The 56,614-nt window shown below is 65.6% G+C and carries 54 protein-coding genes and 1 pseudogene (1 of these 55 cut by a window edge); 29 read left to right on the top strand and 26 right to left on the bottom strand.

The features are described from left to right. Both AC1RQF_RS25945 and AC1RQF_RS25950 read right to left on the bottom strand, forming a co-directional pair. The coding region (locus AC1RQF_RS25945) for a contractile injection system protein, VgrG/Pvc8 family (RefSeq protein WP_492873267.1) at positions 1-295 on the bottom strand (295 nt) is incomplete at its 3' end. A gap of 100 nt (positions 296-395) precedes the next feature. Next, on the bottom strand, positions 396-914 hold the full coding sequence (locus AC1RQF_RS25950) for an Hcp family type VI secretion system effector (protein WP_274001647.1): 519 nt from the start codon (positions 912-914) through the stop codon (positions 396-398). Between the two features lie 770 nt (positions 915-1,684). Here AC1RQF_RS25950 and AC1RQF_RS25955 point away from each other — a divergent pair. Together AC1RQF_RS25955 and AC1RQF_RS25960 are read left to right on the top strand one after the other, a co-directional pair. After that, positions 1,685-2,440 (top strand): annotated as a pseudogene (locus AC1RQF_RS25955) (IS5 family transposase). 175 nt (positions 2,441-2,615) lie between these two features. After that, entirely contained in the window at positions 2,616-4,991 is a 2,376-nt protein-coding gene (locus AC1RQF_RS25960) for a S8 family serine peptidase (protein WP_492873268.1), read from the top strand. A gap of 197 nt (positions 4,992-5,188) precedes the next feature. Here the strand turns inward: AC1RQF_RS25960 and AC1RQF_RS25965 are convergent, their stop codons facing one another. Further along, a complete protein-coding gene (locus AC1RQF_RS25965) occupies positions 5,189-6,037 on the bottom strand; it encodes an IclR family transcriptional regulator (protein WP_492873269.1) in 849 nt (282 codons plus the stop codon). A 369-nt stretch (positions 6,038-6,406) separates the two neighbouring features. Between AC1RQF_RS25965 and AC1RQF_RS25970 the strand changes: the two genes are divergently transcribed. The 4 genes from AC1RQF_RS25970 to AC1RQF_RS25985 all read left to right on the top strand — a co-directional run bounded on the left by AC1RQF_RS25970 (position 6,407) and on the right by AC1RQF_RS25985 (position 9,942). Beyond that, a complete protein-coding gene (locus AC1RQF_RS25970) occupies positions 6,407-7,129 on the top strand; it encodes a substrate-binding periplasmic protein (RefSeq protein WP_492873270.1) in 723 nt (240 codons plus the stop codon). 77 nt (positions 7,130-7,206) lie between these two features. Further along, positions 7,207-7,866: an amino acid ABC transporter permease gene (locus AC1RQF_RS25975; RefSeq protein ID WP_274001639.1), complete on the top strand. Its 660-nt coding sequence runs from the start codon at positions 7,207-7,209 to the stop codon at positions 7,864-7,866. Next, positions 7,863-8,594 (top strand): amino acid ABC transporter ATP-binding protein, encoded by a 732-nt coding sequence (locus AC1RQF_RS25980; RefSeq protein ID WP_492873271.1) that lies wholly within the window; start codon positions 7,863-7,865, stop codon positions 8,592-8,594. The genes AC1RQF_RS25975 and AC1RQF_RS25980 overlap by 4 nt, the downstream gene beginning before the upstream one ends. 52 nt (positions 8,595-8,646) lie before the next feature. Then, positions 8,647-9,942, top strand: a complete 1,296-nt coding sequence (locus tag AC1RQF_RS25985; RefSeq protein WP_274001637.1) for an NAD(P)/FAD-dependent oxidoreductase — start codon at positions 8,647-8,649, stop codon at positions 9,940-9,942. 149 nt (positions 9,943-10,091) lie between these two features. Here the strand turns inward: AC1RQF_RS25985 and AC1RQF_RS25990 are convergent, their stop codons facing one another. Further along, the gene (locus tag AC1RQF_RS25990) at positions 10,092-10,445 is read right to left on the bottom strand and encodes a VOC family protein (protein ID WP_274001634.1); all 354 of its coding nucleotides are present in this window, start codon (positions 10,443-10,445) and stop codon (positions 10,092-10,094) included. A gap of 465 nt (positions 10,446-10,910) precedes the next feature. Here AC1RQF_RS25990 and trmB point away from each other — a divergent pair, with 465 nt between their 5' ends. After that, complete coding sequence (gene trmB, locus AC1RQF_RS25995) at positions 10,911-11,675, top strand: tRNA (guanosine(46)-N7)-methyltransferase TrmB (protein WP_274001632.1); 765 nt, start codon at positions 10,911-10,913, stop codon at positions 11,673-11,675. 101 nt (positions 11,676-11,776) lie between these two features. Here the strand turns inward: trmB and AC1RQF_RS26000 are convergent, their stop codons facing one another. The 3 genes from AC1RQF_RS26000 to AC1RQF_RS26010 form a co-directional block, all read right to left on the bottom strand. Continuing rightward, positions 11,777-12,607, bottom strand: a complete 831-nt coding sequence (locus tag AC1RQF_RS26000; protein WP_492873272.1) for an undecaprenyl-diphosphate phosphatase — start codon at positions 12,605-12,607, stop codon at positions 11,777-11,779. A gap of 84 nt (positions 12,608-12,691) precedes the next feature. Further along, positions 12,692-13,273, bottom strand: coding sequence for a DUF1439 domain-containing protein (locus AC1RQF_RS26005; protein ID WP_274001629.1), 582 nt, complete (start codon positions 13,271-13,273; stop codon positions 12,692-12,694). After that, positions 13,270-13,599 (bottom strand): YkgJ family cysteine cluster protein, encoded by a 330-nt coding sequence (locus AC1RQF_RS26010; RefSeq protein ID WP_443111609.1) that lies wholly within the window; start codon positions 13,597-13,599, stop codon positions 13,270-13,272. Before AC1RQF_RS26010 ends, AC1RQF_RS26005 begins: the two co-directional genes overlap by 4 nt. Positions 13,600-13,778: 179 nt before the next feature. On the opposite strand from AC1RQF_RS26010, the gene hemN reads away from it, so the two are divergent. The 16 genes from hemN to ureG all read left to right on the top strand — a co-directional run bounded on the left by hemN (position 13,779) and on the right by ureG (position 28,319). Further along, positions 13,779-15,170, top strand: coding sequence for an oxygen-independent coproporphyrinogen III oxidase (gene hemN / locus AC1RQF_RS26015; protein ID WP_492873273.1), 1,392 nt, complete (start codon positions 13,779-13,781; stop codon positions 15,168-15,170). A gap of 68 nt (positions 15,171-15,238) precedes the next feature. Further along, positions 15,239-15,496, top strand: a complete 258-nt coding sequence (locus tag AC1RQF_RS26020) for a hypothetical protein (RefSeq protein ID WP_274001626.1) — start codon at positions 15,239-15,241, stop codon at positions 15,494-15,496. 111 nt (positions 15,497-15,607) lie between these two features. Then, positions 15,608-16,261: a protein-L-isoaspartate O-methyltransferase family protein gene (locus AC1RQF_RS26025; RefSeq protein ID WP_274001625.1), complete on the top strand. Its 654-nt coding sequence runs from the start codon at positions 15,608-15,610 to the stop codon at positions 16,259-16,261. Positions 16,262-16,275: 14 nt separating this feature from the next. Beyond that, positions 16,276-16,599, top strand: a complete 324-nt coding sequence (locus tag AC1RQF_RS26030) for a rhodanese-like domain-containing protein (protein WP_252984210.1) — start codon at positions 16,276-16,278, stop codon at positions 16,597-16,599. A 404-nt stretch (positions 16,600-17,003) separates the two neighbouring features. Further along, positions 17,004-18,302 carry an urea ABC transporter substrate-binding protein gene (gene urtA / locus AC1RQF_RS26035; protein WP_274001623.1) on the top strand — a complete coding sequence of 433 codons (1,299 nt, stop codon included), beginning with the start codon at positions 17,004-17,006 and terminating at the stop codon, positions 18,300-18,302. A gap of 58 nt (positions 18,303-18,360) precedes the next feature. After that, entirely contained in the window at positions 18,361-19,983 is a 1,623-nt protein-coding gene (gene urtB, locus AC1RQF_RS26040; protein WP_274001621.1) for an urea ABC transporter permease subunit UrtB, read from the top strand. A gap of 1 nt (position 19,984) precedes the next feature. Further along, positions 19,985-21,166 (top strand): urea ABC transporter permease subunit UrtC, encoded by a 1,182-nt coding sequence (gene urtC / locus AC1RQF_RS26045; protein WP_274001618.1) that lies wholly within the window; start codon positions 19,985-19,987, stop codon positions 21,164-21,166. Further along, positions 21,163-22,011, top strand: coding sequence for an urea ABC transporter ATP-binding protein UrtD (urtD, locus tag AC1RQF_RS26050; RefSeq protein ID WP_274001616.1), 849 nt, complete (start codon positions 21,163-21,165; stop codon positions 22,009-22,011). The genes urtC and urtD overlap by 4 nt, the downstream gene beginning before the upstream one ends. A 4-nt stretch (positions 22,012-22,015) precedes the next feature. Then, positions 22,016-22,708 carry an urea ABC transporter ATP-binding subunit UrtE gene (urtE, locus tag AC1RQF_RS26055; protein WP_274001615.1) on the top strand — a complete coding sequence of 231 codons (693 nt, stop codon included), beginning with the start codon at positions 22,016-22,018 and terminating at the stop codon, positions 22,706-22,708. Positions 22,709-22,852: 144 nt separating this feature from the next. Then, entirely contained in the window at positions 22,853-23,725 is an 873-nt protein-coding gene (locus AC1RQF_RS26060; RefSeq protein WP_492873274.1) for an urease accessory protein UreD, read from the top strand. A 224-nt stretch (positions 23,726-23,949) separates the two neighbouring features. Next, positions 23,950-24,252: an urease subunit gamma gene (locus AC1RQF_RS26065; protein WP_274001612.1), complete on the top strand. Its 303-nt coding sequence runs from the start codon at positions 23,950-23,952 to the stop codon at positions 24,250-24,252. A 46-nt stretch (positions 24,253-24,298) separates the two neighbouring features. After that, complete coding sequence (locus AC1RQF_RS26070; RefSeq protein ID WP_274001610.1) at positions 24,299-24,604, top strand: urease subunit beta; 306 nt, start codon at positions 24,299-24,301, stop codon at positions 24,602-24,604. A gap of 33 nt (positions 24,605-24,637) precedes the next feature. Then, positions 24,638-26,344 (top strand): urease subunit alpha, encoded by a 1,707-nt coding sequence (gene ureC, locus AC1RQF_RS26075; RefSeq protein WP_492873275.1) that lies wholly within the window; start codon positions 24,638-24,640, stop codon positions 26,342-26,344. A gap of 17 nt (positions 26,345-26,361) precedes the next feature. Continuing rightward, positions 26,362-26,991 (top strand): urease accessory protein UreE, encoded by a 630-nt coding sequence (gene ureE / locus AC1RQF_RS26080; protein ID WP_492873276.1) that lies wholly within the window; start codon positions 26,362-26,364, stop codon positions 26,989-26,991. Then, entirely contained in the window at positions 26,978-27,658 is a 681-nt protein-coding gene (locus AC1RQF_RS26085; protein WP_274001603.1) for an urease accessory protein UreF, read from the top strand. Before ureE ends, AC1RQF_RS26085 begins: the two co-directional genes overlap by 14 nt. A gap of 10 nt (positions 27,659-27,668) precedes the next feature. Next, complete coding sequence (gene ureG, locus AC1RQF_RS26090; protein WP_274001602.1) at positions 27,669-28,319, top strand: urease accessory protein UreG; 651 nt, start codon at positions 27,669-27,671, stop codon at positions 28,317-28,319. Positions 28,320-28,344: 25 nt separating this feature from the next. Here ureG and waaA read toward each other — a convergent pair whose 3' ends face one another. The 4 genes from waaA to AC1RQF_RS26110 all read right to left on the bottom strand — a co-directional run bounded on the left by waaA (position 28,345) and on the right by AC1RQF_RS26110 (position 33,162). After that, a complete protein-coding gene (waaA, locus tag AC1RQF_RS26095; protein ID WP_274001600.1) occupies positions 28,345-29,670 on the bottom strand; it encodes a lipid IV(A) 3-deoxy-D-manno-octulosonic acid transferase in 1,326 nt (441 codons plus the stop codon). 31 nt (positions 29,671-29,701) lie between these two features. Next, on the bottom strand, positions 29,702-30,586 hold the full coding sequence (kdoO, locus tag AC1RQF_RS26100) for a Kdo hydroxylase KdoO (RefSeq protein ID WP_274001598.1): 885 nt from the start codon (positions 30,584-30,586) through the stop codon (positions 29,702-29,704). Positions 30,587-30,601: 15 nt separating this feature from the next. Continuing rightward, positions 30,602-31,597 (bottom strand): lipopolysaccharide heptosyltransferase I, encoded by a 996-nt coding sequence (gene waaC, locus AC1RQF_RS26105; protein ID WP_274001597.1) that lies wholly within the window; start codon positions 31,595-31,597, stop codon positions 30,602-30,604. 170 nt (positions 31,598-31,767) lie between these two features. After that, a complete protein-coding gene (locus AC1RQF_RS26110) occupies positions 31,768-33,162 on the bottom strand; it encodes a phosphomannomutase/phosphoglucomutase (RefSeq protein WP_492873277.1) in 1,395 nt (464 codons plus the stop codon). A gap of 137 nt (positions 33,163-33,299) precedes the next feature. On the opposite strand from AC1RQF_RS26110, the gene AC1RQF_RS26115 reads away from it, so the two are divergent. From AC1RQF_RS26115 to AC1RQF_RS26135, 5 genes are read left to right on the top strand one after another with little or no spacing between them, the layout of a single operon-like run. Next, positions 33,300-34,643 (top strand): lipopolysaccharide biosynthesis protein, encoded by a 1,344-nt coding sequence (locus tag AC1RQF_RS26115; RefSeq protein WP_492873278.1) that lies wholly within the window; start codon positions 33,300-33,302, stop codon positions 34,641-34,643. After that, the gene (locus AC1RQF_RS26120) at positions 34,640-35,467 is read left to right on the top strand and encodes a glycosyltransferase (RefSeq protein ID WP_274001591.1); all 828 of its coding nucleotides are present in this window, start codon (positions 34,640-34,642) and stop codon (positions 35,465-35,467) included. Before AC1RQF_RS26115 ends, AC1RQF_RS26120 begins: the two co-directional genes overlap by 4 nt. Before the next feature lie 31 nt (positions 35,468-35,498). Then, positions 35,499-36,635 carry a glycosyltransferase family 4 protein gene (locus tag AC1RQF_RS26125; protein WP_274001590.1) on the top strand — a complete coding sequence of 379 codons (1,137 nt, stop codon included), beginning with the start codon at positions 35,499-35,501 and terminating at the stop codon, positions 36,633-36,635. A gap of 13 nt (positions 36,636-36,648) precedes the next feature. Continuing rightward, positions 36,649-37,671: a UDP-glucose 4-epimerase GalE gene (gene galE / locus AC1RQF_RS26130; RefSeq protein WP_274001587.1), complete on the top strand. Its 1,023-nt coding sequence runs from the start codon at positions 36,649-36,651 to the stop codon at positions 37,669-37,671. Positions 37,672-37,698: 27 nt separating this feature from the next. Further along, complete coding sequence (locus AC1RQF_RS26135; RefSeq protein ID WP_274001584.1) at positions 37,699-38,805, top strand: MraY family glycosyltransferase; 1,107 nt, start codon at positions 37,699-37,701, stop codon at positions 38,803-38,805. A gap of 128 nt (positions 38,806-38,933) precedes the next feature. Here the strand turns inward: AC1RQF_RS26135 and AC1RQF_RS26140 are convergent, their stop codons facing one another. The 15 genes from AC1RQF_RS26140 to rfbB all read right to left on the bottom strand — a co-directional run bounded on the left by AC1RQF_RS26140 (position 38,934) and on the right by rfbB (position 55,531). Then, the gene (locus AC1RQF_RS26140) at positions 38,934-40,814 is read right to left on the bottom strand and encodes a polysaccharide biosynthesis protein (protein WP_274001583.1); all 1,881 of its coding nucleotides are present in this window, start codon (positions 40,812-40,814) and stop codon (positions 38,934-38,936) included. Positions 40,815-40,826: 12 nt separating this feature from the next. Next, positions 40,827-41,843 (bottom strand): MraY family glycosyltransferase, encoded by a 1,017-nt coding sequence (locus tag AC1RQF_RS26145; RefSeq protein ID WP_492873279.1) that lies wholly within the window; start codon positions 41,841-41,843, stop codon positions 40,827-40,829. 8 nt (positions 41,844-41,851) lie between these two features. Continuing rightward, positions 41,852-42,814 (bottom strand): UDP-glucose 4-epimerase family protein, encoded by a 963-nt coding sequence (locus AC1RQF_RS26150; RefSeq protein WP_492873280.1) that lies wholly within the window; start codon positions 42,812-42,814, stop codon positions 41,852-41,854. After that, on the bottom strand, positions 42,811-43,638 hold the full coding sequence (locus AC1RQF_RS26155; protein ID WP_274001577.1) for a glycosyltransferase: 828 nt from the start codon (positions 43,636-43,638) through the stop codon (positions 42,811-42,813). The genes AC1RQF_RS26150 and AC1RQF_RS26155 overlap by 4 nt, the downstream gene beginning before the upstream one ends. A 29-nt stretch (positions 43,639-43,667) precedes the next feature. Next, positions 43,668-44,621: a glycosyltransferase family 2 protein gene (locus AC1RQF_RS26160; RefSeq protein WP_492873281.1), complete on the bottom strand. Its 954-nt coding sequence runs from the start codon at positions 44,619-44,621 to the stop codon at positions 43,668-43,670. 103 nt (positions 44,622-44,724) lie between these two features. Beyond that, entirely contained in the window at positions 44,725-46,182 is a 1,458-nt protein-coding gene (locus AC1RQF_RS26165) for an alginate O-acetyltransferase AlgX-related protein (RefSeq protein ID WP_274001573.1), read from the bottom strand. A 19-nt stretch (positions 46,183-46,201) separates the two neighbouring features. Further along, complete coding sequence (locus tag AC1RQF_RS26170) at positions 46,202-47,632, bottom strand: MBOAT family O-acyltransferase (RefSeq protein WP_274001570.1); 1,431 nt, start codon at positions 47,630-47,632, stop codon at positions 46,202-46,204. 65 nt (positions 47,633-47,697) lie between these two features. Further along, the gene (locus tag AC1RQF_RS26175; RefSeq protein WP_492873282.1) at positions 47,698-48,555 is read right to left on the bottom strand and encodes an NAD-dependent epimerase/dehydratase family protein; all 858 of its coding nucleotides are present in this window, start codon (positions 48,553-48,555) and stop codon (positions 47,698-47,700) included. Positions 48,556-48,594: 39 nt separating this feature from the next. Next, positions 48,595-50,469, bottom strand: a complete 1,875-nt coding sequence (locus tag AC1RQF_RS26180; RefSeq protein WP_492873283.1) for a rhamnan synthesis F family protein — start codon at positions 50,467-50,469, stop codon at positions 48,595-48,597. 38 nt (positions 50,470-50,507) lie between these two features. Beyond that, on the bottom strand, positions 50,508-51,260 hold the full coding sequence (locus AC1RQF_RS26185; protein ID WP_492873284.1) for an ABC transporter ATP-binding protein: 753 nt from the start codon (positions 51,258-51,260) through the stop codon (positions 50,508-50,510). Positions 51,261-51,263: 3 nt separating this feature from the next. Then, positions 51,264-52,043: an ABC transporter permease gene (locus tag AC1RQF_RS26190; protein ID WP_274004445.1), complete on the bottom strand. Its 780-nt coding sequence runs from the start codon at positions 52,041-52,043 to the stop codon at positions 51,264-51,266. A gap of 47 nt (positions 52,044-52,090) precedes the next feature. Next, positions 52,091-52,642, bottom strand: coding sequence for a dTDP-4-dehydrorhamnose 3,5-epimerase (gene rfbC / locus AC1RQF_RS26195; RefSeq protein WP_274001563.1), 552 nt, complete (start codon positions 52,640-52,642; stop codon positions 52,091-52,093). Further along, positions 52,639-53,520 (bottom strand): glucose-1-phosphate thymidylyltransferase RfbA, encoded by an 882-nt coding sequence (rfbA, locus tag AC1RQF_RS26200; protein ID WP_274001560.1) that lies wholly within the window; start codon positions 53,518-53,520, stop codon positions 52,639-52,641. Before rfbA ends, rfbC begins: the two co-directional genes overlap by 4 nt. A gap of 30 nt (positions 53,521-53,550) precedes the next feature. Further along, entirely contained in the window at positions 53,551-54,486 is a 936-nt protein-coding gene (gene rfbD / locus AC1RQF_RS26205) for a dTDP-4-dehydrorhamnose reductase (RefSeq protein ID WP_492873285.1), read from the bottom strand. Then, positions 54,479-55,531: a dTDP-glucose 4,6-dehydratase gene (gene rfbB, locus AC1RQF_RS26210; RefSeq protein ID WP_274001558.1), complete on the bottom strand. Its 1,053-nt coding sequence runs from the start codon at positions 55,529-55,531 to the stop codon at positions 54,479-54,481. Before rfbB ends, rfbD begins: the two co-directional genes overlap by 8 nt. A 342-nt stretch (positions 55,532-55,873) precedes the next feature. Between rfbB and AC1RQF_RS26215 the strand changes: the two genes are divergently transcribed. Further along, a protein-coding gene (locus tag AC1RQF_RS26215; RefSeq protein ID WP_492873286.1) for a symmetrical bis(5'-nucleosyl)-tetraphosphatase crosses the window boundary here: on the top strand, positions 55,874-56,614 show its 5' portion. It continues 96 nt past the right edge of the window; only the first 741 of its 837 coding nucleotides appear in the window; it begins with the start codon at positions 55,874-55,876; the stop codon falls past the right edge of the window.

A 56,614-nucleotide genomic window follows, 5' to 3' on the forward strand; every position in this document is an offset into this window, starting at 1 on the left:
GCTCGACCACGGCGGAGTAGCGCGTGCGCCGGAAACCGGTGTCGCCCTGAACGAAGGAGGACACGGCGCCGTGAATGTAGCGCACCGGGGTATCGCCATGCCAGACGGTCAGACGAGCGGGGCGGTCGAGTACCTGGCCGAAGTCGACCGTGGGGTTGGCGCAGGTCAGTTCGACTGCGAGGTGGAAGGTCTCGGACAGCGCTTCGTGGCACTCGAACTCGACGACCTCGAAGACGTCGCGTGTCTCGCTGCCGACAAGGTCGAAGGCGAAGCGCAGATCGGATTGGGTAGGCATGGCGGGCTCCATAGCAACCTGGGCCCTTGCCCGGGTTATCGCTCAGCTCAAGGTCGGCACGGCCGGCGCACTAAGCGCCGGCCGCGCTTCTGGCCTGGGGTCAGGCTTCCTGCGGTTTGCGCCAGTCGTCCGAAGCTTCGGTGCCGGCGATGGCATGGGTCCAGGTGATCTTGCGGTAGGCCATGGAGACCTTGACCAGTTGGGTGTACTCGGCCTTGCTCGGGTCCTGCGCGTGCGGCAGAACGGTGTTGATATTGACGATGGTGGCGTCTTCGAGCTTGGTGGTGAAGAAGTGCTCCTGCTTGCCCTCGGTGGAGGTGCGGTACCACTTCACTTCCACTTCCGGCAGCATCTCGCCGGAGGCCAAGGCCTGGTACAGCAGTGGGGTGGCCTTGTTCAGCGGTGCGGTGAACACGAACGGCTTGTGCACGCGTTGGCCGGACGGTTGGCCGCTCTGCGGGTCCGTTGGGGTGGCAATCAAGTGCTCGATTTCCTGGACTAGGATCTGGTCTTCATGACCTTCCTGATAGACGTTGCCCACGGAGTCTGCGGTGAAGGCGCCCTGGGTGATGTTGCCCTGGGTCTTGCCCTGGATGCTGATATAGGCGGGAGTCGGCATTAGCTGCTTCCTTGTGTCGTTGACGAAAAGGCCGGTTGGGCCGCGATGCCATCGGTGATGACAGAGGTCTTAACGCAAACGCTGTGCCAGCTTTTGTTTTTGTTTTTTGTTCTTATTTATCAATAGGTTAAATTTATTTCATCGAGACATTGGGAATCATCAAATCTTCGGAAGTCGCGATAAGTGTTCTTTTCTCGGATTTTTCGAGCCAACTTTGACTCGAATTGAAATAACCAATTGAAAATTAAAGATAAAAAATCGAGCCACATTTGGCCTGACCGGGCCAAATGTGGCTCAGTCATTTAAGCCACAACAAATGCCGCGCACCGACTTCTGAAGCGCTACACCCTGGGGACTCGCACCCTGAAGGTGTGCTCCATATGCCAGACCCACCACATCCCTAAACAGCAGATATCTGATGGGTAAATCAGATACTTCTCATTTCTAGAGATGTGTGAAACTTCTAGTATTGACGGAGCCTTCACCCAGCAGGGATCCCGGAAATTCTCACGACATGCACCCGTGCCTTGCATAGCGCAGATGCGGGTGCGCTGAGTGCGCGGGGAGAATTCCCGAGTGGGCAACCTCTTCGACGTGGACCGGTCATGGACATATTCCCTTCTCGGCGTGACTTGATTTCTGTACAGGCAGGCGCGCCGCAGAACGAACCAGGCCAGCATCTGACTCTTGAAAGCAAAAGCACGGCTGATGTGGTCATGTCTGTCCTAGGGCGTGTTCACACTACATTGATTGAAGGTTATGCTTCGGAGATGGAAATCTCCGAAGCCCAATTCAAGCAGATCGAACATTGCTTGCCGCAACAGCGAGCAATGTGAGCCTGTCGAACCTGCAAGTGCTCAACGCGATCCTCTATGTTGCCGAGCACGGATGTAAATGGCGCGGCCTGCCGCCACGTTTCGGTCGCTGGCATACGATCTACACGCGCATGAATCGTTAGTCGCGCAACGGCGTACTGGACCGAGTGTTCACGGAGTTGCAGCGCGCCCAATTATTCGCGTTCGAATTGAAGCAGTATCGCTGGATAGCCCGATCGTGAAGGTTCATCCTGACGGCACCGGTGCGTTAAAAAAAATGGACCCCAAGCGATCGGCAAGTCCCGCGGAGGATGGACAACCAAGATTCATATGGTTGCCGCGGATGCTCGAACAGCCATAACGTTCGCACTGTCGCCCGGTCAAGCCGGCGATGCGCCGCACGGACGTGCATTACTCGAACGCCTGGGACCGCCGAATCGGCCGCTGCATCTGCTGATGGACAAGGCAGACGAAGGCAACGAAACCCGACAACTCGCGCTTGATCTGGGCTTCATCCCGGTCGTTCCTCCGTTGAGCACGCGCGTCGAGCCCTGGGAGTACGATCGACAGATGTATAAACGTCGCAACGAAGTCGAGCGGCTGTTCCGTCGATTGAAGGGCTTTCGTCGCATCTTCTCGCGCTTCGACAAACTCGATTTGATGTTCATGGCTTTTATCAACTTCGCCCTGATCGTCGAAGCCCTTCGCTAGTGTGAACATGCCCTAAGCCGCCCCCCCTTCGAACACCCTGCCTTCACCACCCCGCCGCGCCCCATTCAGAAACCTTTGAACTTGTTTTGGACATTGTCCCAACAACACCAGAATCGGCGCCTCTCGGCCTTCCCCCGATGGTGAAGACCACGATCGAACCCGTTCTGGAGCAGGTGTGCACAAGAAACTCGGCTTATCGTTATTCGCGCTGGTCGCCGGCGCAGCCTTTTCGTCGGCCGCATTCGCAGCCGACGATCCGCGCCCCATCTTCATCCGGATCAAGGCCGAGGCGCAGGAACCGGCGGCACGCGCCACCGCCGAACCGCAGCGCCAGCGCGACATGGCGGAATTGAAACGTCTGGCGGCGAACATGCAGCCGTTGATCCCGCAAGGCGCTGCGCGCAGCGCGGCGGAACGCGCCCCGCTCGAACGGCACAATCTCACGCGCTACTACAAGATCTCGGCCGCGTCGCTGCAAGGGCGCGACGCCGAGGAACTCGTGCGCGCATTGAAGCGCAATCCGCTCGTCGAAAGCGCGCAGGTCGAGCCGAAGCCGGTATCGATGAGCAAGCAACGCCCCACCCCGTCAACCGACGCCGATGCAATCGCACCTGAAGCCGGCGAACGTGCGGCCGGCATCCCCGACTACACGAACTGCGAAGGCAAGAACGCGAGGATCTGTCAAAACTACATGGGGCCGCCGGACCCGGCTTCTTCGTACTGGAAGCTGGGCGGCGTCAACGCGTTCGAGGCGCATCGCATCAACGACCATCTCGGCGACAAGGTGCGACTCGTGTCGGACGAGAGCGATCACTGGGACTACGAGCACGTCGACCTGCCGAAGCCGTTCATCGAGCACTGGCACGCCGAGCCCCACCGAACCGGGTCGCACGACACAAGCTCGGCCGGCATCATGTTCGGCCGGGCCAACGGCTTCGGCGTGACCGGCATCGCGCCGAAGGCGCAGGCGGGCTATACGAAGTACGGTGCCGAAGGGCTTGTCGACCTGCGCAACGTGCTGCAGGCCGGCGACGTACTTCAGATCGGCGTGCAATATGACATAAGCGACGGCTGCGGCCCGAACGTCGACTGTCTCTTGCCGGTCGAGACCGTCGACCTCGCGTTCGACGCGATCTCCTATCTGACCCAGGAAAAAGGCGTGCACGTGATCCTCGCGGCCGCCAACGGCGGCGTCGACCTCGACGCCCCCCACCATCAGGGCCGCTACGATCGCCGACGCAACGATTCGGGCGCAATCTACGTCGGCGCGGGCAGCCCGGAAACCGGCGCGCGCAATGACTTCTCCGAATACGGCAGCCGCGTCGACGTGTTCAGCTGGGGCAGCAACGTCACGACGACGACCTGGAAACAAGGCAGGCATCAGCTGTACACGATCGGCTTCGCCGGCACCTCGTCGGCGAACCCGATCATCGCGGGCAGCGTGGCATGGCTGCAAAGCCTTGCGCGCGAGCGCGGGCTCGGCAATATCGCGCCGAAGCAGATGCGCCAGCTTCTCGTCGACAGCGGCAAGCCGCTGCCGGTGGTCGATCCCGGCAAGAACATCGGCACGCAGCCCGATCTCGTGCGCGCGGCGGAGTTGCTCGATCGCGACGGCGGCGCCGGTCCCGCACCTGTCGCCGCGCTGACCGGCCCGACCGATGCGCAAGGCGGGCAACGCGTCGAGTTGTCCGCTCAGGCATCGACCGGCCAGGATCTGACCTATGCATGGAGCAGCCGGCCCGCACTGACATTCGAGCAACGGGGTGCGCACGCCAGCTTCATCGCGCCGACGCTGCAGCAGGACACCGATTATCGGATCACGGTGAAGGTGGTCGACAAGCAAGGGCGCGACTCGCAGGCGAGTCACGACCTCCGGATCAAGTCGAGCGGCAGTGCTTGCCTCGACGCACCCGCGTGGGACAGCAAGAAGACCTACTCGACGTTCCACGAGACCGTGGTCTACGACGGCAAGCTGTATCGCCAGAACTTCTGGAATGTCGGCCAGCGCCCGGATCTGAACTCGGCGCAGTTCGGCAAGCCCTGGTTGCAGCCGGAAGCCTGCGGTCTCGTGCCGCCGCCTGTCGCGCGGATCGAGGGGCCGTCGACGGCGAACGCGAACGATCAAGTCAAGCTCTCGGCCGGCGGCTCCGGCGGCAAGGATCTGAAATACGCGTGGACGAGCCTCGACGGCATCGCGTTGCAGGTCAAGGGCGCCGAGGCGACCTTCAAGGCGCCCGCACTCGAACAGGACAAGAACCTGACGTTCCGGGTGGAGATCACCGACGCCCAGGGTCGCAAGGCAAACGCGAACCATGTGGTCAAGGTCAAGGGGCAGTCAGGCGGCGGGGGTGGAGGCGGCGAAGGCGGCGGCGGAGACGACGTTCCCGCATACCGGCCCGGTACGGAATACCAGGCCGGCGACCGCGTCACCAACGGCGGCAAGATCTACGAATGCAAGCCGTGGCCGTACACGGGCTGGTGCGGACTTTCTCTCGCACACTACGAGCCCGGCAAGGGGACGAACTGGACGGATGCGTGGATTGCCCGCTAGGGCGTGTTGGCCCGCCGCGCCGGAACGCGTCTCGCGAGACGCGGCAGCCGCGATCGAATCCGGTTGTCTGGTGGGCGGACCACCTCATGGCGGAGGGTGTCGCGTTCGTAGTCGATCTGCCCGCGGCTGTGCGATTGGGAGGTCGGAACGTGGCAGTCGGTATCGTCGTATTGCTTGAGCAAGTGACGGGTATTTGCTTATCGGGAACCCGCCCGATCACCCAATGTGGCCGGTTGATCGACATGAGGCCCAAGGAGCGATGCCAGAGCGCGCTGCGTCGGCGGCGTCGTGGAGATCAGCCGCGCAGTTTCCTGCATCATCGGCACGAAACGCGACACCGCTCGATCGAGCGACCACCTGGACGCGGACACGGAAACCTGCAAGCTCGCGACCACGCGTTGACCGAGATCGAATACCGGTACGGCGAGCGCGAGGTCGCCGCGGTAATACTCCCCGTTGCAGTACGCATATCCATCCTGGCGCGCCCTCTGCAAGCGCTTGAGCAACTCGTCCACATCCACCACCGTGCTGGGCGTGAAACGCACCGGTTGTGTGCCTTGCAGGACCCGACGCGCCTGCTCTTCGGGCAGACACGACAGAAACGCCCGTCCGGCCGAAGAACAGTACATCGGGATCCGGCGGCCAATCGGCATGTGCACCATCAGCCGCATCGGGCTCGGGAATCGGCCGATATAGATCATGTCCGTCCCGGCCGGCTCCGCCAGGTTGACTGTTTCACCCGCGCTGCGATTGAGTTCGAGCAGATAGGGATTGGCGCGATCCAGCAGCGGATGCGACTGCAGATAGCGACAACCCGCATCCAGGGTACGCGACGACAGCGAATAACGCTTACTGACCGGATCTTTCATCAACAAGCCGATCGCTTCGAGCGTAAAGGCGAACCGCTGGGCCGCGCTGCGACTGATACCCGCGGCAGCGGCAATCTCCGGCAAGCTCATCGATGCGTTCTGCACATCGAATGCATCCAGCACCGCGATGCCCGTGGCGAAAGATTGCACATAGAGCGTCGAGTCTTCGGGGTTCATGATCATCCGTGCGTTGGCGGCAACGTAAATCAGCTCACAAAATGGAGATTAAATCTCGATATTTATCTACCGCATGAGGCCACGGAAAATAAATCAAATATCTCGCGACATCACGATCTCAAAATCGATACGAAATCCTATCCGCCGTCATTTCATATCGCAACCGGGTCTTTTGACTATTGACGATTCTCCGCCCCTGTCGCACGATCAAATCAACATGCAATTCATTAGTATCGCTATGCAATAGCAAAACGCTCGCTGAATAATTTTTCCAGCCGGTGCTTGCCGGCTTGTGCCGCGCGTCATCGATACGGTTTCACGAAGGGAGTCCACATGTTGCAGAAAACCATGAAGTCGTGGGTCGCCGTGATGGCGGCCGCCGCCGCGATCTCGACGGCATACGCCGACCTGCCGTCCTTGAAGGTCGGCGCCACGCCGAGCGCGGTGCCGTTCAACTATCTCGACCCACAGACCAACACGCTCAAAGGCGTGATGATCGACATCGCTGATGCGGTCGGCAAGGAAGTGGGCTTCAAACCCGACATCGTGCCGATTCCCTTCACCTCGCTCGTGCCGGCGCTGCAAACCGGCAAGATCCGGATCATCGCTTCCGCCTTCGCGCGCACTCCTGCACGCGCCCAGGTCGTCGACTTCTCGGACGTCGTCGTCAGCTATGGCGAAGGGCTGATCGTGTCGGCAAAGGACAGCACGCCTTATCGCAGCTTTGCGGACCTGAAGGGCAAGACCGTCGGCGTCCAGGTCGGCACGACCTATGTCGAACCGATCAAGGCTGCCGGCGCCTTCAAGGAGGTCAAGATGTACGACACGATGGCCGACATGGTCCGCGACATCTCGCTTGGCCGTCTCGATGCCGCATTCGGCGACGGCCCCGTGGTCGCCTACCAGGTGCGTCAGGTCGGCGCAAACGTGCGCTTCGTCGACACCTACAAACCGGTGATCGCCACTGACATCGCCCTGGCCGTCAAGAAGGGCAATGCCGCGACGGTCGCGCGGCTCAACGAGGCAATCGCCAAGCTCCGCCGCGACGGGACGCTCAGCGCGATCCTCGCGAAGTGGCACGTCACGTCCTGATCGACTCGTCTCCACCACGCATGCATCCATGGGCCTGTCCCCGACGGGATGCATGCACACGCTCCCGAGAGTTGCAGATGCTCGATTCTTTCCTGACCGATGCAGTGGCCTACCTCCCCTTGCTGCTTCAAGGCGCACTGACCACGATCTACATCACCGTCGCGGCGCTGGCGATTGCCACGCTGCTCGGCTTGTGCTGGGCGCTTCTGCGCGTGAGCGGCATCGCCCCGCTTGCCCATGCAAGCCGCGTGCTGACCAACGTCATCCGCGGCGTCCCGATCATCGTGGTGCTGTTCTACATGTACTTCGTGATCCCGGAGATCGGCATCAGCCTGACCGCCTTCCAGGCCGGCTCCCTGGGGCTCGGCATCGCCTATTCCTCGTATATGGCGGAAGTATTCCGCGCCGGCATCAACGCCGTGGATGTCGGGCAGTTCGAGGCCGCACAGTCGTTGGGCATGTCGCGGACGAAGTTGATGCGGCGGGTGATTCTGCCGCAGGCGCTGCGCATCGCACTACCGCCGTACGGCAACAATGTCGTGATGATGCTCAAGGACTCCTCCCAAACCGCAGTCATCACCGTGGTCGAATTGTCGATGCAAAGCAAGCTGATCGCATCGGCGACCTTCAAGAGCGCGACGGTCTTTACGCTTGTCGCACTGATGTACCTCGCCATGAGCCTGCCGATGATGTACTCGCTCGGCCGCCTCGAAAAACGCATGGGGAGCAGCAAATGATCAAGATCGAGCACCTGAGCAAGTCATTCGGTACGCACCGCGTGCTGAACGGCATCAACGCCGAGATCCACCCAGGCGAAGTGGTTTGCCTGATCGGCCCGTCGGGTTCGGGCAAGTCGACGCTGTTGCGTTGTATCAACGGGTTGGAACGCTATGACGAAGGAAGTATTTCGGTGGAAGGCATTCGCGTCGACGCCGGACACGCGGGAATCCGTCTGGTCCGGCAACGCGTCGCGATGGTCTTCCAGCGGTTCAATCTCTTTCCCCATCGCACGGCGCTCGGAAACGTCACGGAAGGCCCCGTTCACGTGAAGGGGGAAGATGCCGCCGCGGCTGCCGATCGCGGGCGCGAACTGCTGGCCAGCGTAGGTCTGGCTGAAAAGGTCGATCACTACCCGCATCAGTTATCGGGCGGTCAGCAGCAGCGCGTCGCCATTGCACGCGCATTGGCGATGCAGCCCGACGCCATTCTGTTCGACGAACCCACCTCCGCGCTCGATCCGGAATTGGTCGGCGAGGTTCTGGCCGTGATGCGCGGGCTGGCCGAGAAAGGCATGACGATGATCGTCGTGACGCACGAGATGGACTTCGCCCGAAACGTATCCGACCGGGTGTTGTTCCTCGATGGCGGGCGAATCGCCGAGCAAGGACCATCGAGAGAAATTCTCACCGCACCGGCCAACGAGCGCACGCGGGATTTCCTGCGGCGCGTCACCCACGCCGCCTGAAGCAGCGAAAGACCTTCGCCATCTCCGAATCCGCATAACGTATAGGCTTGCCATGACGCCCAATTCCTTCATGCCGACGTCCACGCTCTGGGCTGCCACCACGCTCCCGCGTCAGGCAGCGCCCCCCATCTCCGCGCCGCTTTCCATCGATGTCGCCGTGATCGGCGGGGGCTTCACGGGATTGTCGGCTGCGCTCCACCTTGCCCAGTCCGGCATCAAGGTGGCGCTCTTCGAGGCTCACGAAATCGCTCACCGTGCGTCGGGCCGCAATGGAGGCCAGGTGGTCCCAGGCTTCAAACCGACGCCGTCGGCCCTCATCGCCCGCTTTGGAGCAGAGCGCGCCGCGCGCATGATGCGATTTGCCTACCGCAACGCGGATGAGCTGTTCGAACTTGTCGAGCGCTATCGGATCGATTGCGACGCGGCGCGCGGCGGCTGGATCCAGGGTGCGTATTCCGACATGTCCGCGCGCTATTTGCGAGCCAGGGCCGAGGAGATCAACATGCACGGCGGCGACGTCGAATACCTCGAACGCGATGCCATGGCAGCGGCGACCGGTTCGACATTCTGGCCCGCGGGCTTGCTCGAGCGGCGCGCCGGAGCGGTGCATCCGCTTGCCTACGCGAGAGGATTCGCAAACGCTGCAATCGCGTGCGGCGCAATCATCCATGAGCACTCGCATGTCAGCGCGGTCATACCGACAGGAAGCCGTATCGCGCTGACCGTGAACGGCTACCTCGTTCACGCACGGCAAGTAATCCTGGCTACCGATGCCTACACCGACCGGCTATGGCCCGCGGTCGCGCAATCGTACGTCACCGTGTCGAGTGCGCAGATCGCCACGGATCCTCTTCCGTCAGCGTTGCGTGACGTCGTCATGCCGCGCCGCGCAGGCATCTCCGAGACGCGCAAGATCACGTACTACTGCCGCATCGACCCCGAGGGCCGCTTTGTCATCGGCGGCCGCGGACGCTCTGCCGAAACGCTCGATCCCGCGACGCGCGCGCAGCTTCGAAACGCCGCCATCAAGCGCTATCCCGAACTCGCCGATGCGACTTGGCCCCATGGATGGGTGTGTCGTGTGGGCATGACCATCGATGACTTGCCCCGTCTGCACCGCCTGGCGGACGGCGTATGGACCGCCTATGGATACTGCGGCCGCGGCGTGGCGATGGGTACGGCGCTCGGCCGCGTGCTCGCGCAGGCCGTGCGTGGGCATGATGTCGCTCAGCTCGACTTCCCCGTCACGCCGATCTCGCGCCTGCCGCTCTATCCCGCCCGGCAGCTCGGCGCTGCCCTGGCAATCAACTGGCACCGGCTGCGGGATACGCTGGGATATCCGGCCTGACGTGCGTGAATCCCCGCATGCGCCGCAACGACGCCTTGCAGGGATCCTCCGTGGAAAATTCAAGATCTCATGAAACGGATGGCGCAATCGAATCGAAAAGATTGCCTCCCCGACGCTCGCGCGCGTCGGGGAGCATGCGTCCACGGCTGCTATTGCGCAGACCACACCGCCAGTTCGTAGCCATCGGGATCGATGAAATGAAACCGGCGCCCGCCAGGAAACGAAAACGGTTCGCGGCTGATCTGCCCGCCGGCCGACACCACGCGTCGTTGCGCATCGGCAAGATCATCGGCATACAAGATCACGAGCGGCCCGCCCGGCCGCACCTGCTCGCCCATGGCGAAGCCGCCAGTCAAGCGGCCATCGCTGAACTCGCTGTAGGCAGGGCCGTAGTCGGTGAAAGTCCAACTGAACGCCGTGCCGTAGAAGCGCTTGCTGCGCGCGATGTCCGTGACGTTGAACTCGATATTGTCAATCCGGTGATTCTTGCTCCCGACGTCCATGCAGTCCCTCACGCAAAAAGATGAAAGAATGCATGATCCCTCAATTGCTCCTTCGGGTCTCGAGAAAAATAGCCACCATCGAATCGCGTAGTCCGCACACCCAGTCCCCGCCTTCCCTTTCACACGCCATGCCGGACCAGGCATACGCCCCCCATTCCCACCGAAGGACGAGCCCACCGAATCAAGTCACGCCGACGCCCAGCGGCTCGAAAAGGCTTCGGCGCAATGCCGCTCGTCCCGACAGCAGGGCCGTGCAGCAGGCTAGCCAGCCGGTCTCTGGACCGCGGTTCCGCTTATGTGGGACAATATCGCCCGCTCCACCTTCCGCTGCCAGGCAGCCTGAATCGCACCGTGTAGCCCGCGCGAAGCCGCCTCGTCGAAGGCGGCTTTTTCGTATCGGGCGCCGGACGGGTCCCACCCGCCGCACGCGACCAGGCACCGCCGCCCCGCTCACTGATTGCGAAGATGATCCACGATCCGAACGACCCCGCCCTGCCGCAAGACGGCGCGAGCGCCGACGACACCCCCTCCGACGCGAACAACTCGGACAATCCGCTGCGCCACCGCCGCATCCGCAGCTTCGTCACGCGCGCCGGCCGCGTCTCGACCGGCCAGCGCCGCGCGCTCGACGAGCTTGGCCCGCGCTACGTGGTCCCGTACACGCCCGAGCAACCCGACTGGAACCTGGTGTTCGGCCGCGCCGCGCCGCGCATCCTCGAGATCGGCTTCGGCATGGGCGCGTCGACCGCGGAAATCGCGGCGCTGCGCCCCGGCGACGACTTCCTCGGCGTCGAGGTCCACGAGCCCGGCGTCGGCGCGCTGCTGAAGCTGATCGGCGAACAGAACCTGACCAACATCCGCATCATCCAGCACGACGCGGTCGAGGTGCTCGAGCACATGATCGCGCCCGCGAGCCTCGACGGCGTGCACATCTTCTTCCCCGATCCGTGGCACAAGGCGCGCCACCACAAGCGCCGGCTGATCCAGCCGCCGTTCGTCGCGAAGCTCGCCGCGCACCTGAAGCCGGGCGCCTACCTGCACTGCGCGACCGACTGGCAGAACTACGCGGAACAGATGCTCGAGGTATTGAGCGCCGACCCCTCGCTCGACAACACCGCCGACGACTACGCGCCGCGCCCCGACTACCGGCCGGTGACGAAGTTCGAACGGCGCGGGCTGCGCCTCGGTCACGGCGTCTGGGACCTCGTGTTCAAAAAGCGCGCAGGCTGATACGCGCGGCACGCGGCCCACAACAAAAAGGCGGCGCCCTCGTCCGAGGCCGCCGCCTTTTTCATTGCCGCGCCGCCGGCATCAGCGCCGGCGTCGCCGCCTCAATTCCAGTTGAGCCAGCCGCTATACCCGACGAGCAGCACGAACAGCCCGAACACGATCCGATACCACGCGAACACGGTGAAGTCGTGCGACGCGATATAGCGCAGCAACCAGCGCACGCACGCGAATGCGCTGACGAACGCGGCCAGGAGCCCGATCGAGAACAATCCGATCGCGTCGACCGAGAACGCGTGCCAGTCCTTCACGGTTTCATAGAGCGTCGCGCCGAAGATGATCGGGATCGCGAGAAAGAACGAGAACTCGGTCGCGACGCGCCGGTCGAGCCCGAACAACATCCCGCCGATGATGGTCGAGCCCGAGCGCGACATGCCCGGAACCAGCGCGAAGCATTGCGCGAGACCGACCTTGAGCGCGTCGACCGGCGTGAGCGCATCGATCGTCTGTACGCGCGGCGGCTCGGTGCGCTCGCGCTGACGCGCTTCCGCCCACAGGATCACGAGCCCGCCCGCGACCAGCGCAAACGCGACCGGCACGGGCGAGAACAGCGCCGCCTTGATCGCCTTCTCGAACAACAGCCCGAGCGCGACCGCCGGAATCGTCGCGATCACGACGTTGAGCGTGAAGCGGCGCGCCTGCGGCTGGCTCGGCAGCCCGCCGATCACCGCGCCGATCCGCCGCCGATATTCCCAGCACACGGCCAGGATCGCGCCGAACTGGATCACGACGTCGAAGGTCTTCGCGTGTGCGTCGTTGAAGTTCAGGAAGCTGCCGGCAACGATCAGGTGGCCGGTGCTCGACACCGGCAGAAATTCCGTCAGCCCCTCGACCACGCCGAGGAGCAACGCTTTGCAGATCAGGATCCAATCCATCCGTAGCCCAGTTTCGAAAGTCCCGGAAAAGGCCACGGCGCCCACCCGACGCGCGACCCGCCCGGCCACGCGCGTCGCATCTCGTCATTTTTCGACGATCGCCACACGTATGCCGTTTGTAAGAATTGTGATTGTACCGGGTTCGTAGTTCACCCCGCCGAATTGCAGCTGCTCGGGCTTGAACGTGTAGATCGGATAGTTGGTCAACAGCTGGGTCGCGAGCATCCCGGCGGCCGCGCCGATCTGCTGGGTATAGGCCTGCGCTTCGCCGTCGAGATTCACGCTGTCGACGGCCGGCGACTTCAGCACCACCGAACGGCTCGGCGCGTCGTAGGCGAGCTGGCCGGACACCGTGAAGGTGCCGTTCACCGGCGCGCGCAGGAACGGGCTCGTGAAGCGGGCGTCGAGCTGCACCGCCACCCGGTTCTGCTCGGGCTTCAGCCCCACCGCCGGATTCGCGAGCGCGACCTCGACCACCTGCGCGACGGTGTGCTGGTACGGGAACTTGCGCGCGATCGCCTTCTGCACGTCGCCCTGCGAGAACGTGTAGTGATCGGGAATGAACGGAAACGTCGATGCGCACGCGGCGAGCGAGACGGCTGCGCCGAGCGCCGCCAGCGACGCGGACAGGAAGCGGCGCCGGCCCGGCGCGCTCGATGGGATCATGCGCAATCTCCTGCTGATGGGGTCTGGGCTGAGGGCCGCGTCGCGGCTTCCAGCGTGGTGAGCCAGGCGAGCGCGTGGGCGCGGGTGCCGCCGCACATCTCGTCGCTGGGCTGCAGGCCGCCGCAGCACGCGGGCCGTTCGGGGCGGCCGAAGATCCTGCAGCGCGCGTCGGCGTCGAGCTGCACGCAGGGCACGCCGGCCGGCTTGCCGTCCGGCATCCCGGGGATCGGGGTCGAAATCGACGGCGCGATGCAACACGCCGCGCAGCCTTCGCGGCACGCATGCGCCGCCCGCTCCGGCAACCCTGCCTGACCTTCCTCAACCATCGGATCCATCCCCAACCTGCCTCGATACCCTGCGCTGCAACGACCTCGGCGGCAACGCGCACGACGCCGGCCGAAACCGCATTGTGCCATCCCTCGTCTGCTGCGACGTTATTACACAATTCGGCGCGCGCGCCCGTTTATATACTCGGAAGCGTCCTGAAGCACGCTCCGAGCCCCGCATGACGACGCCCTCCGCCTCCGATCTGTTCCGCCCCGACCTGCTCGCGAAATACAGCGCGAACGGCCCCCGCTATACGTCCTACCCGACCGCGCCGCAGTTCCGCGACGACTTCGATCCCGCCGACTACCTCCGCGCGGCGGCCGATCCGGGCGCGGCGGCCAGCGAGCTGTCGCTGTACCTGCACGTGCCGTTCTGCGCGACCGCGTGCTTCTACTGCGGCTGCAACCGGATCGCGACCCGCAACCACGCGCGCGCACGGCCCTACCTCGACCAGCTGCGGCGCGAACTGGCGCTGCAGTCCGCGCTGTTCGACCCGGGCCGCACCGTCACGCAGCTGCACTGGGGCGGCGGCACGCCGACCTTCCTGTCCGGCGACGAGACGGCCGAGCTGATGGAGGCGATCCGTGAGCACTTCACGCTCGCGCCGGACCGGCACGGCGAATTCTCGATCGAGATCGACCCGCGCACCGCGTCGCCCGACACGCTCGCGCACCTGCGCGAACAGGGTTTCAACCGGCTGAGCCTGGGCGTGCAGGACATCGATCCGCAGGTGCAGCAGGCGATCAACCGCGTCCAGCCGCTCGACCTGACCGCGCGCCTGCTCGCGGCCGCGCCCGCGCTCGGCTACCGCTCGACCAGCATCGACCTGATCTACGGGCTGCCGCACCAGACCGTCGACAGCTTCTCGCGCACGCTCGACACGATCATCGAACTCGCGCCGGGCCGCCTGTCGGTGTTCGGCTACGCGCACCTGCCGCACCTGTTCAAGATGCAGCGGCAAATCGACGCGGCCGCGCTGCCCGATCCCGCGACCCGGCTCGCCCTGCTCGGCCTCGCCATCGAGCGGCTGACGGCCGCGGGCTACGTCTACATCGGCATGGACCACTTCGCGCACCCCGACGACGAACTGGTGCGCGCGCAGCGCGACGGCACGCTGCAGCGGAATTTCCAGGGCTACAGCACCCAGGCCGACACCGACCTGATCGGCATCGGCGCGTCGTCGATCGGCAAGGTCGGCGATGTCTACGCGCAGAACGCGAAGGACCTGCCCGCCTACGGCGCGGCGCTCGACGCGCGGCGCCTGCCGATCGCGCGCGGCATCCGCCTGAGCGCGGAGGACCGGCTGCGCCGCGACCTGATCACGCAGCTGATGTGCAATCTCGAACTGCCGTTCGAGACCTTCGAGGCGATCTACGGGATCCGCTTCGCGGAGCGCTTCGCGCGCGAGCTGGACAGCCTGCGCGACTTCGAGCGCGACGGCCTGCTGTCGATCGGCGCCGACCGCCTGAAGCTCCATCCGGCCGGCCGGATGTTCGTGCGCAACATCGCGATGGTGTTCGACGCCTACCTGACCGGCAACGCCGCGCCGCGCTATTCGAGCACGGTATGACGCGCCGGGCGGGGGCGACCGGTTCTTGCTAAAGTGTCGGTTTTCCCGCCCCCGGTTTTCCCCGCACGATGCGCACCACCAAAGCGACCTACGCGGTCGAACGCCTGAAGACCCGCACCGGCAACCCCCGTTACGCGGCGGTCAGCATGCCCGGCGACCTGTTCTACCTGGCCGACCGTTCGAGCGGCGCGACCGAGAAGCTGTGCACGCCGCTGCCGCTCGACGAATTCGTCGCGTTCGTCGACGGACTTGGCCCCAGAAAGCCGCGCAAGGTCAGCAAGCTCGACCTCGCGCTCGAGGAACAGATGCGCAACAGCAAGCGCTGACCCGCCCGCGGCCGCCCCGCAGGCCTTCTGAAGGCGAGCCCGGCGCGCCGTTTGGTACAATCGCGGCGTTTCTCTACCCTCGCTGATGGCCTATCCGGCTGCATGACCACCATGAATATCGAAAACGCGCGTTTCAATATGATCGAACAGCAGATCCGGCCGTGGGACGTGCTGGATCAGGAAGTCCTGGATCTCCTGTCGGTGATCAAGCGTGAAAACTTTGTCCCCGCCGCGCACCGCAACCTCGCGTTCGCCGACCTCGAGCTGCCGCTGCCCGGCGGCCGGAAGATGCTGTTCCCGCGCGTCGAGGCGCGCATCCTGCAGGAACTCGCGGTCAAGAAGCACGAAAGCGTGCTCGAGATCGGCGCCGGCTCCGGCTTCATGGCGGCCCTGCTCGCGCATCGCGCGCAGCACGTCGTGTCGGTCGAGATCGATCCGGCGCTCGCGGCGCTCGCCGCCGAGAACCTCAGGAACAACGGCGTGACCAACGCCGAAGTCGTGCTCGCCGACGGCTCGCAGGGCCTGCCCGCGAAGGCGCCCTTCGACGTGATCTGCGTGTCGGGCGGCCTGCCCGTGGTGCCGCAGGCGCTGCTCGAACAGCTGAAGGTCGGCGGCCGCCTCGCGGCGTTCGTCGGCGGCCGGCCAGTCATGAAGGCGCAGATCATCACGCGCGTCGACGACACCCAGTTCCGCGTCGCCGACGTGTTCGAAACCTACGTCGATCACCTCGTCAACGCGGTCGAGCCGTCGCGCTTCAAGTTCTGAGCCGCACGATGACGATGCAGATCCTGACCGCCCGCGATCTCGCCGCCTGGCTGGCCGACGCGTCGCGCCCCGCGCCCGTCGTGCTCGACGTGCGCGAGCCGTGGGAGATCGAGACCGCGCGGATCGCGAACAGCGTGTCGATCCCGATGCAGCAGATCCCCGCGCGCAGCGAGGAGCTGGACGACGACGCGGAGATCGTCTGCGTCTGCCATCACGGCATGCGCAGCGCGCAGGTCGCGATGTTCCTCGCCTCGCGCGGCTACACGAAGCTCTACAACCTGCAAGGCGGCATCGACGCGTGGTCGCGCGACGTCGATCCGTCCGTTCCGCGCTACTGATCCCGCGGTGCGTCCCGCACGCACCCCACGCGCCGTTCCGCCCGCCGCCGCACCCGCGCGATGCCGCACCCGCGCGATGCCCTGAACCGGGCCTCGCCGGCGCGCGGCGCGGGGGCGGCCCCGCCCGGTCCGCGCCGCCGGCGCCGTTCGATCCGCCGCACGCATGACGCACGCCGCCTCCCCAGGCCGCGCCCTCGTGCACCATTTCCGCCCCTGATACTGCACCGCGACGCATCATCGCGTGCGCGCCGCCGTCGCGCACGCCGCCCGCCGATCTTCGCGCGGCCCCCGTCCCCGCACGCGCCGCGCCCCGCGGCGGGCGATCTGGCACATGCCTTGCGTAGTGCTGAGCGTTGCGCGTCCGTTACGGTGCGCGACCCAGCCAACACGTCAAGGGGAACCCGATGAAACGCCGCAGTCTGTTGAAATTCGGCTCGATGGCGGGCGCGCTCGCGCTCGTGAACCGCCTCCCGCTCGCCCACGCCGCGGACGCGGGCGGTCCGATCAAGATCGGCATCCTGCACTCGCTGTCGGGCACGATGGCGATCTCCGAGACGTCGCTGAAGGACACCGCGCTGATGACGATCGCCGAGATCAACCAGGGCGGCGGCGTGCTCGGCCGGCAGTTGCAGCCGGTGGTCGTCGATCCCGCATCGAACTGGCCGCTGTTCGCGGAAAAAGCGCGCCAGCTGCTCACCCGGGACAAGGTCGCGTGCGTGTTCGGCTGCTGGACCTCGGTGTCGCGCAAGTCGGTGCTGCCGGTGTTCGAGGAGCTGAACGGGCTGCTCTACTACCCGGTGCAGTACGAAGGCGAGGAGATGTCGCGCAACGTGTTCTACACGGGCGCCGCGCCGAACCAGCAGGCGCTGCCGGCCGTCGAGTACATGATGAGCGCCGAGGGCGGCGGCGCGAAGCGCTTCTTCCTGCTCGGCACCGACTACGTCTATCCGCGCACGACCAACAAGATCCTGCGCGCGTTCCTGAAATCGAAGGGCGTGAAGGACGCCGACATTCAGGAGGTCTACACGCCCTTCGGTCACAGCGATTACCAGACCATCGTCGCGAACATCAAGACCTTCGCGCAGGGCGGCAAGACCACCGTGATCTCGACCATCAACGGCGACTCGAACGTGCCGTTCTACAAGGAACTCGGCAACCAGGGGCTGAAGGCGACCGACGTGCCGGTGGTCGCCTTCTCGGTCGGCGAGGAGGAGCTGCGCGGCATCGATGCGAAGCCGCTGGTCGGCCACCTCGCCGCCTGGAACTACTTCATGTCGGTGCGCAATCCGACCAACACGAAGTTCAAGTCGCGGTTCGCCGCGTGGGTGCAGTCGCAGAACCTGCCCGGCGGCGCGAAGCGCGTGACCAACGATCCGATGGAAGCGACCTATGTCGGCATCCATCTGTGGAAGCAGGCCGTCGAGAAGGCGAAGAGCACCGACGTCGACAAGGTGCGCGCCGCGATGATCGGCCAGAGCTTCGCCGCCCCGTCGGGCTTCACGCTGACGATGGACGGCAACCATCACCTGCACAAGCCCGTGATGATCGGCGAGATCCGCGGCGACGGCCAATTCAACGTCGTGTGGCGCACCAAGACCGCGCTGCGCGCGCAGCCGTGGAGCCCGTACATCGCGGGCAACCAGGGCAAGCCCGACGTGGTCGCCTCGATCCCCGCGTTCCTGCGCCGCGCCCGCGTCGCCTGACGCCCCGCTCGCGCGCGGCCCGGCCGCGCGCGCCCTCCGAGTTCGCCAGGAAACCCTGATGCCGATGCTCTCTTCCCGCGTCGTCCGCGCGTGCGCCGCGCTCGCGACGCTCCTCGCGCTCGCCGCGGCCGTGCCCGCGCACGCGCTCACGGCGGCCGACGCCGCCGCGCTTGCCGGCGACGATTTCGATGCGAAGGCCGTCGCGGTCGATCATCTGGCCGCCGCCGGCGACCCGGCCGCCGTCGCGCTGCTGCACGCGCTCGCCGACGGCGACGCGCTCGCGACCGACGACGGCCGCCTGCTGATCCAGCAAGGCGACGCCGCGCGCGACGCGCTCACGCAAGCCGCCGTCGCGGCGGGCAACGCGCAGCCCGTGCTGCTCAACAACCTGTTGCGCTCCAAGCTCGCGAACGCGCTCGCGGCGCTCGATCTCGGCTCGCCCGATCCCGCCGCGCGGCGCAGCGCGCTCGACGCATTGCTGAAGAATCCCGACCCGTCGTTGAAGCCGCTGATCGACGCGGCCCGCGCGCGCGAAACCGATCCCGCGCTCAAGCGCCGCCTCGATGCGCTGTGGGCGATCGCCGCGCTGCATGACCCCGATCCCGCGAAGCGGCTCGCAGCGGTGCAGCTCGTCGCCGCCCGCCATGATCTCGACATGATCGAGCAGTTGCGCCCGCTCGTCGCGAAGCGCGCCGACGGCGGCTGGGCGGAACCCGACGCCGCCGTGCGCGCCGCCGCGCAGCAAGGCCTCGACGCCCTGCACGCGATCCAGCGCCGCGGCGAGATCGTCGGCACGCTGTTCGCCGGGCTGTCGCTCGGCAGCGTGCTGCTGCTCGCGGCGCTCGGCCTCGCCATCACCTACGGCCTGATCGGCGTGATCAACATGGCGCACGGCGAATTCCTGATGATCGGCGCCTACGCGACCTACGTCGTGCAGACGCTCGTGCAACGCTACCTGCCCGGCGCGTTCGACTGGTATCCGCTGCTCGCCGTGCCCGCGTCGTTCTGCGCCGCGGCGGCGGTCGGCATCGTGCTCGAACGCACGGTGCTGCGCCACCTGTACGGCCGCCCGCTCGAAACGCTGCTCGCGACCTTCGGCGTGAGCCTGATCCTGATCCAGGCGACCCGCATGCTGTTCGGCGCGCAGAACGTGCAGGTCGAGAATCCCGCGTGGATGAGCGGCGGCGTCACCGTGATGCAGAACGTGATCCTGCCGTACAACCGGCTCGCGATCCTCGCGTTCGCGCTGCTCGTGGTCGGCATCGCATGGGCCGTGCTGAACCGCACCCGGCTCGGCCTGTTCGTGCGCGCGGTCACGCAGAACCGGCGCATGGCCGCCTGCGTCGGCGTGCGCACCGCACGCGTCGACGCCTATGCGTTCGCGTTCGGCGCGGGCATCGCGGGCCTCGGCGGCTGCGCGCTGTCGCAGGTCGGCAATGTCGGCCCGGATCTCGGCCAGGGCTACATCATCGATTCGTTCATGGCCGTCGTGCTGGGCGGCGTCGGCCAGCTCGCCGGCACCGTGCTCGGCGGCTTCGGGCTCGGGCTCGCGAGCAAGGCGATCGAACCGTTCTGGGGCGCCGTGCTCGCGAAGATCATCGTGCTCGCGATGATCGTACTGTTCATCCAGAAGCGGCCGCAAGGCCTGTTCGCCCTGAAGGGGCGCAGCGCGGAGGCCTGACATGACATCGCTCACCTCATCCCTGTCCGGCACGCGCGATGCGCCCGCGCCGCCCGCCGGCGCCGCCGCCGACGGCTTCGCGCTCGGCCTGCCGCCGCGCCCCGCGCTGCTGTCCCCGCGCGCGTGGCGCGCGCTCGTCGCGCTGTGCCTCGCGGTCGGCGTCGGCGTGCCGCTCGCCGCGCTGGTGGCGCCGGAAACCAGCGCGCTCCATCTATCCGCGTATGCGATGACGCTGGCCGGCAAGCTCATGTGCTACGCGATCGCGGCGCTCGCGCTCGATCTCGTGTGGGGCTACTGCGGAATCCTGAGCCTCGGCCACGGGCTCTTCTTCGCGCTCGGCGGCTACGCGATCGGCATGTACCTGATGCGCGCGATCGGCCGCGACGGCAAGTACGGCAGCGACCTGCCCGACTTCATGGTGTTCCTCGACTGGCACCAGTTGCCGTGGTACTGGAGCGGCACCGGCCATCTCGCCTACGCGCTGCTGCTGGTGATCGCCGCGCCCGCGCTCGTCGCCTGGGTGTTCGGCTACTTCACGTTCCGCTCGCGCGTGAAGGGCGTCTACCTGTCGATCATCACGCAGGCGCTGACCTTCGCCGCGATGCTGCTGTTCTATCGCAACGAGACCGGCTTCGGCGGCAACAACGGCTTCACCGACTTCAAGCGCATCGCGGGCTTCGCGATCACCTCGCCCGGCACCCGCACCGCGCTGTTCCTGCTGACCTTCGCGACCCTCGTGCTGGCCTTCGTCGGCGCGCGCGCGATCGTCACGAGCAAGCTCGGGCGGGTCGTCACCGCGGTGCGCGACGGCGAGACGCGGCTCATGTTCCTCGGCTACAGCCCGCTCGCCTACAAGCTGTTCGTGTGGACCGTATCCGCCGTGCTGTGCGGCATCGCGGGCGCGCTGTACGTGCCGCAGGTCGGCATCATCAACCCCGGCGAGATGTCGCCGGGCAATTCAATCGAGATGGCGATCTGGGTCGCGGTCGGCGGGCGCGGCACGCTGATCGGCCCGATCATCGGCGCGTTCGCGGTCAACGGCGCGAAGAGCGTGTTCACCGCGTATTTCGCCGAGTACTGGCTGCTGTTCCTCGGGCTCATCTTCGTGCTGGTGCCGCTGCTGCTGCCGCGCGGCATCATGGGCCTGCTCGATTCGATGCGCCGCCAGGGAGATCGCTCATGAACGCAGCCCACGCCCCTGCGGGCGAGCCCGACCTGCGCGCCGTCAGCGGCAGCGCCTCGCTCGCGCGGCCGGTCACGCCCGGCGCGATCGACACCTCGCACGGCACGATCCTGTATCTCGACGACGTCGAGGTGAGCTTCGACGGCTTCCGCGCGCTGAACAAGCTGTCGCTCTCGATCGACGCGGGCGAGCTGCGCTGCGTGATCGGGCCGAACGGCGCGGGCAAGACGACGATGATGGACGTCATCACCGGCAAGACCCGCCCCGACGCCGGCAAGGTGTTCCTCGGCCAGACCCTCGACCTGACCCGGCTCAACGAGCCGGAGATCGCGCGCGTGGGAATCGGCCGCAAGTTCCAGAAGCCGACCGTGTTCGAGCAGCATCCGGTGTGGGAAAACCTCGAATTGGCGATGCAGACCGACAAGCGCTGGTTCGCGTCGCTGCGCGCGCGGCTCGATCGCGCGGCACAGGCGCGCATCGAGGAGACGCTCGCGCTGATCCGCCTCGAAGACAGCGCCTATCGGCTCGCGGGCGAGCTGTCGCACGGCCAGAAGCAGCGGCTCGAGATCGGCATGCTGCTGATGCAGCGTCCGGCGCTGCTGCTGCTCGACGAGCCGGCGGCCGGCATGACCGACCACGAGACGATGGCGCTCGCCGAGCTGCTGAACACACTGCGCGGCAGCTGCTCGATGATGGTGGTCGAGCACGACATGGAATTCGTCGCCGCGCTCGCGGGCGAGACGGGCCGCGTGACGGTGATGGCCGAGGGCGCGGTGCTCGCGCAGGGCACGCTCGACCAGGTCAAGCGCGACGAAACGGTGATCGAGTCTTATCTGGGACGATGAAGCGATGCTGACGATCGAAGGTCTCAACCAGTACTACGGCGGCAGCCATATCCTGCGCAACGTGGGCCTGTCGGCGCGCGCGGGCGAGCTGACCGTGCTGCTCGGCCGCAACGGCGTCGGCAAGACCACGCTGCTGCGCTGCCTGATGGGCGTGGTGCCCGCGCAGAGCGGCCGCATCGCATGGCGCGAGCGCGCGCTCGGCGCGCTGCCGCCGTATGCGCGCGTCGGGGCGGGCCTCGCCTACGTGCCGCAGGGCCGCGACATCTTTCCGCGGCTGACCGTCGAGGAAAACCTGCTGGTCGGCGCGGCGAGCCGCAAGGCGCCCGCGCGGATCCCCGAACGCATCTATCGCCTGTTCCCGGTGCTGAAGGACATGCGCGCGCGCCGCGGCGGCGACCTGTCGGGCGGCCAGCAACAGCAGCTCGCGATCGGCCGCGCGCTGATGAGCGAGCCGGAGCTGCTGATCCTCGACGAACCGACCGAGGGCATCCAGCCGTCGATCATCCAGGACATCGGCCGCACGCTGCGGCAGCTGGTCGAGGAAGCGGGGATGACGGTGCTGCTGGTCGAGCAGTATTACGATTTCGCACGGGCGATCGCGGACCACTACTGGGTGATGAGCCGGGGCGAGATCGTCGCGGGCGGCGCGGGCCGCGATATGGAGGCGCATGGCGTGCGCGAGTTGATCGCGGTGTGAGCGGTGTCGGCGGTGTTGACCCGGGCCGATCCGCCGCGCGCCGACCGCACCGGATACGCCGCGTGCGACTCGCCGCGCAAAGCCCTCGTGCCGAACCGCCGCGCATCCTGTAGCATGGGCGCGCCGTTTGTCCCGATTGCGCCGATGTCCGCCCACGATCCCCACACCCCGCCCGCCCCCGCCTCCGCCAAGTCGTGGCGCGCCCGCCTCGAACTCGGTTTCGAGCGGCGCGGCGCGCGCACGACCCTCACGCACCGGCTGCACGACGGCCCGCTGCGCGTGCAGCGCGCGCTCTACCCGGAAGGCGAGGCCGTCTGCCATGCGGTGATCGTGCATCCGCCCGGCGGCGTCGCGGGCGGCGACCGCCTCGACGTGCGGATCCGGCTCGGCGACGACGCGCACGCGGTGCTGACCACGCCCGGCGCGACCAAGTGGTACAAGTCGAACGATCTCGACGCGCGCCAGCGCATCGCGCTCGACGTCGGCGCGCGCGCGAAGCTCGACTGGCTGCCGCAGAACAACCTGTTCTTCGATGCCACGCACGCGTCGCTCGAATTCACGCTGCGTCTCGGTGCGGGCGCGAGCGCGCTCGGCTGGGACGTGTCGCAGCTCGGCAGGCAGGCGGCCGGCGAAACCTGGCGCGCGGGGCGGATCGCTTCCTACGCGCGCTTCGCGGGCGCCGACGGCGCCGCGCTGTGGGTCGAGCGCGCCCACCTGCAGGCCGACGACCCGCTGCGCGACGCGCTGCAAGGGCTCGACGGCTTCCCCGTGTACGGCACGCTGTGGGCGCTCGGCGACGCCTGCGACGCGGCGCTCGCCGAAGCGCTCGCGCCCGCCCTGCCGTTCGACGCCGCGCTGCGCGCCGGCGCGACCTGCGTGACGCCCGGCGTCGTGATCGTGCGCGCGCTCGCGCATTCGACCGAAGCGCTCCAGCAGCTGTTCACGCAGCTGTGGATGCAACTGCGTCCGCGCGTGCACGGCGTCGACGCGATGCCGCTGCGACTGTGGCAAACCTGAAATCCGCACCACGCTGACGCACCTCCGGGCCGCACCGCGCCAACGCGGTGCGGCCGGGCACCGCCGCGACGCGCAACCGCGCCGAAATCCGGCATGGCATGTCCCTTGCTGATACACGTGATCTGTCATGTGCCGCGACGCCGCATGCGGTGCTACGATAGCCGCGCGCGATCGAGACGGTTGCGCGCGCAAATATATTACGTTTTCCTGATAATCGATCTTTCATGAAGCTGACGCCCCGCGAAAAGGACAAGCTGTTGATCTTCACCGCCGCGCTGCTCGCGGAGCGTCGCCGGGCGCGCGGGCTGAAGCTCAACTATCCGGAGGCGGTCGCGTTCATCACCGCCGCGCTGATGGAAGCGGCGCGCGACGGCAGGACCGTCGCGGAAGTCATGCACTACGGCACCACGCTCCTGAACCGCGACGACGTGATGGACGGCGTGCCGGAGATGATTCCCGACATCCAGGTCGAAGCGACCTTTCCCGACGGCACGAAGCTCGTCACCGTCCACCATCCGATTCCGTGAAGGCCGCCATGCGTGACCGTTGTCCCCCCGCCGCCGTGGAGGCCGCATGATTCCGGGCGAAATCCTGACCGACCCCGGCGAGCACGAACTCAACGTGGGCCGCCACACGATCGTGCTGACGGTGGCGAACGCCGGCGACCGGCCCGTGCAGGTCGGCTCCCACTATCACTTCCACGAAGTCAACGATGCGCTGGCGTTCGATCGCGCGGCCGCGCGCGGCTTCCGGCTCAACATCGCGGCCGGCACGGCCGTGCGCTTCGAGCCGGGCCAGACGCGCACGGTCGAGCTGGTCGAGCTGGCCGGCGCGCGCATCGTGCACGGCTTTCAAGGCAAGGTGGCGGGGCCGCTGTAAGCGCCGCGCCCGCTCCTCCACGGAATTCCCACCATGACACTGCGCCTGAGCCGCCGCGCGTACGCGGAAATGTTCGGCCCGACCACGGGCGACCGCGTGCGCCTCGCGGATACCGAGCTGTTGATCGAGATCGAGCGCGACTGCACGATCTACGGCGAAGAAGTGAAATTCGGCGGCGGCAAGGTGATCCGCGACGGCATGGGCCAGTCGCAGCGCAACGCCGCCGAGGTCGCCGACACCGTGATCACCAACGCGGTGATCCTCGATCACTGGGGCATCGTGAAAGCGGACATCGCGCTGAAGGGCGGCCGGATCGCGGCGATCGGCAAGGCCGGCAATCCGGACATCCAGCCCGGCGTGACGATCGCGATCGGCGCGGCCACCGAGATCATCGCGGGCGAAGGCATGATCGTGACCGCGGGCGGCATCGATACGCACATCCACTTCATCTGCCCGCAGCAGATCGAGGAAGCGCTCGCCTCGGGCGTCACGACCATGCTGGGCGGCGGCACCGGCCCCGCGGCCGGCACCAACGCGACCACCTGCACGCCCGGGCCCTGGCACCTGGAGCGCATGCTGCAGGCGGCCGACGGCTGGCCGATCAATCTCGGCTTCCTCGGCAAGGGCAATGCAAGCCTCGCGCAGCCGCTCGTCGAGCAGATCGCGGCGGGCGCGATCGGCCTCAAGCTGCACGAGGACTGGGGCACCACGCCGGCCGCGATCGACACCTGCCTGTCGGTGGCCGACGACACCGACACCCAGGTCGCGATCCACACCGACACGCTCAACGAAGCCGGCTTCGTCGAATCGACGGTCGCGGCGTTCAAGGGCCGCACGATCCACACCTACCACACCGAGGGCGCGGGCGGCGGCCATGCGCCCGACATCCTCAAGGTGTGCGGCGAGCTGAACGTGCTGCCCTCGTCGACCAATCCGACCCGGCCCTACACGATCAACACGCTCGACGAGCATCTCGACATGCTGATGGTGTGCCACCACCTCGACCCGTCGATCGCCGAGGATCTCGCCTTCGCCGAATCGCGGATCCGCCGCGAGACGATCGCGGCCGAGGACATCCTGCACGACCTCGGCGCGCTGTCGATGGTGTCGTCGGATTCGCAGGCGATGGGACGGGTGGGCGAGGTGATCCTCCGCACCTGGCAGTCGGCGCACAAGATGAAGGTGCAGCGCGGCGCGCTGCCCGGGGACGGCGCGCGCAACGACAATTTCCGCGCCAAGCGCTACGTCGCGAAGTACACGATCAATCCGGCGCTCACGCACGGCATCGCGCACGAGGTCGGCTCGATCGAGCCCGGCAAGTGGGCGGATCTCGTGCTGTGGGAGCCCGCGTTCTTCGGCGTCAAGCCCGCGATGGTGCTCAAGGGCGGCATGATCGCGCTGGCCCAGATGGGCGACCCGAACGCGTCGATCCCGACGCCGCAGCCTGTCCACTACCGCGAGATGTTCGCCACGCGCGGCGGCGCGCTCGCGCGCACCTCGCTCACCTTCGTGTCGCAGCTCGCGGCGGACGCCGGCATCGCCGCGCGCTACGGGCTCGCGAAGCACGTGGTGCCGGTGCGCGGCTGCCGCACCGTGACCAAGGCCGACATGATCCACAACGCATGGCGGCCGTCGATCAGCGTCGATCCCGAGACCTACGACGTGGTGGCCGACGGCCAGCTGCTGACCTGCGAACCCGCGGCCGTGCTGCCGATGGCGCAGCGCTATTTCCTGTTCTGACGTTTCCGCTTCCGCCCATGCGCACGCTCGACAAACGCATCGCTCCGCACGTGAAACTCGCCGCCTCGCTCGTCGCGCGCGCGCCGGTGCTCACGCTCCCCTACGACGCGCGCTGCCGCAGCCGGCTCGCCGCGACCCTCGACGACGGCGAGGCGGTCGCGCTGCTGCTGCCGCGCGGCACCATCCTGCGCGACGGCGACGTGCTGGTCGCGGACGACGGCGGCCTCGTGCGCGTCGCGGCGGCCGCCGAGGCGGTGCTGCGCGTGCGCGCGCCGGACCCGCTCACGCTCACGCGCGCCGCGTACCACCTCGGCAACCGGCACACGCCCGTCGAGATCGGCGCGGACCGCCTGACGCTCGAATACGATCCGGTGCTGGCCGACATGCTCGCGCGGGTCGGTGCGACGGTCGAGCGGGTCGACGCGCCGTTCCATCCGGAGGCCGGCGCATACGGCGGCGGCCATCGCCACGGCCACGACGCGAGCTTCGCGGAGGACTATGCGCTCGCGCAGCAGGTGTTCGACGAACGCCACGGGCACTCGCACTCGCACTCGCACTCGCACGACCACGACCACGACCACGACCACGACCACGACCACCAGCATGGCCCGTCGTGCTCGCATACGCACGGCCATGGACACCGCTGAACTGCTCGCGCTGCTGCATCTCGCCTCGCCGGCGCTGCCGATCGGCGCATTCAGCTATTCGCAGGGGCTGGAAGCCGCGCTCGACGCGCAGCTGATCCGCGACGCCGACAGCGCGCGCGACTGGATCGCGAGCGGCCTCGCGGACGTGCTCGCGCACGGCGAGCTGCCGTTCGTCGCGCACCAGCTCGCGCGCTGGCGCGAGCACGACGCGCCCGGGCTCGCGGCGGCCAACGAGGAGTTCGTCGCGAGCCGGGAGTCGTCGGAGCTGCGGCGCGAGACCGAACAGATGGGCTGGTCGCTCGCGCAGCTGTGCGCGTCGCTCGAATGGGGCGACGCGGCGCGCCGCGCGACGCTCGCCGCGCTCAGGCCGATCGCGCTGCCGACTGCGTTCGCGTTCGCGGCCGCCGCGCACGACGCGCGCGCCGACGCGACGCTGACCGCCTATGCCTTCGGCTGGATCGAGAACCAGACCGCCGCCGCCTTGAAGGCCGTGCCGCTCGGCCAGCTGGCCGGCCAGAAGATCCTGGTCGCGCTGCGCGCGCCGATCCGCGATGCCGTGGCGCGCGCGCTCGCCATCGCGCCCGACGCGCTCAACACCTTCGCGCCGCAGCTCGGCATCCTGTCCGCGCGTCACGAAGCGCAATACTCCCGGCTGTTCCGCTCCTGAGCCCACGATCATGAATGCATCCTCGCCCTCCTCCCCAGCCCGTCGCACCAAGAAGCTGCCGCCGCTGCGCGTCGGCATCGGCGGCCCGGTCGGCTCCGGCAAGACCACGCTGCTCGAAATGCTGTGCAAGGCGATGCGCGCGCAGTACGACCTCGTCGCGATCACCAACGACATCTACACGAAGGAAGACCAGCGCCTGCTGACCGTGGCGGGCGCGCTGCCCGAGGAACGGATCATGGGGGTCGAGACGGGCGGCTGCCCGCACACGGCGATCCGCGAAGACGCGTCGATCAACCTGGAAGCCGTGGAACGCATGCTCGCGCGCTTCCCCGACGCGGACATCGTGTTCATCGAATCGGGCGGCGACAACCTGGCCGCGACCTTCAGCCCCGAGCTGTCGGACCTGACGATCTACGTGATCGACGTCGCGGGCGGCGAGAAGATCCCGCGCAAGGGCGGCCCCGGCATCACCAAGTCGGACCTGCTCGTGATCAACAAGACCGATCTCGCGCCGATGGTCGGCGCGAGCCTCGAGGTCATGGCCGCGGATACGGAGAAGATGCGCGCCGCGCGCCCTTACGTGATGACCAATCTGAAGACGCTCGACGGCGTGGCCGAGGTGGTCGCGTTCATCGAGCGGCGCGGCCTGCTGCGGCTGTAGCCGGCAGGCCGCGCGCGTCGAACGCTTACGCGGGATCGGGCAGGCGCGCGAGCAGCACGTCGAGCGTGCGCGCGGTCGCGCCGCGATGGCGCGCGGCGAACGCGGCGGCCGCCGCGCCCATCGCGACGCGCCGGGCGCGATCGGCGAACAGCGCGTCGAGCGCGCGCGCGAGATCCGCGGGATCGCGCACCTGCTCGGCCGCGCCGGCCGCGACGGCGTCGGCCGTGGCCTGCGTGAAATTGAACACGTGCGGCCCGATCAGCACCGGCACGCCGACCGCGCAGGCCTCGATCAGGTTCTGGCCGCCGAGCGGCAGCAAGCTGCCGCCGATGAACGCGACGTCGGACGCCGCGTAGTACGCACCCAGCTCGCCCATCGAATCGCCGAGCAGCACCGCGACGTCGGCCGGCAGCGCGGCGGGCGCCACGCGCTCGGACGCCGCCGGCGCCGCGCCGGGCGCCCACGCGGAGCGGCGCGCGCAGCTGAGGCCGCAGCGCTCGACCAGCGCCGCCACCTCGTCGAAACGCTGCGGATGACGCGGCACGAGGATCAGCAGCGCACCCGGCGTCGCGAGCGCCGCGAACGCCTGCAGCACCAGCGCTTCCTCGCCTTCCCGCGTGCTCGCCGCGACCCACACCGGCCGCGCGCCGATCGCGGCGCGCCAGGCGCGCCCGCGCGCCGCCAGTTCGGGCGGCGTCGTCATGTCGAATTTCAGGTTGCCGAGCACCGCGACCTGGCGCGCGCCCAGCGCGCTCAGGCGCTCCGCGTCGGCCGGGCTCTGCGCGAGCACCCGCGCGAAGCCGCCGAACACGTCGCGCGCCGCCGCGCCGAAGCGCGCGGCGCGCCGGTACGAGCGCGCCGACATCCGCGCATTGGTCAGCACGAGCGGCACGTCCGCGCGACGGCATTCGTCGATCAGCGTCGGCCACACCTCGGTCTCCATCACGAGGCCGAGCGCCGGCCGCCACGCGCGCAGGAACCGGCGCACCAGGTGCGGCATGTCGTACGGCAGATAGCAGCGCAGCACGCGCGCGCCGAACAGCTGTTCGCCCGTCGCGCGGCCGCCGGGCGTCATGTGGGTCAGCAGGATCTTCGCGTCGGGCCGCGCGGCCAGCAGGGCCTCGACGAGCGGCTGCGCGGCGCGCGTTTCGCCGACCGACACCGCATGAATCCAGATCAGCGGCGCGGCGTCGTCCGGGCCGCGCGCGGCCAGCGCATGCGCGTCGCGACGGCCGAAGCGCTCGGCGATGTGCTCGCGATAGCCCCGCTCGCGCCGCGAACGCACCCACAGCCGCAGCACGGCGAGCGGCGCGACGATCCACCACAAAGCGCGATAGATCGCCCTCAGCATCGCGAGCCCGCCCGCATCGAGAGGCGCGCGCTCAAACCAGCGCCCTGCCTTGCAGGCGCTCGAGGATGCCGAGCGGCGCGCACTCGGGGCGCGCCATCGCCTCGACGGGCAGGAAGAAGGTCTGCTCCATCATGAATTGTCCGGACATCACCGCGTGCGAGGTCTGGTCGGAGAAGCAGATCCACACGCTGCCGGGCGGGAACGGCATGGTTTCCTGCGCGCTGTCGCGCTGGTAGTCGAGATCGGCCTTCATGCGGTCGTGCAGGTTCAGCATCAGGTGGTCGTACGCGCTGCGCTTCGACTTCGTCACGTGCAGCAGGTCGAACAGCCACGCGGCGCCCGGCAGCTGCGGCCTGATGTGCGGCAAAAAGCGCCGCGCGACCGCCTCGAACGGCTCGCCGACCCGCCACACGCGCGGCGCGCCGGCCGGATTCACGTTGGTGAACACGCGCAGGATCCGCTCGCCGTAGTTCGGCCGCGACGGGAACGCGTCGACGTGGAGCCGGCTGTCGTCCTTGCGCCAGGACGTCTGGCGGGTCTCGACCTGCATCAGGCGCAGGCTCGTCGGCGCGACGCGCAGCCGGCCGCGATACTCGGGAAAGAGGCCGTCGACGAGCGAGCCCGCCTGCTGCTGGAAGCGCGCGACGAGCGCGCGCACCGCCGACTGCATGACGCTGTCGCCGAGCACGCCCGCGAGCGCGCCGCCGTTCGGCGCGAGGCTGATGTTCTTGCGCTTCGGGTCCGCGAGCGCGGGATCGAGCAGCGCTTCCTCGCCGCCTTCGATCGCGAAGCGCAGGTTCGGAAAGTACAGCACCTTGCCGGTCTCGACCGCGGCGAGCAGCTGCTCGCGCGGCACGGAAAGATTGCGCCCGCTCCAATCCGCGGACGCCACTTCGATGATCTGGGATTCGCTCATGATCGCCTGGGTGAATTACAGGAGGCCGAATGCCTCGAGCGCGGCCTGGACCTGCGCCAGCGACGCCGGCTGGCCGGCCGTGCCGAGATTGACGACGTTGGGCGACCAGTAGCCGCCGGTGCGCCAGGCCGTGGCGAAATTGTACAGTTCGACGGTCGGCCGCTTCAGCGCGGCGGCAATGTGAACCAGACCTGTGTCAACCCCGACGGTCGCGGCCGCGCCGTCGATCAGGCCCACCACCGCGGGCAGCGACAGGCGCGGCGGCACGATCGCGGCCGCGCCGAAGCCCGCCGCGAGCCGCTCGCTCGTGATCCGCTCGGCCTCGTTGCCCCACGGCAGCACGAGCGACGCGCCGCGCCGCACCAGCGCCTGGCCCAGCTCGCGCCACGCGGCGTCCGGCCACTGCTTGTCGGCGCGCGAGGTCGCATGCACGAACACCACGTAGGGCACCGGCAGGTTCAGGTCGAGCGCCGCCAGCGCGCGCGCCGCCGCGCCCGTGTCGAGGCCGAACGCGATCGGATCGGTGGGCGCGGGCGCCGGATCGCCGAGCGCGGCCGCGGCCAGCTGGCGCGAGCGCTCGACCACGTGGGTGCGCGGCGCGATCGGCACGCGCCGGTCGTAGAAGAAGCGCACCGGCCACTCGTAGCCCGCGCCGTCGGTCCGGTTGCCGAGCCCGACGAGCGGGCCGCGCGCCCAGCTCGCGATCCACGCGGTCTTGATCAGGCCCTGGCAATCGATCACGAGATCGTAGTGCTCCTCGGCGAGCCGGCGCCGGAACGCGCCGATCTCGCGCCAGGTCGCGCCCGAGCCGAGCCGCTTGCGCCAGCGGCGCAGCGAGAACGGCAGGACGTTGCGCACGCCGTCGACGAGCCGCACGAGGTCGGCGAAGCTTTCCTCGACGAGCCAGTCGATTTGCGCATCGGGATGCCGGCGCCGGATATCGGCGATCACCGGCATGTTGTGCACGACGTCGCCCAGCGACGACACCCGCACGATCAGAATCTTTTGCACGCTGAAAAAAAGCCGGCGAACGGCCGGCAGGGGCAGAAAGGGGGGATTTTATCGCGATGCGGCTCGGAGAACGGCAAAAAGCGGCGCGCGCTCGCGCGCCGCGCCGCTTTCGGGGCCGAACTTGCGCCCGCGCAACCGGCGCGGGCCGCCGGGCGCACGCCCGGCTTCGCTCAGAACGGCAGCTGCGCGTCCGGCTTGGCGGCCGTCAGCGCGGCGCGGAACGCCGCCTTGATGCGCTCGATTCCGGCCTCGCTGGTCGCCTCGAAGCGCAGCACGACGACGGGCGTCGTGTTCGACGAGCGCGCGAGCCCGAAGCCGTCGGGGTACTCGACGCGCAGGCCGTCGATCGTCACGATCTCGTCCGCGCCGTCGAAGCGCGCATTCGCGCGCAGCGCGTCGATCAGCTTCACGTTCTCGCCTTCCTCGAGCTTCAGTTGCAGCTCGGGCGTCGAGATCGAATTGGGCAGGCCGTTCAGCAGCGCGCTCGGATCGGCGACGCGCGCGAGGATCTCGAGCAGCCGCGCGCCGGTATAGAGGCCGTCGTCGAAGCCATACCAGCGGTCCTTGAAGAACACGTGGCCGCTCATCTCGCCCGCGAGCGGCGCGCCCGTCTCGCGCAGCTTCGCCTTCACGAGCGAGTGGCCGGTCTTCCACATCAGCGGCTCGCCGCCCTTCTCGCGCACCCATTGCGCGAGATTGCGCGTGCACTTCACGTCGTAGATGATCTGCGCGCCCGGGTTGCGCGACAGCACTTCCTCGGCGAACAGCATCAGCTGGCGGTCCGGATAGATGATCTGGCCGTCCTTCGTGACGACGCCCAGGCGGTCGCCGTCGCCGTCGAACGCGAAGCCGATCTCCGCATCGGTCTCGCGCAGCGCGCGGATCACGTCCTGCAGGTTCTCCGGGTGCGCCGGATCCGGGTGGTGGTTCGGGAAATGGCCGTCGATCTCGGTGAACAGCTCGACCACCTCGCAGCCGAGCGCCTTGAACAGGCGCGGCGCGAGCTGGCCCGCGACGCCGTTGCCGGTGTCGACGACGAGCTTGAGCGGACGCGCGAGCTTGATGTCGCCGACGATGCGCTCGAGGTAGGCGTCGGCCAGGTCGCATTGCTCGTAGCTGCCGCTGCCCGACGCGAAATCGTTCGCGACGATGCGCCGGTACAGCGCCTGGATCTGCTCGCCGTAGATCGCCGCGCCACGCAGCACCATCTTGAAGCCGTTGTAATCGGGCGGGTTGTGGCTGCCCGTGACGACGATGCAGGAGTCGATGCGGCGCTCGCCGCCCGCGAGCGCGAGCGGCACGCTCGCGCCGAAATAGCCGACGGGGGTCGGCACCATGCCGACGTCGACCACGTCGACGCCCGCGGTGCGCAGGCCGTCGGCCAGCGCACCGATGAGATCCGGCCCGGACAGGCGTCCGTCGCGGGCCACCACGACCGCGTCGCCGCCCTGGGCGCGCACTTCGCTGCCGAATGCGAGGCCGATCGACCGCGCGACGCCCACGTCGAGCGTCTTGCCGATCACGCCCCGAATGTCATACGCCTTGAAAATGGATTGCGAAATCATCGATTCACTCTCTGTCGTGCATGTAAAAATCTGGCCGCCGCGCCGGCCGGCGCGGGCCGGATCAGGTGAGGAACGGGCCCGATCCCACTTATAATGGCCGGTTTCAGAAACGCGGATCGCGCCATTCTAATGCCTGGATGCTTCAATGCAGCAAAGTCGCGCGCAAAAGCGGCCGGCGCGGTCATCTTGCGTACATTCCCGCCCCGTCACCGATGCTGAAACCCCTGCTCGCGCGCATCGCCAACCCCGACGTCGCCAAGGCCGTCGCCAATCTGGTCTGGCTGGGCCTCGAACGGCTCACGCAGATCGGCGTCGCGATCGCGATCAGCGGCCTGCTCGCGCGCTATTTCGGGCCGGACGTGTTCGGCAAGTGGCAGTACGCGAACACGCTGCTGCTGGTGCTCGCGCCGCTCACCTGGGTCTGCGGCGCGGAAATCCTCGTGCCGACCATCGTCCAGCGCCCGCCCGCGCAGCTCGGCGCGGTGCTCGGCAGCGCGTTCGCGCTGCGCTTCGTGGTGTCGGTCGCGGCGCTCGCGCTGACCTGGGCCGGCATCGCGGCGGGGCTCGTCGATCCGCTCGTCGGCGCGATGCTGGCCGGCCTCGCGGTGACGATGGTGCTGCGCGAGCCGTTCGTCGGCGTGATCAACGCGTGGCTGCAGAGCATGACCTACAGCAAGCCGCAGCTGCTCGCGAGCATGGCCGCCGCGCTCGCCAAGGCGCTGCTGGTGTGGCTGCTGGTGCGGGCCGCCGCCGCGCCCGCGCGGTTCGGCTGGCTGTGGGCGCTCGAGGCCGCCGCGATCGGCGCGGCGCTGCTGCTCTACTACCGGCGCCGCCATGGCGGCAGGCTCGGCTGGCGCCTCGACCGCCCGCTGTTCCGCCACTTCGCGACCGCGGGCACGGTGTTCTGGCTCGGCCTCATCTGCATGTACCTGTTCCTGAAGCTCGACCGGCTGATGCTCGAGCGCCACGTGTCGTTCGCCGAGCTGGGCCGCTACGCGGCCGCGCAGCAACTGAACGAAAATTGGATCACGCTAGCGCTGATGCTCGCGCAGACCCTCGCGCCCGCGTTCGTGTACCGGGTCCAGGATCTCGCGCGCCTGCGCCGCAACGTGTGGCGGCTGATCGCCATGACGGCCGCGCTGATGGCCGCGGGCGCGCTCGTGCTCGACCTGCTCGCCGGCGTGATCATCGGCCGCGTGTTCGGGCCCGGCTACGAAGCCTCGGTCGAGATCTTCCGCTGGGCCGTGTGGCTGTCCGTCCCGGCCGGCATCGAGGCGATCGGCAATCTCATCGTGCTCAAGTACCAGGCGAAATTCGTGCTGCTGACCAAATGGCTGCTCGCGCTCGCGTGCGCCGCGCTCGTCAACCTCGTCGCGATTCCCCGGCTCGGCCTGTACGGCGCGCTGGTCGGCCTCGCCGCCGGCTACCTGGCGGCGGCGGCCGTCAATTTCCACTACATCCGTTTCAAGCTGCGCCCATGACGCCCACCTCCTCCCCGCGCGCCGCGCTCGATGACGTCGCCGTGCTGATGCCCGTCTACAACGGAGGCGACGACGTCGCGCGCACGCTCGCCTCGTTCCGCGAGGACGCGCGCGTCCACGTCCTGATCGTCGACGACGGCAGCACGCCGCCGATCGTCGCGCCGACACTGCCGGGCCTCGTCGTCGAGGTGCTGCGGATGCCGCGCAACGTCGGCATCGAGCGCGCGCTCGCGGCGGGCATCGACGCGCTCGCCGCGCGCGGCTTCCGCTACGCGGCGCGCATCGACGCGGGCGACCTCGCCGCGCCGGGCCGGCTCGCCAGGCAGTTCGCGTATCTCGAGGCGAACCCGCGGGTCGCGGGCCTCGGCATGTGGACCCAGGTGGTGAGCCGCGACGGCCGGCCGCTGTTCATGCTCACGCCGCCCGCCGAGCCCGCCGCGCTGCGCCGCACGCGCTTCTTCCGCTCGCCGTTCGTGCATCCGTCGATGATGCTGCGGATCGACGCCGTGCGCGCGGTCGGCAACTATCGCGCGCACTATCGCGCGGCCGAGGATCTCGATCTGTTTTTGAGACTGATGGCGCGCTACGATTGCGCCAACCTGCCGGAGCTCGGGCTGTACTATGAGCTGAACGAGGGCGGGATCAGCGCGACGAAGCGGCGGCGCCAGGTCGGCTCGACGCTCGCGTTGCTGCTGCGCCATTTCAACCCGCTCAACCCGTACGACTGGGCCGGGCTCGCGAAGAACCTGCTGCACTTCGTGACCCCGTACCGGATGCTGCAGCGGATCAAGCGCGCGCTGTTCGGCGCGAACCGCTCCGCCTGATGCGCGCCCCGATTTTTTTGCGAATTTTTTCATGAGCCTTGCCACGCCATTGCGCATCGTCCTCGTCTGCAATACCGCCTGGGCGATCCACACCTACCGCCACGGGCTGCTGCGGATGCTCGTCGCGCGCGGCGCGCAGGTGACCGTGCTCGCGCCGCGCGACCGCACGGTCGAGCCGCTGATCGCGATGGGCTGCCGTTACCTGGAGCTGCCCGTCGCCTCGAAAGGCACCGATCCGCGCCAGGACCTGCGCACGCTCGCCGCGCTGTACCGGCACTACCGGGCGATCCGGCCGCACCTCGTGTTCCACTACACGATCAAGCCGAACATCTACGGCTCGATCGCCGCGTGGCTCGCGCGCGTGCCGTCGATCGCGGTGACCACCGGGCTCGGCTACGTGTTCATCCAGCCGAGCCGCGCGGCCCAGGTCGCGAAGCGGCTGTACCGGTTCGCGTTCCGGTTCCCGCGCGAGGTCTGGTTCCTGAACCGCGACGACCTCGCCACCTTCGAGCGCGAACGGCTGCTCGCCCATCCGGCGCGCGCGCGGCTCCTGCATGGCGAAGGCGTCGATCTCGAACAGTTCGCGCCCGCGCCGCTGCCCGCCGGCGACGCGCCCGTGTTCATCCTGATCGGCCGCCTGCTGTGGGACAAAGGCGTGCGCGAATACGTCGAGGCGGCCCGCATCGTGCGCGCACGCGAACCGCGCGCGCGCTTCCAGCTGCTCGGGCCGCTCGGCGTCGACAATCCGAGCGCCATCGGCCGGGCGGACGTGGACGCGTGGGTCGGCGAAGGCGTGATCGAATATCTCGGCGAGGCGCACGACGTGCGGCCGCATATCGCGGCGGCCGACTGCGTGGTGCTGCCGTCGTACCGCGAAGGCGTGCCGCGCACGCTGATGGAAGCGTCGGCGATGGGCCGCCCGATCGTCGCCACCGACGTACCCGGCTGCCGCGACGTGGTCGACGACGGCGTGACTGGCCTGCTGTGCGCGGTGCGCGACAGCGCGAGCCTCGCCGGCCAGCTGGAACGGATGCTGTCGATGGACCCCGCCGCGCGACGCGCGATGGGGGAACGAGGCCGGCGCAAGGTCGCCGACGAGTTCGACGAGGCGCGCGTCGTCGCGCGCTACCAGGATACGATCCGCGCCCAGACGGGCGCCTCACTCTGAGGAACTCAGAAAAATGAACGCACAAGGCACGATACTCGTCACGGGCGGGGCGGGCTACATCGGCTCGCACACCGTGGTCGAACTGCTCGAACACGGCTACGACGTCGTGATCGCCGACAACCTCGTCAACAGCAAGCGCGCGGCGCTCGAACGGATCGCCGCGATCACGGGCAAGACGCCCGCGTTCTATCCGATCGACGTCTGCGACGAAGCCGCGCTCGCGCGCGTGTTCGACGCGCACCCGATCCGCGCGGCGATCCACTTCGCGGCGCTCAAGGCCGTCGGCGAATCGGTCGCGAAGCCGCTCGACTACTACCGCAACAACCTCGACAGCCTGCTCGCGCTGCTCAAGGTCATGCACGCGCGCGACGTCCGGCACATGGTGTTCAGCTCGTCGGCGACCGTCTACGGCGTGCCCGAGCGCTCGCCGATCGACGAGCAGGCGCCGCTGTCGGCCACCAATCCGTACGGGCAGACCAAGCTGATGGCCGAGCAGATCCTGCGCGACGCGGAGCGCGCCGACCCGAGCTGGCGAATCGCGACGCTGCGCTATTTCAACCCGGTCGGCGCGCACGCGAGCGGGTTGATCGGCGAGGATCCGGCCGGCATCCCGAACAACCTGATGCCGTACGTCGCGCAGGTCGCGGTCGGCAAGCTCGAACGGCTGCGCGTGTTCGGCAGCGACTACCCGACGCATGACGGCACCGGCGTGCGCGACTACATCCATGTGGTCGACCTCGCGCGCGGGCACCTCGCCGCGCTCGACGCGCTCGTCGCGCGCGACGCGAGCTTCGTCGTCAACCTCGGCACCGGGCAGGGCTACAGCGTGCTCGACGTGGTGCGCGCGTTCGAGCAGGCATCCGGCCGGCCGGTGCCCTACGAACTGGTCGCGCGCCGCCCCGGCGACGTCGCCGAGTGCTACGCGAACCCGGCCGCCGCGGCCGAACTGCTCGGCTGGCGCGCCGAATTCGGCATCGAGCGCATGTGCGCCGACCATTGGCGCTGGCAGGAAAACAACCCGCTGGGTTTTGTATAATCCGCTGTCCCTCTTCCGAGCGCATCCATGCTCAGCTTCGCCGCCGGTTTCCTCGCTTCCCTGCTCGTCACGCTGCTCGTCATCCGCTACGCGCACCTGCACGAGAAATTCTCGATCGACGGCGATCTCGCCGGCGTGCAGAAATTCCACGTCCGGCCCGTGCCGCGGGTCGGCGGGATCGGCATCGTGCTCGGCCTCACGGTCGGCGCGCTGCTGCTGTCGCGCCGCTATCCGGCGGTCGCGGGCAGTATCTTCGGGCTGGCCGCCTGCGGCGCGCCGGCCTTCGCCTCGGGGCTCGTCGAGGACCTGACCAAGAAGGTCTCGCCGCTCGCGCGGCTCATCTGCACGATGGCCGCGGCCGCGCTCGCGTTCGGACTGCTCGGCATCGCGATCACCCGGATCAGCGTGCCGCCGCTCGACTTCGTGCTCGGCTATGTCGCGATCTCCGCGGTCGTCACCGTGCTCGCGGTCGCGGCGCTCGCGAACGCGATCAACATCATCGACGGCTTCAACGGGCTCGCCTCGATGGTGGCGTTCATGATGTTCGCCTCGCTCGCCTACGTCGCGTTCCAGGTCGGCGACCCGGTCGTGCTGTCCGGCTCGCTGATCATGATGGGCGCGATCATGGGCTTTTTCATCTGGAACTTCCCGGCGGGGCTGATCTTCCTCGGCGACGGCGGCGCCTACTTCATCGGCTTCATGCTCGCGGAACTCGCGATCCTGCTCGTGATGCGGCATCGCGAGGTGTCGGCCTGGTATCCGGTGCTGCTGTTCATGTATCCGATCTTCGAGACCTGCTTCTCGATCTACCGGAAGAAATTCATCCGCGGGATCTCGCCCGGCATTCCGGACGGCGTGCACCTGCACATGCTGGTGTACAAGCGGCTGATGCGCTGGGCGGTGGGAACCAAGCATGCGCACGACCTGACGCGCCGGAATTCGCTGACATCGCCGTATCTGTGGCTGTTGTGCCTCGTGGCCGTGATTCCTGCGACGCTGTTTTGGCGACACACGGCCCACCTGTTCACGTTCGTCGTGCTGTTCGCGCTCACCTATGTGTGGCTTTATGTGAGTATCGTGCGGTTCAAGGTGCCGCGATGGATGGTGGTGCGAAAGACGCGGCGCAAGCCTTGAAATGGCGCTCGCCGCGCCCGCCGGCTCAATCGGATTGCGGTCGCGCGGTGCGCCGTCGAACCGGACGCGGCTGATTCTTCCGCAGCCAAGTGCGAGGCGGCCCTACCGTCATCGCGACGAGCCGCGTGTCAACGGCTCGATGCCGAGCGCGTCGGCACGCTCTGCAATACCGGCGCGGCAACCGACTGGTATTCCGGCACCCAGCGCCGCAAATCGCGGCGAACCTCATCGTCGCCGAGCACACGATGCTGCATCAGCCACGGCAGCAGTTCGGCGAGCAGGTCACCGGGTACCTCGCGCGCGCGCGCGATCCTCAGTTTCGGGTGCGGCGTGCGCGTCGTCGTCTCGTCGTCAGCGAGCAATTCCTCGTAGAGCTTCTCGCCCGGCCGCAGGCCAGTGAACTCGATGCGAATCTGCTCTTCTGAGAAACCGCACAGGCGGATCAGGTCGCGCGCGAGGTCGACAATCTTCACGGGCTGTCCCATGTCGAGGATGAAGATCTCGCCGCCCCGGCCCATGCTCGATGCCTGCAACACCAGTTGCGAAGCCTCCGGGATCGTCATGAAGAAACGCGTGATCTCCGGATGTGTGACCGTCACCGGCCCCCCTTTCGCGATCTGCTCCTGGAATTTCGGGATCACGCTGCCCGCGCTGCCGAGTACGTTACCGAACCGCACCGTCTCGAACTGCGTGCGCTCGCTCGTCTGCTGCAGCGCCTGGCACGCCATTTCCGCGAGGCGCTTGCTTGCGCCCATCACATTGGTCGGGTTGACGGCCTTGTCGGTCGAGATCAGTACGAAATGGCGCACATCATGCCGGATCGCCGCGCGCGCGACACGGTACGTGCCGAGCACATTGTTGCGCAGCGCCTGCCACGCATTGTGCTCTTCCATCAACGGCACGTGCTTGTACGCGGCGGCGTGGAACACAATGTGCGGCGCGTGGCGCGACATCACCTGATCGAGCAGCAGCGAATCCTTCGCATCGCCGATGATCGGCACAACCGGCTGCTCCGGGAAGCGCTCGTGCAACTCTTCGGTCAGCCGGTACATCGCGTACTCGGACAAGTCGAACGCGATCAGTTGTGCAGGGGCGAAACGCAGGATCTGCCGGCACAATTCAGACCCGATCGACCCGCCCGCTCCCGTGATCATCACGACGCGACCGCGCAGCAACGCCTCGACGTGCGGCGTATCGATCGTGACGGCCTCGCGGCCGAGCAGGTCCTCGAGATCGATATGACGCACTTGCGACAGGAAGCCCTGGCCCGGCATCAATGTCGTCAGCGACGGCAGCACCAGCGCCTTCACCCTGGCGCGCACACAAAGGGTCACGACACGGCGCTGGACTTCGACCGTGGCCGACGGGATCGCGATGATTGCGTATTCGATCTTCGACGCCTCGGTCCAGTAGGCCAGGTCGTCGATCGCCCCGAGCACCTTGTAGCCGTACACCTCGCGACCGTGCTTCGTGACATCGTCGTCGAGCAACCCGACGAGGCGCCACTCGCCCGAGCGCGACAACTCGCGCGCGAGGTTCGCACCGGCCGTACCCGCGCCGAGCACAAGTACGGGCTTGCCCTGCCCGACGAGGCCGCCGTACAGGTAAAACTCCTTGGTCGCACGATACAGCGCGCGCGCGCCGCCCATAAACAGGAACAGCATCAACGGGAAGACAAGCAGAACGGAACGCGGAATGATCGGCGTCGGCTGAAACATTACCGCGCCGATCATCACGATCATCCCGCCGCCCGCGAGCGCCTTCGAAATGCGCATCAGGTCGGGCAAGCTCGCAAATACCCACAGGCCGCGATACAGGCCGAACACGTGGAACATCAACGCATAGACAGGGAGCACCCAGACGAGCGCTGTCAGCGCGCCACTTACAAAGTCAGGCGGGATGCTGCCATTGAATCGCACCAGGTACGCCAACAACCACGCAGCCGCCACGGCCAGAAAATCGAACAGAAAAGCGCTCAATGACAGCCATGATGCTTTGGATCGCAACATCGGCGAGAGACCTCAAGAATTGATACCGGTGGGGGGTTGGACCTTGCTCCAACGTATGTCGATCAAGACCCCGATGCAGGCAAGAGCCCCATACCAGCCGATGCAAAACAGCCATTGCACCCGTTCAGCACGACCCAACACCCACAGTGCAAGCATTATGCCTACGAGCATGGTGAGGTACCAGTAGATGGCAGTACGGCAATGACTCATGCCTGTACGCACCATCCGTTGATAATAATGCTCCCGATGCGCCTGCCAAAACTTTTCGCCCCGAAGCAATCGTTTCAAGAGTGTTACCGATGCATCAGCAATGAAGGGTGCGAACACCATGCCGGGAAACCACAATGGCCAGATCGCGTCGCGCCACCCCCAGTAGCCAAGCGCCCCCGCCATGAAACCGAGTGGAATCGAGCCGGCATCGCCAAGGAAAAGCCGCGCCGGATGGAAATTCAGCAGGAGAAAGCCCAGGGCCGCGCCCGCAACGGCCGCGCCGGCGATCACGAGATCCGGAGCCGGCTTCGCGCCGCTCAGCGCCGCCACCGCATAGGCCCCGAACCCGAACAGCGCCATCCCGCCAGCAAGACCATCCGCGCCATCCATGAAATTATAGAGATTGGTCAGCCACACCATCACAAAACCGATTCCGGCAACCAGCCACCAAGGCGCATCGGCCCGGTAGCCGATCAACAACACGGCCACCGCCACGAGGTGCGCGGCGAACCGCAGCGGCGCGGGTAACCCGCGCCGGTCGTCGATCTGCGACACCGCGGCAAGCATCGCCGCGGCAAGCGCGATCAGCCACATCCCGGGAGCCAGGCCCAGCAGTGCGGCGACGAACACCGGTACGATACCCCAGCCGCCAACGCGCGGCGTCGGGCGCGTATGCAACGAACGCTCGTTCGGAATGTCGGTTGCGAGCCGCCATGCGAGCCCGCTGGCAAGCAGGACGCGCAGGATCGCTGTCGAAGCGACGGCTGCGGTTAACGCTACCGCGAGCGCCCCCAGCCACGTAGTCGTTGCAAATTGCATGAGGCCCATCATTGAGTGCTGCGCGAACGATACCACGCGGCCGTCGCCGCCATGCCCTGCCGGGTGGTATAGGGCGGTTGCCAGCCGAGAACCTGTCGTATATGCGTGGTATCGATGTGCAGGCTGCCGGTCAACCGCTCGATGCTCGCACTGCGGCCAGTCAGCCTGCCGAGCGCTCGCAACAGACCCGGAGGCACCGGAATGAGCCGTGCCGGCTTGCCGAGCGCGTCACCGACCATTCGCAGCAGTCCCGTGACGGTCGGCGCGTCGTCGTCGGCGACGTGGAAACACCCCCCCGCCGCGCGCCGGTCGATTGCGCATTGCAGCAACGCGTCCGCAAGATTGCGGACGTAGACGACACTGCGCCGTGACTCAATTGCGCCGAGCGGCAGCGGCATGCCGCGCGACACGGCGTTCATCATCCTCAGAAAATTAGCGCGTACGCCCGGTCCGTAAACGAGCGGAGGACGAACGATGACGACGTCGAGTCCGGCCGACTCCCCGAACTGCACGAGCCTGCGCTCGGCGCGCAGCTTCGATAGTCCGTACGCGTCCCTGGGACGAGGCGCGATGTCCTCGACAAGCGGGACGTCCGTACTCCACTCGGCGATGGCCTTGATACTGCTCACGAACACGAAGCGGGTCGCGCCGCGCGCATGCGCGGCCTTTGCCACACGCAACGCACCGTCGACGTTGGTCGCGTCGAACGCTGCGCCGGCATCACGCGCCTCATCACGCATGACATGCACGCGTGCCGCCAGATGGACGACACAATCGACCTGCAGATCAGCCGGCCATGCGGCCTCCATCCCATCGAAATCCGCGGTATCGTGCACCCATTCCCGCACGCCGGGTACGCAACCGCCGGCACGGCGCGCGATCCCGGACACCGTGTGGCCCTGCGCCTGCGCCAGCGTGCACAGCGCACGCCCGACGAAGCCGTTTGCACCCGTCACGAGCAAGGCGCTCATCGCCACCTCCAGCCGTGACGATTGAAAAAGTGGAATGCGGACGCCGCGAACATCTGGATATGCTTGGCCCCCTTGCGGGCGGCCCCGCCACCAAAGTGCACGATTTTCACCGCGGGCACATAGGCGATTCGCGCTTTTTCGTGGACCCTGAGACTGAGATCGTAATCCTCGAAATACAGAAAGTAGCGTGGATCAAACCCCTGCAGCATCTGCAGCGCGGAGGTCCGGAAAAACATAAAGCACCCGCTGACGATCGGCGGATCGAGCACGACGTCGCGCTCGCCGATCACGTCCCGCATTTCGTATCCGTTCAGCCGCTTCGCGAATCGCGATCGCACCCACGCAGGCGCGAAGCCCCGGAGGAGCAGATCGAACAACGACGGATAGCGCCGGCACAGATACTGCATCCGGCCATCGTCACCCCTGACGTGCGGCGCGAGCAACCCGACATCCGGATGAGCGTTCATGAAACCGATCGCCTCCGCGAATCCCGACGCCTCCATGTCGACGTCGGGATTCAGAATCAGATGGAACGCGCTGTCCGTCTCGGCAAGCGCCAGATTGTGTCCCCTGCCATAGCCGACATTGCCGTGCCCACTGATCAGCCGAACCTCGACGTCGTCGAGATCGCGATACGGCTGAATGGCGGCGCCGGCCGCTTGATCATCGTTGTCGATCAGCGCGACCTGAACCGGGCGATCAATTGCGCCCGCTTCGCGAGCGAAACGGGCCGCGCGGCTCACGCTGTGAAGCGTGCGCTCGAGCATCGCCGGCTCGGAGCGAAACGTGACGATGGAAACCGTAACGGAAAAGCGTGGATGCATGTGTATATTTGACCTCGGCATGCAGCGAATCAGCGTTTGCCGGACCGGTTCGTCAGCCCGTGCGCGACACCGGTCGCCATCGCCGCGACTCGCCGCGCACGCGGAGACATGAACAGGCTGAAATAGGCGAACGACCCGACAGCGCGAATCATGAGCGCCATGCGCCAGCGCAACGGCAGTCGCGACATCTTCGCCACCAGCAGCGTGTTGCGGATCATGTAGTAGTCGCGTAGCGGTGAATGAACATGAATGCTGCGCCAGCGGCCGATCCAGACGCGCTGCACCTCATCACCCAATGAATGAAGCAAACCAGCCGCCCCGACTGCGAAAAGGCGATAGCCGTGCGTGCGTGCGCGAAAGCACCACTCCGTGTCGACATGATCAATGAAGAGTTCGTCGCGCATGCCGCCGATCTCGTCGAACACGGACAATACGATCAGGGTTCCCGACGAGATCAGGAAATCGACCTCCGTGATTTCGTCGCCACCGCACTGAATGCGCCGCAGTCGGACACCCCGCATCACGACGAACGATGCACGGGCGCCCGTGCGACTATCGATCGCAACCGGCCCGACCGCGCCCACTTTCACGCCTTCCCGGGTCAGATGCCGTTCGGCACCGACCAGTTGCGCCACCATATCGGGTGCCGGCTTACTGTCGTGATCGAGCAGCAGTACGTAGTGGCATCCGGCACGACGCGCATATCGGATGCCTTCGTTGTGCGCGCTCGCAATTCCGCGATTTTCGCCGAGCGGCACGACGTCCACCTGCGCGTGTTGCGCAAGTGTTTCCAGAAACCCGAGCGCCGATGGCGCCGACCCATTGTCGACGACGACGACGCGCGCCAGTTGCGGCGTCAACGCGTCGATCATCGCGCGCAGATGCTCGATATCCGGATTGAAACTTACGATGACCGCGCACACCTTGCGATCATCCGTCTGTTCGAAGCGATCCGCCTCCTGCGTCAGCGCGGTGCGCCCCATACGTCTTCCCGTGAACAATTTTTGCGACAGACGGCCCGGCTGCCAAGACCTCGTCTGACTGGCGTACCGGACCAGCGCATGATCCGGTCCATCGTTGTACGCGCTAGGATGGCCGCTTGATTTCGCTTGTCTCGATCTGAATCGAGTCGGTACCAACCGGCACGACATCAATACTACCCTTCAACTCGCTTTCGGACAGGAAGAAATAGAGGTCATTGGCACCACGTGTCACCGACTCGAAGTATTCGCGAGATTGCGTCGCGTCACGGGTCGTCAGCCTGACCGCGCCGTCCGCGGCGCTGTTCAGGCGCAGCCGGACCACGCCGGTGCGCGAACCGGACGAATGGGGACCATCAAGCGACAGGACGGCCGGTTCGCCAAGGGTGCCAAGCGCGCGGACGACCCGCATCGGATCGCCTGCGCCGGCGGCCTTCCGGAACGCCTCTTCGCCGCGCCAGTAGTAGAGATTGCCGAGCGGCGCAATCGAGAATCGCTCCGTCATCACGTAGATCACCACATCCGGACGGTATTTCTCGATGAGCGCGGGCAGGTTCAACGTATGCCCCGGGTAGAAGTGATGGTGCTCCTGGATCACCTCGCGAAACGACGCCTGCAGGTACGGCGACAGGCTGTTCCCCATCGAATCACGCAACACCAGTGCGCGTAGCTTGTTCGGCGCGCTTTGGTTACGCGTGTGTCGCGGCAAATCCAGCACATCCGTCTGCGGATTGCCGTTCAGCGATACCCAGTTGCCGTCCGCCGCCAGCATGTCGATCGACGGCGTCGGTTCGGACAGCGAGACCTCATCCCATTGATTCGGCACATGGATATTGACCATCCCATCGAACTCATTGCCGTAGGCGACATGGCTGATTGCCGTGTAAGGCTTGGTGCCGTATGCGTGGAACCCCGGCAGCTCGGTTTCGAGGCGCCTTGCAATCGGCTGCCAGGCTGCATATGCACCATAGCCGGTCCAATGGCTGTTCAGTTTCGAATAGCTCAGGCCCGACGCTTTCGCTTCGATCAGCGCACCGCGAACGTCAAGCAGTTCGTCCCCGGCGTATTTCTTGAACTGATCCAACGCGGACGGCTTCCCTTCACGCATGGCTTGCGCCCAGCGCGGCAGTTTCTCCGGGTAGATATTGGCCTTCATCGGCGCGAGTACGAACAGCAGGGGGATGTTCCGCGACTCGAGCCAATGACGCTGCGAGTCGAGCACTTCCGCCCACTGCTGCGCCTCGCCGTCGCTGATTTCGCGCGCGCGCACTGCCTGATCGAAATTCTCGTTGTGCATGTTTCCGAGAAACACCCATCCGTCCTGCCCGATACGCGCGGCATGAGGATTCGATGAAATACCAAGCCGATACAGCGTAGTCGAATACATATCGAGTGCGCCGTTCCAGACCGGATTGCTTCGCCGCACCTGCTCTTCCAGTCCCGTGACGTCGCCGCCGCGCACGTACGCGTGAAGATAGGAAGACAGCGCCGGGCTGTACAGACAGGAGACGGCGGGAATCAGCGTAGCGGCGAAAAAGGCAAGCGCTGGAAAATATCGATTCAAGGCTCTCATTTTCTACCGGTCAGAAACGGAAATACAGAAACGGGCTGAACGAGCCCGACAGAATCTTCACACTCGATATGACGAACAGCACCGACCCCGCAATCATGGCCGTGGGCATCGTCATGCCTGCGATGCGCGGCACGCACCAGGCCGACAGCTTCGCTGGCACGGGCGTCGAGAACACTGCGCCCGCGATCAGCAAGACGGCAAACAGCGGGTTCAGGTACTGATACAGCGCCGGCGACGAAAATCCGTGCAGTCCGACCATGGCCTTCCAGAACGTCAGCGCATCCGAAAAGTGCGTTGCGCGGAACAGGACCCACCCGAAGATCACGACCAGCAGGGTGTACAGATGCGAGACGGCGCGCGGCAAGCGCTCGAAGCCTCGAGCAGCGGCGCGCTCAAGCAGCAGAAAACCGCCATGCCAAAGGCCCCAGACGATGAACGTCCAGGCCGCGCCGTGCCAGAGCCCCGTGAGGAAAAACACGACGATCAGATTCACGTACGTGCGCATCCTGCCCTTGCGGTTGCCGCCCAACGGAATGTACACATAGTCGCGAAACCAGAACGACAGGGTCATGTGCCAGCGACGCCAGAACTCCTGGATATTCCTGGAAATGTACGGGTAGTTGAAGTTGAGCGGGAAATCAAATCCCATCATCAACCCGAGGCCGATCGCCATCTGCGAATAGCCCCAGAAATCGAAAAAGATCTGGAAGGAATACGCCAGCGCGCCGACCCACGCCAGACCGAAATCAATCTGCGCGGGCGGCAAGGCAAAAACAGCGTCCGCCGTCATCGCGAACGTATCGGCGAACAACACCTTCTTGGCGAGCCCGAGCACGAACAGGTAGATGCCGTGCGACAGCATGTTGGCGGTCACGGTGCGCTTGCCCATCGCATGGCCGATCATGTTGTAGCGCAGGATCGGGCCTGCAACGAGCTGCGGGAACATCGTGAAATAGGTACCGACGTTGACGAGGTTCCGCGTTGCCTTGACCTCACCTCGATAGACGTCGACCACGTAGCTCAGCGCGTGGAACGTGTAGAAGCTGATGCCGAGCGGCAATGCGGCATGCACGACCGCAACGTGCACCGGCAGCCCAAGGACGTGCACGACACCGGCCAGGTTTTCCGTCAGGAACGTGATGTACTTGAAGTAGCCGAGCAGGACGAGATTGGCGCCAACACACAACGCCACCAGCATCCGAGGCCCAAGCAGAAACGCACGCCCGCGCTCGCGCGCGCGACCCACGAGCAGACCGAATGCGTAGTTGATGAGGATAGAGGCGATCAGAATCCAGATCTGCCTGTGCTCGCCCACGAAATAAAAGGCCAGCGACGCCCCGAACAGAAAAATATTCTTGTATACGACATTCCTGATGCTTCCGTATCCTACGAAAAACAATGGAAGAAACAGAAACAGAAACGAAAATGAACTGAATACCATGCCACCATCCCGGCGCTAGCGAGCCCTACATCCTCGGTGGAACCGTCGACGCATGGCTCATGTCATCATGATTGGCGGGAGCCGCCCACGGCATCCTCGAGGATGCGCACGACATCGGCATTTCCCCAGATCGCATACGAATCGTAGGGGCGCCGCGGAAACTTGTTGTACTCCGGTCGAATGCTCAACTGGCGATCTGCAATGAAACGCTCGACGGCCGTTCGCAACGCAACGGGCTGGCCGCTGCAGCAATTGATCACGCCGCGATACGCCTCCTGCGTGGATACCAGTGCGATCTGACGTCCCAAGCGGCCGACCTCGATGAAGTCGTACAGCATCTCCCCGCTATTGAGCGGGAACGTCGGCTTGTTTTCGGCTTCGGCCGCCAGCAGCTTCGCAAAAATCGAGTTGTTCCGCGTATCGTCGCCGACGATGTAGTACATTCGCAGCCATTTCCAGTCAATGCCATGCTTCTCGCACAAAAGCGAAAGCGCCTGGCGCAGGAAATTCTTGGCGACGCCATAGGGATTCAACGGATTGGTCGGCGTCTGCGCGTCCACCTCGCCGACGTGATAGCCGATCTCATGCATCGACCCGGCCACTGCGATATGTTTCAAGCCGCCCGAAATCAGCCGCTCGACGAAACGATAATGCTTCAGCGCATTGCCGATGTGGGACGGATCCTGGTGATTGAATCCAGCCTCCCACGCCAAATGGATGCACACGTCCGGACTACCGATCCGTTCGAACGTATGGACGCCTTCGTCGAAGATGTCCATCGAACGATAATCCACGCCGTCGATCATGTCCCCGGCTGAATACGTATCGCGACCAATCGCGACCACCTCGTGCCCAAACTCCACGAGCGCACGCACCACATGTCGGCCGACGTACCCGCCGGCGCCCGTAACAGTCACTCTCACTGCCACCCCCTTACTGAATCAGAGCATTATCCGACAGGTTCACCGGACAAACGCCCGGTAAACGGAACGCATGGTGCGAAACACCGGCCTGAGCATCCGGGTCGCGCGCGGATGCTTGCTGCCAAAAGAGCGTTGCGCGATGCGCAGGCATGTCCCCAGCATGAATCGCAGCGAGGCGGGATGCGCATTCAGCGAGATCCAACCGATCTGATCCAGGATATTTCCGTTCGGCAACAGCCCTGCGATTCGCTGAAGCTTGTACTCAAGCTTCGTGTAGCTTGATGCCGCCATCTCGCGGTTCATCACGCAATGAACCAGGTATCCCGCATCGTGAACAGCATAGCCCATCAACCGCTCCAGCACGTGCGCGAGCCCGCCGTCCGTGTGGTCCGGTTCCGGATTGAAGTCGGTCCATTTCCACTCGTACTCGAACAGCTTTTTCAGCGCATCGGGACGGAACCAGAACATCGTCCCGTACGGCGCCAACGGCGTATAGTCGTCGCGCGGCGTGAGGATCTTGAGCTTCTTCACCCATTCCTCGACACCCGGGCGATTGGCGAACCATGCGTGGCCAAGCGTCGGATAGGCGATGTGAATAACCGGCGGCATCAGCATCCCAACGTGTGGATTGTCGTCGAAAACGCGCAACAGGTTCTCAACAAAAGCTTCGTTGTACAACAGATTTTCCAGCAGGTGCGCCTTGAACAATCGCCCCATGTTGTAGCTGTTCTGAGGCGACTTCTTCGAATGCAGGCGGCAAATATAATCATATCCGCCGTCGAGCACGACGTCCTTGCAGGTGATGAACAGCGACGACATATCGCGGCCCCGGTTTTCCTCCGTCACCCGCACCTCGTACCTCCAGCCGAGGTCGAGCGCCTCGAGCCGCTCCTCGATGTCCTGCTTCTTTTCGTCGCTGCTCGTGGTGATGTACAGATCGAACGACCGAGGGATGCGCCTGATGTACGTGACCATCTCGTCGAGCATGTCCGGATAGTACAAATGCACGATCACGGCCACCCGGGTCCGAGTCTCCGCACGTGGCGCACCATCCGGTACATCGTTCAGAATGTGAAGATTGTCCAGATTGGTATACAGATTTCGCGGAACCGTTGTTCTGCTGACATTCTGCCAGATCAGTCCGGTATCGTAATCGCTTTGCTCCTCGACGATTTTGATGGCGTCTTTCAGAATGACCGCGTTCTGCTCGAGAAACAGCGGATCATGGAAAAAGAGGCGGCGCTTCAGGATCGGCGAGCGATCCTCGAGCGTCGTGACGACACTCTGGAACGTCGCATACTGAGTTGGATACGCTTCCGGGTCAAGATAGACGTCGTAGCGATAGCCCTTGCCGCTGAAGTGCGCGGTGAATTTCGACTCGTGCTGCAGAATCGAATCCTGGTAGGACTTGATCATGGGCATGTCTGCCCAGTATTTCTTGAACTCGAGCGACGTGAACAATCGCTTGCGCACGGTAATCCAGTGCGACTGGATGTGCAGCGGCAGCACGCCGCTGCCGGTAAACGGATTCGGCACCATTTCCTTGTGGGCACTGACCCCCCAGAAATCGATGTCCGAATTCCCGTCGAAATGTTCAAACATCTCCGAGAACGGGAAGATCGGGCCGAAGAACGTGTAGTTCAGCAGGATGAGTTCATCGAAGGCTTCCAGGCGGTCGATCCCGTAGGCCTCCATTGCCTCCTTGTACGCCCAGACATCAAAGCCGACGTTCTCGCGCACGAAGACCGTATCCGCAACGCTTTCCAGCGCATCACGCCCTTCAGGCTGCAGTTCCGAATTCGACACGACAAAAATTGTGTCGACATGCTCTCGAAGCGCACGCAGTTTGTGGATGATGAAATCATCGACGACCCCGTGCTCGTCATAGAACATGTAAAAGGCGATTCGCTTCATCACTTGTTCACGTAATTATTTAAATTTGCTTGACGGCGTCAGGCGCTCGTCTGTGCATGCTGCGACTCGAGATATCGACCAATGATGTCTCGCGCAGGCCCGTCACCGCGGACACAGCCACGCTCCAGCCAGATCACCCGCTCGCACATCTTCTCGAGCAGTTCCATGCTATGGGACACCAGGACCATGATGTTTGCCTGATCAATGAACTGATCCATGCGCGCGGTCGCCCGTTCGACGAACGACGCATCGCCACCCGCGAACATTTCGTCAAGGATCAGAATTTCAGGCGGCACTGCCGTCGCGATTGCGAATCCGAGCTTCATGTACATACCGGTCGAATAATATTTGACCGGCGTATCGATGAATTCCGAGAGACCGGTAAACTCGATGACCTCACTCTCAAATTTCTCGATTGCCTTCTTGGAAAAACCAAGAATCGCACCATTCAGATAAATGTTATCCCGTCCACTCAATTCCGGCTGGAAACCCGCGCCGATCTCGAGCAAGGGCGCGATGCGCCCCTTCACGTTCAACGCGCCGCAACTCGGCGGGTAAATTCCGCAAATCGCCTTCAGCAACGTGCTCTTTCCCGCTCCGTTGTGGCCAACGATACCCACCCGCTCACCGTGGTCGATGGTCAGCGAGATGTCGCGCAACGCCCAGAAATCGTTGAAGCTTCGCTCCCGATGGCGCCCCATGCCGGCAATGATCTGCTTCAGCGACGGAGACCGGTCGTGATAAAGCCGAAATCTGACGCCTAAATCCGATATTTCAATTTTCGAATCCATGAATCACAGCCTAAAAATAATTTTTTTCGAATACCGCTGAAAAACAATCAGGCTGATCAGCGCCATAATAGCCGACGTACCACAACTCACCGCGACACTCATCGCATCCGGAAAAACTCCTTCATAGATCGGCGCACGGAAAAGTTGCACGAAGTAATACAGCGGATTGAATTTAAAATAAATTCTGTATTGCTCCGGAACAAGCGATACCGGATAAATAATCGGCGTGATGTAATAAACCGCTTGCATCAGAATCGAGATGATGTGAGCGGTATCCCGCAAATACACGAACACCACGGAAAAAATCAATGCGAGGGCACCGCCCAGCACGCCTGTAATCAGGAATGCGACAGGTAGAAACAGCAATGCCGAAGTGAGCTTCGCCCCCAGGATCAGCACGATCACGAACAGCGACACCGTGCTCAGCACACTGTCGACAAGCAGGCTGACCGCCGCCGACACCGGAAAGATGTGCTTCGGGACGTAGATCTTCTTGATGAGCCCTTCGTTGGTGATCATCGACGTGCCACCCGCCTGAATACATCCGTTCAGGAAGTTCCACGGGATAATCGCACTGAACAGAAAGATCGCATAATCCTTCAGGCCGATACGCAGCACGATCGAGAACACGACCGCGCTGACAGCAATCATCAGCAGCGGATTGACGAGCGTCCAGAGAAACCCTATGGCCGTCCGCCGGTACCGAAGCGTAAGATTCTGACTAATGAGCTGAGAAAGCACATAGCGATAGGAAACCAGCTCAGAGAAAAAACTCACAATCATCCGCAATCAAGGCTCCGGAAAATGCAAAAGATCTGACGCGCAGCGCGTCACACGAAGCAATCTGCTTCGGCCAGGGTCTTCCCGAGCTTGTCCTTCGCTGCAAGAATCGGATCGCCTTCGATCGGCCATTCGATGCCGACCGTCGAGTCGCTCCAGAGCAGGCTGCGCTCGTATTCCGGATACCAGTAATCCGTGGTCTTGTAGAGAAACTCCGCGGCTTCCGACAGAACGACGAAGCCGTGCGCAAAACCTTCAGGCACCCACAGCTGGCGCTTGTTCTCGGCAGACAGCCTCACGCCCACCCACTTGCCGAAATTCGGCGAGCTGCGGCGGATATCGACGGCGACATCGAAAACTTCCCCGGCAACGACTCGCACGAGCTTGCCCTGGGGATGCTGGATCTGATAATGGAGGCCACGCAGCACGTTGCGCGCCGAGCGAGAATGGTTGTCCTGGACGAAGGCCTGACTCACGCCGGTCGCCTCTTCGAATTCGCGGGCGTTGAAGCTCTCGAAGAAGAAGCCGCGATCGTCGCCGAACACCTTGGGTTCGAGAATCTTCACGCCCGGCAGCGTGGTGTCGATAACGGTCAGATTCATGCAATGCACTCGGCAATGATTTGATGCAGATAGGCGCCGTAGCCGTTCTTGGCAAGCGGCTTCGCAAGCGCCCGGACCTGGTCCGCGGTAATCCATTGATTGCGATACGCAATCTCTTCCGGACAGGCGACCATCAGGCCCTGACGGCGCTGGAGCGTCGCGATGAACGTCGCGGCGTCGAGCAGCGATTCGTGCGTGCCCGTATCCAGCCACGCGTATCCACGCCCCATGATCTCGACATTGAGCCCGCCTTTTTCCAGGTAGCACCGGTTTACGTCGGTAATCTCGAGTTCGCCGCGCGCGGATGGCTTGATGCTCTTCGCAATGTCGCACACCTGATTGTCGTAAAAGTACAGCCCGGTAACCGCGTAGTTCGATCGCGGTGCGGCCGGCTTCTCTTCGAGCGACAGGGCCTGGAATTGCTCGTCGAACTCGACGACGCCGTAGCGCTCGGGATCTTGAACGTGATAGGCGAATACGGTCGCCCCGTCGGTGCGTGCGTCAGCGCGCTTGAGTTGGGCAACCAGCTCGTGGCCGTGAAAGATGTTGTCGCCGAGAATCAGGGCCGATGGCGAGTTGTCCAGAAATTTTTCGCCAATCAGAAATGCCTGCGCCAGACCGTCGGGCGAAGGCTGCTCCGCGTATTGCAGATTGAGCCCCCACTGGGACCCGTCACCCAGCATCTGCGCAAACCTCGGGGTGTCGGCGGGCGTCGAAATGATGAGGATGTCGCGGATGCCCGAGAGCATCAGCGTGCTCAGCGGGTAATAAATCATGGGCTTGTCGTAGACCGGCAGGAGCTGCTTCGATACCGAATGCGTGATCGGGTAGAGGCGCGTGCCTGACCCACCCGCCAGAACGATTCCTTTACGTTTCATTTTTGATTCTCCAAACTTGTGGCGACACGATCATCTGTCAGCCATCATCGCCGCAATCTCGGTCACCTGGGCGAGCATCTGATCGACGCCCACCTGCCACGCCGGCAAGCTCAACTCAAGGTTTTGCCGCAATTTCGTCGTATCGAGACGAGAATTCTTCGGACGCAATGCCGACGTCGGATACTCCGACGTGCTGACCGCCTTGATGTCCTCCGCCTTCGCCTGCGTCACCAATCCAGCATCCCGCACCGTCGCAATGACGTGGCGCGCGTATTCGAACCAGGATGTCTCGCCCTGCGCCGTCAGGTGATACACCCCATCCTGCGCGACATCGATGCGCCCGTCCAGATAGCGGCGAATGGCGTGTGCCGTCACGTCGGCAGTCAGTGCGGTCGAGGTCGGCGTGCCGAATTGATCGGCCACCACTCGCAACTCAGGCGTGCGGCGCGCAGCCTGAATGATTTGTTTGGGAAAATTGACGCCATGCACGCCGAACGCCCAGCTGGTCCTGAAAATCAGATGCCGGCATCCCGCCCGGCCTACCGCCCGCTCGCCTTCCAGTTTGGTCGCGCCATACACGGAAAGTGGATTCGGCTCGTCGCTTTCCACGTAGCGCCCGGCCTTCTGTCCGTCAAAAACATAGTCGGTCGAGTAATGGACGAGCAAGCTCCCCAATGCGGCCGCCTCCTCGGCGAACACGCCGGGTGCCTGCGCATTGACCGCGCGCGCGATGTCCGGGGCCTTTTCCGCCTGATCGACGGCCGTGTAGGCGCCCGCATTCACAATGACGTCCGGGCGCAGTTCGCGCACCAGCCGGCGAATCGCGTCCGCGTCGGCCAGATCGCAACGCGCGCGCCCAACCCCGATGACCTGACCCAGCGGCGCCAAACTGCGCAACAGTTCGAAACCCGCCTGGCCGTTCGCACCTGTAACGAGGAATACCGGACCAGCACGCTCCTTAACCATTGCTGGCCCCCCCCCACTTCGCGTATTCGCCGGATACAACCTCCTCGACCCACGCCTCGTGATCGAGATACCACCGGACGGTCTTCGCCAAACCCGTCTCGAACGTTTCAGCAGGCTTCCAGCCCAGTTCGCGCTCGAGCTTCCGCGCATCGATCGCATAACGGCGATCATGGCCCGGGCGATCCGTCACGTACGTGATCTGGTCGCGATACGAACCGGCCGCCTTCGGCCGCGCCTTGTCGAGCAGGTCGCACAAGGTATGCACGACATCGAGGTTCTTCTTCTCGTTCCAGCCGCCGACATTGTAGGTCTCGCCTGGCACGCCGCGCGCGAGCACCTCGCGGATCGCGCTGCAGTGATCTCCGACGTACAGCCAGTCGCGCACGTTCTGCCCATCGCCATACACCGGCAGCGGCTTGCCCGCGAGCGCACTCGCAATCATCAGCGGAATGAGTTTTTCCGGGAACTGGTACGGACCGTAGTTGTTCGAACAGTTCGTCGTGAGCGTCGGCAGGCCATACGTGTGATGATAGGCGCGCACCAGATGGTCAGAGCCGGCCTTCGTCGCGGAATACGGGCTGTTCGGCGCGTACGGCGTCGCTTCGGAAAACTGCGGATCGGTCGAGGACAGCGAACCGAACACCTCGTCGGTCGATACGTGCAGAAAACGGAACGTCGCCTTGCCTGCGTCGCTCAAGCCGTTCCAGTACTGGCGCGTCGCTTCCAGCAGGGTGAACGTGCCGACGACATTGGTCTGCACAAAATCGGCAGGCCCGTGAATCGAACGATCAACATGACTTTCGGCGGCGAAATGCAAAACAGCGCGCGGCTTGTGTTCGGCGAGCAATGCGTCGAGCGCGGCCCGATCGCAGATGTCAACTCGCGCAAACACGTGCGCCGGGTTGCCCTCCAACGATCTCAGCGTTCGCAGGTTGCCTGCGTAGGTCAGCTTGTCGACGTTGAGCACCGCTTCGTCGGATTGGTTCAACCAGTCGAGTACAAAGTTGGCACCGATAAAACCCGCGCCGCCCGTAACCAGGATCATGAGGCTCCCTCTAGTAATGCGAGGCGGACGCGCGGAGCGCGCCGCCGAAAAGATTTCTCAAAGTAGTGAGGTCACAGACCTCGACCACTCAGGCCCGGCATTTTAACCGCTGAGCGAGCCGTCCCAAGTCATCAGATGTTAATTTTCGGGGGGAAAGCAACGATTATAAGAAGTCGGCCCATGCAAAAGCCATGCCGCTAACAACTTGATACAGCGCTCCGGACCCGACAGGAACAAGAAAATACACGTCGAATCAAATGGTTATCGTGGTGCAAATATTGCATCCCGACCCGGTTGCAACGATCATTCTTCTATTGCCACCACCTGCTCGCATCATCCGCCATGACGTCAACCCCCATCGCCATCGGCGACCTCCAGGGCTGCCACGCCGCCCTGCAAAATCTGCTCGACACGCTCGCGCCCGCCCCCGACACCCCGCTCTGGTTCGCCGGCGACCTCGTCAATCGCGGCCCGGCCTCGCTCGCCACGCTGCGCGAGGTCATCGCGCTCGGCCCGCGCGCCACGGCCGTGCTCGGCAATCACGACCTGCACCTGCTGTCGGTCGCGGCCGGCATCCGCACGCTCAAGCCCGGCGACACGATCGGCGAGATCCTGGCCGCGCCGGACGCCCCCGACCTGCTCGACTGGGTGCGGCAGCGGCCGTTCGCGCATGCCGGGCCGGGCATGCTGATGGTCCACGCCGGGCTGCTGCCGCAATGGGACATGACGCTCGCGCTGGAGCTCGCCGACGAACTGCAGCGCGCGTTGCGCGGGCCGGACTGGGTCGACACGCTGCGCAACCTGTACGGCAACGAGCCGAACCGGTGGCATCCCGATCTGAAGAAAAAGGACCGGCTGCGCGTGGCCTTCAACGCGTTCACCCGGATCCGCTTCTGCACGCCCGACGGCGCGATGGAGTTCCGCGCGAACGGCGGGCCCGCCGCCGCGCCCGCCGGCTACCTGCCCTGGTTCGACGCGCCCGAGCGGCGCAGCGCCGACATCACGGTGGTGTTCGGCCACTGGGCCGCACTCGGCCTGATGCTGCGCGACACGCTCGTCGCGCTGGATTCGGGCTGCGTCTGG

The sequence above is a fragment of the Burkholderia sp. GW821-FHT14F03 genome (genome assembly GCF_058803765.1).

Bases quoted from the DNA above. Each gene is read 5' to 3' on its own strand.
- AC1RQF_RS25950 (WP_274001647.1), bottom strand. From the start codon at position 914: ATGCCGACTCCCGCCTATATCAGCATCCAGGGCAAGACCCAGGGCAAC.
- AC1RQF_RS25965 (WP_492873269.1), bottom strand. From the start codon at position 6,037: ATGAACCCCGAAGACTCGACGCTCTATGTGCAATCTTTCGCCACGGGC.
- AC1RQF_RS25970 (WP_492873270.1), top strand. From the start codon at position 6,407: ATGGCGGCCGCCGCCGCGATCTCGACGGCATACGCCGACCTGCCGTCC.
- AC1RQF_RS25975 (WP_274001639.1), top strand. From the start codon at position 7,207: ATGCTCGATTCTTTCCTGACCGATGCAGTGGCCTACCTCCCCTTGCTG.
- AC1RQF_RS25980 (WP_492873271.1), top strand. From the start codon at position 7,863: ATGATCAAGATCGAGCACCTGAGCAAGTCATTCGGTACGCACCGCGTG.
- AC1RQF_RS25985 (WP_274001637.1), top strand. From the start codon at position 8,647: ATGACGCCCAATTCCTTCATGCCGACGTCCACGCTCTGGGCTGCCACC.
- AC1RQF_RS25990 (WP_274001634.1), bottom strand. From the start codon at position 10,445: ATGGACGTCGGGAGCAAGAATCACCGGATTGACAATATCGAGTTCAAC.
- trmB (WP_274001632.1), top strand. From the start codon at position 10,911: ATGATCCACGATCCGAACGACCCCGCCCTGCCGCAAGACGGCGCGAGC.
- AC1RQF_RS26000 (WP_492873272.1), bottom strand. From the start codon at position 12,607: ATGGATTGGATCCTGATCTGCAAAGCGTTGCTCCTCGGCGTGGTCGAG.
- AC1RQF_RS26005 (WP_274001629.1), bottom strand. From the start codon at position 13,273: ATGATCCCATCGAGCGCGCCGGGCCGGCGCCGCTTCCTGTCCGCGTCG.
- AC1RQF_RS26010 (WP_443111609.1), bottom strand. From the start codon at position 13,599: ATGGTTGAGGAAGGTCAGGCAGGGTTGCCGGAGCGGGCGGCGCATGCG.
- hemN (WP_492873273.1), top strand. From the start codon at position 13,779: ATGACGACGCCCTCCGCCTCCGATCTGTTCCGCCCCGACCTGCTCGCG.
- AC1RQF_RS26020 (WP_274001626.1), top strand. From the start codon at position 15,239: ATGCGCACCACCAAAGCGACCTACGCGGTCGAACGCCTGAAGACCCGC.
- AC1RQF_RS26025 (WP_274001625.1), top strand. From the start codon at position 15,608: ATGAATATCGAAAACGCGCGTTTCAATATGATCGAACAGCAGATCCGG.
- AC1RQF_RS26030 (WP_252984210.1), top strand. From the start codon at position 16,276: ATGCAGATCCTGACCGCCCGCGATCTCGCCGCCTGGCTGGCCGACGCG.
- urtA (WP_274001623.1), top strand. From the start codon at position 17,004: ATGAAACGCCGCAGTCTGTTGAAATTCGGCTCGATGGCGGGCGCGCTC.
- urtB (WP_274001621.1), top strand. From the start codon at position 18,361: ATGCCGATGCTCTCTTCCCGCGTCGTCCGCGCGTGCGCCGCGCTCGCG.
- urtC (WP_274001618.1), top strand. From the start codon at position 19,985: ATGACATCGCTCACCTCATCCCTGTCCGGCACGCGCGATGCGCCCGCG.
- urtD (WP_274001616.1), top strand. From the start codon at position 21,163: ATGAACGCAGCCCACGCCCCTGCGGGCGAGCCCGACCTGCGCGCCGTC.
- urtE (WP_274001615.1), top strand. From the start codon at position 22,016: ATGCTGACGATCGAAGGTCTCAACCAGTACTACGGCGGCAGCCATATC.
- AC1RQF_RS26060 (WP_492873274.1), top strand. From the start codon at position 22,853: ATGTCCGCCCACGATCCCCACACCCCGCCCGCCCCCGCCTCCGCCAAG.
- AC1RQF_RS26065 (WP_274001612.1), top strand. From the start codon at position 23,950: ATGAAGCTGACGCCCCGCGAAAAGGACAAGCTGTTGATCTTCACCGCC.
- AC1RQF_RS26070 (WP_274001610.1), top strand. From the start codon at position 24,299: ATGATTCCGGGCGAAATCCTGACCGACCCCGGCGAGCACGAACTCAAC.
- ureC (WP_492873275.1), top strand. From the start codon at position 24,638: ATGACACTGCGCCTGAGCCGCCGCGCGTACGCGGAAATGTTCGGCCCG.
- ureE (WP_492873276.1), top strand. From the start codon at position 26,362: ATGCGCACGCTCGACAAACGCATCGCTCCGCACGTGAAACTCGCCGCC.
- AC1RQF_RS26085 (WP_274001603.1), top strand. From the start codon at position 26,978: ATGGACACCGCTGAACTGCTCGCGCTGCTGCATCTCGCCTCGCCGGCG.
- ureG (WP_274001602.1), top strand. From the start codon at position 27,669: ATGAATGCATCCTCGCCCTCCTCCCCAGCCCGTCGCACCAAGAAGCTG.
- waaA (WP_274001600.1), bottom strand. From the start codon at position 29,670: ATGCTGAGGGCGATCTATCGCGCTTTGTGGTGGATCGTCGCGCCGCTC.
- kdoO (WP_274001598.1), bottom strand. From the start codon at position 30,586: ATGAGCGAATCCCAGATCATCGAAGTGGCGTCCGCGGATTGGAGCGGG.
- AC1RQF_RS26110 (WP_492873277.1), bottom strand. From the start codon at position 33,162: ATGATTTCGCAATCCATTTTCAAGGCGTATGACATTCGGGGCGTGATC.
- AC1RQF_RS26115 (WP_492873278.1), top strand. From the start codon at position 33,300: ATGCTTCAATGCAGCAAAGTCGCGCGCAAAAGCGGCCGGCGCGGTCAT.
- AC1RQF_RS26120 (WP_274001591.1), top strand. From the start codon at position 34,640: ATGACGCCCACCTCCTCCCCGCGCGCCGCGCTCGATGACGTCGCCGTG.
- AC1RQF_RS26125 (WP_274001590.1), top strand. From the start codon at position 35,499: ATGAGCCTTGCCACGCCATTGCGCATCGTCCTCGTCTGCAATACCGCC.
- galE (WP_274001587.1), top strand. From the start codon at position 36,649: ATGAACGCACAAGGCACGATACTCGTCACGGGCGGGGCGGGCTACATC.
- AC1RQF_RS26135 (WP_274001584.1), top strand. From the start codon at position 37,699: ATGCTCAGCTTCGCCGCCGGTTTCCTCGCTTCCCTGCTCGTCACGCTG.
- AC1RQF_RS26140 (WP_274001583.1), bottom strand. From the start codon at position 40,814: ATGTTGCGATCCAAAGCATCATGGCTGTCATTGAGCGCTTTTCTGTTC.
- AC1RQF_RS26145 (WP_492873279.1), bottom strand. From the start codon at position 41,843: ATGCAATTTGCAACGACTACGTGGCTGGGGGCGCTCGCGGTAGCGTTA.
- AC1RQF_RS26150 (WP_492873280.1), bottom strand. From the start codon at position 42,814: ATGAGCGCCTTGCTCGTGACGGGTGCAAACGGCTTCGTCGGGCGTGCG.
- AC1RQF_RS26155 (WP_274001577.1), bottom strand. From the start codon at position 43,638: ATGCATCCACGCTTTTCCGTTACGGTTTCCATCGTCACGTTTCGCTCC.
- AC1RQF_RS26160 (WP_492873281.1), bottom strand. From the start codon at position 44,621: ATGGGGCGCACCGCGCTGACGCAGGAGGCGGATCGCTTCGAACAGACG.
- AC1RQF_RS26170 (WP_274001570.1), bottom strand. From the start codon at position 47,632: ATGGTATTCAGTTCATTTTCGTTTCTGTTTCTGTTTCTTCCATTGTTT.
- AC1RQF_RS26180 (WP_492873283.1), bottom strand. From the start codon at position 50,469: ATGAAGCGAATCGCCTTTTACATGTTCTATGACGAGCACGGGGTCGTC.
- AC1RQF_RS26185 (WP_492873284.1), bottom strand. From the start codon at position 51,260: ATGGATTCGAAAATTGAAATATCGGATTTAGGCGTCAGATTTCGGCTT.
- AC1RQF_RS26190 (WP_274004445.1), bottom strand. From the start codon at position 52,043: ATGATTGTGAGTTTTTTCTCTGAGCTGGTTTCCTATCGCTATGTGCTT.
- rfbC (WP_274001563.1), bottom strand. From the start codon at position 52,642: ATGAATCTGACCGTTATCGACACCACGCTGCCGGGCGTGAAGATTCTC.
- rfbA (WP_274001560.1), bottom strand. From the start codon at position 53,520: ATGAAACGTAAAGGAATCGTTCTGGCGGGTGGGTCAGGCACGCGCCTC.
- rfbD (WP_492873285.1), bottom strand. From the start codon at position 54,486: ATGGTTAAGGAGCGTGCTGGTCCGGTATTCCTCGTTACAGGTGCGAAC.
- rfbB (WP_274001558.1), bottom strand. From the start codon at position 55,531: ATGATCCTGGTTACGGGCGGCGCGGGTTTTATCGGTGCCAACTTTGTA.